Below are 55,302 nucleotides of genomic sequence, written 5' to 3'. Positions count from 1 at the left end.
GCGTCGTGTGGGATGAGGCGGAGAACCGTCTGCACGCCCAGAAGGCACTGCTGGTCTGGCTGCTGCGTCAGGACTGACGAGGTGGCGCCGGGGCTGAACGACCGCTGGCAGCGGTTGAACGGCTCTGCGCGCATCGGCGGCGTCGACCTCGCCAGAGGACTCGCAGTGATCGGGATGTTCGCGGCGCATCTGCTGACGACCGCGGAGTTCTGGGACTGGAGCGATCCGTCGACCTGGCTGTTCGTCGTCGACGGACGCTCATCCATCCTGTTCGCCACGCTGGCCGGTGTCTCGGTCGGGCTGGTCACCGGCGGTGCGGTCCCGTTCGCCGCCGATCGCATGCGCACGGCTCGTGGCCGACTCGCCGTGCGAGCCGGGATGCTGTGGCTGATAGGCATCCTGCTCATCCTGACCGGCGTCCCGGTCTATGTGATCCTGCCCGCGTACGCGCTGCTCTTCCTTCTCGCCCTGCCGTTCACGGCGCTGAGATCGAGCGCGGTGCTGTGGGCGGCGGCGGGCATCGGCGCCGTGATGGCCTTCGTGCAACCCGTGCTGAACGAGCTGCCGCTCTTGTACGGGCCGTTCGGAGCAGAGATCTCCGCCGCGCTCGGGTGGAACTACCCGTTCCCGGTGTGGATCGCGTTCGTGCTCGCCGGGCTGGGGATCGCCCGCGCTGACGTGCGGCGCCTGCGCACCCAGCTGTGGATGCTCGGTGCCGGGACGGCGCTTGCCATCGTCGGATATCTCGAGGCCGTCCCGCCGACGGATTCGACCTACCTCCGCCAAGTGCTCACCGCGTACCCGCACTCGTCCGGACTCTACGAGGTGTTCGGCACCGGGGGATTCGCCATCGCCGTGATCGGAGCCTGTCTGCTGCTGTGCCGTCTGACCGTGCTCCGGATGCTCGTGCTCCCGCTGCGCGCCACCGGAGCCATGCCGCTCACCGCGTACACCGCGCAGCTTCTCGTCTGGGCCGTGGTGGCCCTGGCGACGATCGGCGACACCGGAGACCTCCTGGCGTTCCGGGCTCTGGAGCCGTTCTGGCCGCTCACGATCGGGACCCTGGTCGGCTGCACGGCGTGGGCGCTGCTGATCGGGAGGGGGCCGCTGGAGTGGGTTCTCGATCGCACGGCGAAGATCGTCGTTCCGGCGCGGCCCCGCATGGTCGATAGGCTGATTCCATGAGCGAGGCGAAGCACGACGGCACGAACGAAGGCGCGCTCTGGGGCGCACGATTCGCGAGCGGACCGTCCCCGGAGCTGGTGGAGCTGAGCCGCTCGACCCACTTCGACTGGATCCTCGCGCCCTACGACATCGCCGGCTCGCACGCGCACGCGACGGCACTCGAGGCCGCCGGATACCTCGAGCCCGACGAAGCGCGTCGGATGCACGAAGGCCTGGATGCGGTGGCCCGCAAGGTCGCCGAAGGCACGATCGTGGCTCAGCCCACGGACGAGGACGTGCACGGCGCACTGGAGCAGGCGCTGATCGCAGAGCTCGGACCCGAGCTCGGTGGCCGCCTGCGCGCCGGCCGCAGCCGCAACGACCAGATCGCGACCCTCGTGCGCATGTACCTGATCGATCACGCCAAGGTGATCGCCCGCGACCTGCTGCGCGTGATCGACGCGCTCGTCGCGCAGGCCGAAGCCCATCCAGAAGCGATCCTCCCCGGCCGCACCCATCTTCAGCACGCGCAGCCCGTGCTGCTCGCGCACCATCTGCAGGCGCACGCCTGGCCGCTCGTCCGCGAGCTCGAGCGCCTGGTGGACTGGCGCGTCCGCGCCGGGACCTCGCCGTACGGGGGAGGAGCGCTCGCCGGATCGACACTCGGCCTCGACCCGGCGCTGGTCGCACGGGAGCTGGGGCTGGACCGTCCGGCCGAGAACTCGCTGGACGGCACCGCCGCCCGGGACGTGGTCGCGGAGTTCGCGTTCATCGCGGCCATGACCGGTGTCGACCTGTCGCGTCTGTCGGAGGAGATCATCCTCTGGAACACACGCGAGTTCGGCTTCGTGACGCTGCACGACGGCTACTCCACGGGCTCGAGCATCATGCCGCAGAAGAAGAACCCGGACATCGCCGAGCTCGCCCGTGGCAAGTCCGGTCGACTGATCGGCAACCTCTCCGGCCTGATGGCGACGCTCAAGGGCCTGCCGCTGGCGTACAACAGGGATCTGCAGGAGGACAAGGAGCCGGTGTTCGACTCGGTGCAGACGCTCGAGGTGGTCCTGCCGGCCTTCGCCGGGATGGTCGCGACACTGCGCTTCGACACCGAGCGGATGGCCGAGCTCGCCCCGCAGGGCTTCTCGCTCGCCACGGACGTGGCCGAGTGGCTCGTGAAGCGTCGTGTGCCGTTCCGCGACGCGCACGAGATCTCCGGTGCGCTGGTGCGGGCGTGCGAGGAGCAGGGGATCGGCCTGGAGGATGCCTCGGACGAACTGCTGCTCTCCGTCTCCGCCCACCTCGTCCCCGAGGTGCGCGATGTGCTGTCGATCCAGGGTTCGGTCGCGTCGCGGACCGGCGCGGGAGGAACAGCCGGTGTGCGCGTCGCGGAGCAGCGCGCCGAGCTCATCGCCCGCGCGCAGAACGCGGCGCACGCACTCGGTCTCTGACGCCCGTGGTCGGTCTGCGACGGATCACGGACGTGGTGACGGATCACGGTCTGATCGGCCGAACAGGGACCGATTCGTCACGGCAAACGTCCGTCGCGGTCAGTGCAGGGATTCGTCCGCGGTCGTCCGTGTCCATCGGGTGAACCGCACGACGAGTCCTGACCGCGTCGGTGCCGCCAGGAACGGTCCGGCGGTCGCTGCGGCATCCGGATCGAACGGTGCGACGCGCACCAGGCGCCATTCGCCGTCGTCGGCCTTCGCCCGGACGATGACCGCGTCCGGCCAGCGGCTCACGCGCACGGTGATCTCGGCCTCCAGCCATTCGTCGACGAAGCCGACCGACCAGTCCGATACGCCATCCGTGACGACGGCGCCGAGTCCGAGATGCCCGTCCGCGAACTCGATGCCCGCCTTGATCCAGCGTTCGTCGTCGATCCGCACGAAGACGCCGGCCTGATCGAACTGCCCCTCCCAGGGGGCGCGGAAGGCGACCTCCATGGCCTCTCCGACCGCGAGCGGTGCGGTGAGGGCGTGCTCGCTGTCGTGCACGAAGCCGTAGGCGGTGCGTCGCCAGGCGTCGCTGCCCTCGACGGCGGTGACGTCGAGATGCCCGTCCTCGTGCGTCGCTTCGGGAAGGTGGGTCCAGGTGCCCTGCCGCCAGGGGATGCTCATATCAGGCATGTTCCTACTAAATAGCCAATCAGTGCATATAGCCGAGTTATGCGTGTTATGGTTATGGCATGGTCATCGCCGTGATCGCTGACATCGTCGGCTCCCGCCGTCTCCAGGACCGCGAATCCGCACAGCGGGTGCTCGACGACACCATCGCGCGCGTCGAAGCGGATCTTCCGCTTGCGACGCAGCCGCTGACGCCCACAGTAGGCGACGAGCAGCAGGCCGTCTATCGTCGGCTCGGCGATGCGCTGGCCTCGCTGCTCATGCTCCAGCTGGCCCTGCCGGACGGGATCGCCTTCCGATTCGGGATCGGCGTCGGCGGCATCCGTGCGATCGACTCGGCGCACGGAGATCTCTCCGACGGGCCGGGCTGGTACGCGGCGCGCGACGCCATCGAGACCGTCCATGCCCGCGAGCAGCGCGCCGTGCCGCGGATGCGCACCTGGATCGTCGGTGCCCCGGGGCAGGATGAGGTCATGGAGTCCGTGATCGCGGCATCGAACGCGTACCTGCTCGCCCGTGACGAGATGGTCGGCGCCATGAGCGAGCGCGAGCGCCGACTCACCTACGGGCGTCTGATCGGCACGCCGCAGGCCGAACTCGCACTGGCCGAGGGGATCTCGCAGCCCAGCGTCTCCAAGTCGCTGCGCCGGGCAGGAGCCGCCGCGCTCATCGAAGGACTCGCGCAGCTGAGGGGAGTCGCATCATGATCCTGGCCGGGTTCCTGCTGCTCGCCGTGGGCGCGGTCGACCTGGTGCGCCAGTTCGTGCCTCGTCAATGGATCGGATACCTCGCGACGCTCATCGTGCTGCTTGTGCTCGGCAGCGTCTCGGACGCGCTGCTGCCCATGATCCTGGCGATCGCGGCGGGTGCTCTCTGGGTCTGGGCCATGCCGCAGCGCCGGGACTCGCGGCTCGGGTTCTGGCCGGCCGTCGCGCTGGCCTTCGTCGTCGCGCTCTCGGTGGCGTGGGCAGGGGCGCGAGCGGATGCCGGGATCATCGGGCTGTCCTGGAACCTCGATTCCCCGTTCGGCCCGATCCCGTTCGATCTCGCCGTTCTCGTCGTGGGCGTCGTCGCGTTCCTGCTCGAGTCCGCGAACCTCGTGGTCAGGGCGGCGCTCGCCGGCGAGCACACCTGGCGTCCCGACGATGCGGGCATCGCGCAGGTCGCATCCCCGGGCGCGGTCGTCGACACCGGACAGACGACGCCGTCCGACACGGATGCCGCGGCGGAGGAAGCGCCAGAGGTCACCGTGCAACGCGGAGGATTCAAGGGCGGACGCCTGATCGGACCGCTCGAGCGGGTGATCGTGTTCATGCTGACCCTCACCGCCGCGTACCCGATCCTCGCCGCGATGCTGGCGGCGAAGGGCATCGTGCGCTTCCCCGAGATCTCCAAGGACGGCGAGACGGGTGCCCGTGCGGAGTACTTCCTGGTCGGCAGCCTGGTCAGCTGGGTGATCGCGCTCAGTGCCGCGTTCCTGGTGTGGTGGGGCGTGCACGCCTGACCGGAGCGAGCGCGCCGCGCTGATAGCCTGGAACGCGTGTCGAATACCGATCTGACGACTGCTCCGCAGGCGATCGACCCCGCGTTCGAGAACGTGTGGGACGAGATCGTCTGGCGTGGCCTCGTCCATGTGTCCACCGATCAGGAGGCGCTGCGCGCCCTTCTCGCCGGGGACCCGATCACGTATTACTGCGGTTTCGACCCGACGGCTCCCAGCCTGCACCTGGGCAACCTCGTGCAGCTGCTGACGCTGCGCCGCCTTCAGCTGGCCGGGCACCGCCCGTTGGGTCTGGTCGGCGGATCGACGGGACTCGTCGGCGACCCCGGCGGCCGCGACTCCGAGCGCGTGCTCAACCCGGTCGAGACGGTGCAGGAGTGGGTGGAGAAGCTGCGCGCCCAGGTCGAGCGTTTCCTGAGCTTCGAGGGCGACAATGCCGCACGCATGGTGAACAACCTCGACTGGACCGCTCCGTTGAGCGCGATCGACTTCCTGCGCGGGATCGGCAAGCACTTCCGCGTCGGAACCATGATCAAGAAGGATGCCGTCTCTGCGCGGTTGAACTCCGAAGCCGGTATCAGCTACACCGAGTTCAGCTACCAGATCCTGCAGGGCCTGGACTACCTCGAGCTCTACCGCCGCTACGGTTGCGTGCTGCAGACCGGTGGCAGCGACCAGTGGGGCAACCTCACCAGCGGGACGGATCTCATCCACCGCGTCGAGGGCGTCTCGGTTCACGCGATCGGCACTCCGCTGATCACGAACAGTGACGGCACCAAGTTCGGCAAGAGCGCGGGCAACGCGATCTGGCTGGATCCCGAGATGTGCAGCCCGTACCGGATGTACCAGTTCTGGCTCAACACCGACGACGCCGACGTGATCACGCGTCTCAAGGTGTTCACGTTCCTCACGAAGGCGGAGATCGAGGAGTACGCGCGCCTCGTTGAGACCGAGCCCTTCCGCCGCGCGGCGCAGAAGCGGCTCGCGCTCGAGGTGGTTGCGACGGTGCACGGCATCGATGCGGCGGCCGCGGTGATCGCCGCATCCGACGCCCTGTTCGGTCAGGGCGACCTGACGACCCTGGATGCGGAGACGCTGCGATCGGCTCTGGCGGAGCTGCCGAACGCGACGGTCGCCGCCGGTACTCAGGTCGTGGATGCTCTGGTCGCCACCGGGCTGGTGTCGAGCCTGTCCGAGGCGCGCCGCGCGATTTCGCAGGGCGGTGTCTCGCTCGACGGCGTCCGTGTCGAGGACGAGGGCGTCACGATCCAGGGCACTCTGCCCGGTGGCGTTTCCGTGCTGCGACGTGGGAAGAAGACTCTCGCGGGCCTGTTCATCGGCTGATCGTGCCGTTCACGCCGAGCCATGCCGTGGTGGCGCTGCCGTTCGTGCGGACGCCGCTGCTGCCGGCGGCGATCGCCATCGGCGCCATGACACCGGACCTTCCGCTGTTCGTCCGCGGTGTCGGCCTCGGCTACGGATTCACCCACGCAGGCACGAACATCGTGTGGACCGGGCTGATCGCGTTCGGGCTGTTCCTGGTCTGGCGGGTACTGCTGCGGCCTGCGGTCGCCGAGCTCTCGCCTGCCTGGGCGGCCGCCCGGCTTCCGCGTGAGTGGAACCAGCGTCCAGCCGCGGCAGCGCGCCAGTCGCTGGGTGCGGGGGAGAGCCGCTGGTATCCGCTGCTCCTCGCCGCCTCCCTCCTGATCGGCGTGGCGTCGCACATCCTGTGGGACCTCTTCACGCACGAAGGCCGATGGGGCAGCCAGGTGCTCCCGATCCTGGACGCTGAATGGGGGCCGCTGCAGGGATTCAAGTGGTTGCAGCACGGATCGAGTGTGGTCGGGCTCGCCATCATCGGGATCTGGATGCTGGTGTGGCTGCGACGTCGTACCCCTCGGGAGCCGGTGGAACGTCTGCTTCCGGGATGGGTGCGGGTCGCGTGGTGGCTGTCATTGCCCGCTGTGCTCGTGGTCGCGTGGGTGGCCGGTCTCGTTCTGTACGGTCCTTTGGACGACGACTTCACCGTGCAGCACCTGGCGTATCGGGTGCTCCCGCCGGCCTGCGCCGTCTGGGGTGCGCTCACCGCAGTCCTGTGCGTCGTCGTCGGCGTCCGCCGCAGCAGCGCACACTGATCACCAGGTCGGTGCGTCGAGGCCCCATGGTCGCGGGGCGGCGAACTCCAGCCCGGGGATCGCCGAGCGCACGGTGACGACATCGTGCGAATCGACGCGGAACCGCTGAGTGTGCGCGTTCGGATCGATCGGCGAGGCGGGCTCCGGTTCGGTGGTGCGCGGCATCCCGAGCAGTTCGGCCGCCACCCGACGCAGCGACGTCCGGACGCTGCGTACGGTCCCCGTCGTGTCCCGATCGTGGACGGCATCGCAGATGGCAGCGGCGAGGAGATAGCCGGCCGAGTGGTCGAGCGCCTGTGCCGGGAGAGCCCCGGGACGGTCGCCGTCGGGCGACTCGATCATGGCGATCCCGGATTCCGCCTGCACGAGGCTGTCGAAACCGCGCCGCTCCGGCTGGTCGACGCCCCACGCGCTGAGCTGAGCGACGATGAGTCCGGGATGGCGCTCCGCCAGCGCGACGGGGGAGAGCCCGAGGCGGTCGAGCGCCACTGGTCGATACCCGAGAACGATGACGTCCGCCGCGCTGAGCAGCTCAGCGAAACGTGCCGAGGAGGCGTCGAGGATCGTGGAGCGCTTGCCATGCCCGGTGTCCAGGTGCTGCCAGTCCGGCTCGGGGATGCCCGGGGGATCGACGCGCAGGACATCGGCTCCCAGCAGCGCGAGAGTACGCGCGCAGACCGGACCAGCGATGACGCGCGTGAGATCCAGAACCCGGATGCCGGCGAGGCCGTGTCCGGAAGCAGTACGTCGGTGCGGGGCTCGTCCGATGGGCGTCGACTCGACGAGCGGCAGCTCGCGCAGCGCGCGATCGGACGACGGATCCTCCTCACGGACCGGGACCGCGAGTCCGCCGGCATCCGTGATCCGCGTGACCGCTTCAGCGGTCGATCGCTCGATCAGCACGCGACCGAGGCTCTCGGCGTCGGCACCGTCCTCGAGTCGAAGGGCATTGCGCAGCGCCCGGGCATGGTGCGGATAGTTCGCGTGCGTGCGCACCCACCCGTCGGAGGTGCGCCAGAACCCGGACAGCGCCGACCAGACTTCGGGGGAGTGTCCGTCGATCGTCAGGGACCTGTCGCTCCGGTACGCCATCGCGATGCGCCCCAGGTCGAGGTCCGCAGCCCGGACAGAAGGATGCCGGGCCGCGCGGCAGACGGCCAGCACGCTCGCGCGGGCGAGCGCATCGACGGCGAGGCGGGACGGAAGGGCCTGCATGCGCCCGATCGTACGACGACCCGGGCCTCTGTGGGGGGCCGGAGTCGAAGGCGACACGCCCGGGACGCGGCCTGGATTTGCCGGACTCCGGGATCCCGCGTAACTTATTACTTGTTCGCCCCACAGGGTTGAGAGAGACCGGAAGGTCAGCTCCCCTCAAGCGGCGGACCACCTCCCGAAAACAGCTCGAACACTCCGGTGTGAGAACGGTTACGGGATGCCTCGTGGTCCTCGGATCGCGGGTCGGGTTCGCTCGATTCGCCGATTTGACAAACGGATCCAGCGAGGTAAGATAGAGAAGTTGCCCTTCGGGCCTGGTCGTGAGGCTGGGTCGGGGGAGCGTCTGATCCTTGAGAACTCAACAGCGTGCACTTGTCAAATGCCAAATTATCCTCGTCTCCACTTTTGTGGGGGTGAGAATTCCTTTGGATCAAAGACCAACCTTCTTTGTTGGGGGTTGGCATTCGGATGAAGTCAGTTGATTTTGTCTCTTTGGTCAGTTTCAAACTCGCTGCCTGCATGGTTTTCCCCGTGTGGGTATGCATTTCTTTTTTACGGAGAGTTTGATCCTGGCTCAGGATGAACGCTGGCGGCGTGCTTAACACATGCAAGTCGAACGGTGAAGCAGGAGCTTGCTCTTGTGGATCAGTGGCGAACGGGTGAGTAACACGTGAGCAACCTGCCCCGGACTCTGGGATAAGCGCTGGAAACGGCGTCTAATACTGGATATGAGACGTGATCGCATGGTCAACGTCTGGAAAGATTTTTCGGTCTGGGATGGGCTCGCGGCCTATCAGCTTGTTGGTGAGGTAATGGCTCACCAAGGCGTCGACGGGTAGCCGGCCTGAGAGGGTGACCGGCCACACTGGGACTGAGACACGGCCCAGACTCCTACGGGAGGCAGCAGTGGGGAATATTGCACAATGGGCGAAAGCCTGATGCAGCAACGCCGCGTGAGGGATGACGGCCTTCGGGTTGTAAACCTCTTTTAGCAGGGAAGAAGCGAGAGTGACGGTACCTGCAGAAAAAGCGCCGGCTAACTACGTGCCAGCAGCCGCGGTAATACGTAGGGCGCAAGCGTTATCCGGAATTATTGGGCGTAAAGAGCTCGTAGGCGGTCTGTCGCGTCTGCTGTGAAAACTGGAGGCTCAACCTCCAGCCTGCAGTGGGTACGGGCAGACTAGAGTGCGGTAGGGGAGATTGGAATTCCTGGTGTAGCGGTGGAATGCGCAGATATCAGGAGGAACACCGATGGCGAAGGCAGATCTCTGGGCCGTAACTGACGCTGAGGAGCGAAAGGGTGGGGAGCAAACAGGCTTAGATACCCTGGTAGTCCACCCCGTAAACGTTGGGAACTAGTTGTGGGGTCCTTTCCACGGATTCCGTGACGCAGCTAACGCATTAAGTTCCCCGCCTGGGGAGTACGGCCGCAAGGCTAAAACTCAAAGGAATTGACGGGGACCCGCACAAGCGGCGGAGCATGCGGATTAATTCGATGCAACGCGAAGAACCTTACCAAGGCTTGACATACACGAGAACGGGCCAGAAATGGTCAACTCTTTGGACACTCGTGAACAGGTGGTGCATGGTTGTCGTCAGCTCGTGTCGTGAGATGTTGGGTTAAGTCCCGCAACGAGCGCAACCCTCGTTCTATGTTGCCAGCACGTAATGGTGGGAACTCATGGGATACTGCCGGGGTCAACTCGGAGGAAGGTGGGGATGACGTCAAATCATCATGCCCCTTATGTCTTGGGCTTCACGCATGCTACAATGGCCGGTACAAAGGGCTGCGATACCGTAAGGTGGAGCGAATCCCAAAAAGCCGGTCCCAGTTCGGATTGAGGTCTGCAACTCGACCTCATGAAGTCGGAGTCGCTAGTAATCGCAGATCAGCAACGCTGCGGTGAATACGTTCCCGGGTCTTGTACACACCGCCCGTCAAGTCATGAAAGTCGGTAACACCTGAAGCCGGTGGCCTAACCCTTGTGGAGGGAGCCGTCGAAGGTGGGATCGGTAATTAGGACTAAGTCGTAACAAGGTAGCCGTACCGGAAGGTGCGGCTGGATCACCTCCTTTCTAAGGAGCATCTGACACCTCTTGGGGTGTCCAGAACCCAGATCGAAGACGTTCGTTCTTCGCTGGGAGCTCATGGGTGGAACATTTGACATGACGCCAGCGAGGCTGGTTTCTGCTAGTACGCAGCTCTTCGGGGTTGTTGGAACGGGGGAGCCGGCGGGTTTGGTGTCTGCACGCTGTTGGGTCCTGAGGGGCCAGACGTTTTGTCTGAATCCTCTGGGCCTCTTGTTGTCTCTCCGGTTGGGGAGGTGGTGAGGGGTACCGCCCGTACTTTGAGAACTACACAGTGGACGCGAGCATCTTTGGACCGACCTTCGGGTTGGTTCATGAAGATGATCTTAAAGATCATTAGTCAATTTTTTGACGATTCGAACTCATGTGATTTCAAGTCTTTAAGAGCAAACGGTGGATGCCTTGGCATCTGGAGCCGAAGAAGGACGTAGCAATCTGCGATAAGCCTCGGGGAACTGATAAGCAAGTTTTGATCCGAGGGTGTCCGAATGGGGAAACCCCGCTGGGCGGCGTGCCGACCTAGTGACTCCCGTCTGAATATATAGGGCGGGTAGAGGGAACGTGGGGAAGTGAAACATCTCAGTACCCACAGGAAGAGAAAACAACATGTGATTCCGTGAGTAGTGGCGAGCGAAAGCGGATGAGGCTAAACCGAGTGTGTGTGATATCCGGCAGGAGTTGCATGTTCGGGGTTGTGGGACTTTCCTACCAGTTCTGCCGAATTGGTGGCGTTACAGAAGCGTGTAGACGAACCGTCTTGAAAGGCGGGCCATAGTGGGTGCCAGCCCCGTAGTCGAAACATGTGTTCTGGCGTGGAGAGTATCCCAAGTAGCACGGGGCCCGTGAAATCCCGTGTGAATCTGTCAGGACCACCTGATAAGCCTAAATACTCCCAGATGACCGATAGCGGACAAGTACCGTGAGGGAAAGGTGAAAAGTACCCCGGGAGGGGAGTGAAATAGTACCTGAAACCGTTTGCTTACAAACCGTTGGAGCCTCCTTAGTAGGGGTGACAGCGTGCCTTTTGAAGAATGAGCCTGCGAGTTAGCGATATGTGGCGAGGTTAACCCGTGTGGGGTAGCCGTAGCGAAAGCGAGTCTGAATAGGGCGATTCAGTCGCATGTCCTAGACCCGAAGCGAAGTGATCTATCCATGGCCAGGTTGAAGCGACGGTAAGACGTCGTGGAGGACCGAACCCACTTAGGTTGAAAACTGAGGGGATGAGCTGTGGATAGGGGTGAAAGGCCAATCAAACTTCGTGATAGCTGGTTCTCTCCGAAATGCATTTAGGTGCAGCGTTGCGTGTTTCTTGCCGGAGGTAGAGCTACTGGATGGCCGATGGGCCCTACAAGGTTACTGACGTCAGCCAAACTCCGAATGCCGGTAAGTGAGAGCGCAGCAGTGAGACTGTGGGGGATAAGCTTCATAGTCGAGAGGGAAACAACCCAGACCACCATCTAAGGTCCCTAAGCGCGTGCTAAGTGGGAAAGGATGTGGAGTTGCTTAGACAACCAGGAGGTTGGCTTAGAAGCAGCCACCCTTGAAAGAGTGCGTAATAGCTCACTGGTCAAGTGATTCCGCGCCGACAATGTAACGGGGCTCAAGCACGCCACCGAAGTTGTGGCATTGATATTTTTGGTAGGCCTTCGTGGTCCAGCCGTATTGATGGGTAGGAGAGCGTCGTGTGGCCAGCGAAGCGGCGGTGTGAACCAGCCGTGGAGGCTACACGAGTGAGAATGCAGGCATGAGTAGCGAATGACGTGTGAGAAACACGTCCTCCGAAAGACCAAGGGTTCCAGGGTCAAGCTAATCTTCCCTGGGTAAGTCGGGACCTAAGGCGAGGCCGACAGGCGTAGTCGATGGACAACGGGTTGATATTCCCGTACCGGCGAAGAACCGCCCAAGCTAATCCAGTAGTGCTAAGTATCTGAATCCCAGTGACTGATCCCTTCGGGGTGACGCTCTGGGCCTAGCGTACGACCCCGTTCTGGTGCGGCTAGCGTATTAACAGGTGTGACGCAGGAAGGTAGTCCAAGCCAGGCGATGGTTGTCCTGGTGCAAGTGCGTAGGCCGAGAGATAGGCAAATCCGTCTCTCACATAGGCTGAGACACGATGCGGATAAAAAGTGGATGATCCTATGCTGCCAAGAAAAGCATCGACGCGAGGTTCTAGCCGCCCGTACCCCAAACCGACTCAGGTGGTCAGGTAGAGAATACCAAGGAGATCGAGAGAATCGTGGTTAAGGAACTCGGCAAAATGCCCCCGTAACTTCGGGAGAAGGGGGGCCTTCGACGTATTAGGACTTGCTCCGAAAGCGTTTGGAGGCCGCAGAGACTAGTGGGTAGCGACTGTTTATTAAAAACACAGGTCCGTGCTAAGTCGCAAGACGATGTATACGGACTGACGCCTGCCCGGTGCTGGAAGGTTAAGAGGACCGGTTAGCCGCAAGGCGAAGCTGAGAATTTAAGCCCCAGTAAACGGCGGTGGTAACTATAACCATCCTAAGGTAGCGAAATTCCTTGTCGGGTAAGTTCCGACCTGCACGAATGGCGTAACGACTTCCCAACTGTCTCAACCGCGAACTCGGCGAAATTGCATTACGAGTAAAGATGCTCGTTACGCGCAGCAGGACGGAAAGACCCCGTGACCTTTACTACAGCTTGGTATTGGTGTTCGGTGTGGCTTGTGTAGGATAGGTGGGAGACTTTGAAGCGTGGACGCCAGTTCATGTGGAGTCATTGTTGAAATACCACTCTGGTCACTCTGGATATCTAACTTCGGACCGTAATCCGGTTCAGGGACAGTGCCTGGTGGGTAGTTTAACTGGGGCGGTTGCCTCCCAAAAAGTAACGGAGGCGCCCAAAGGTTCCCTCAACCTGGTTGGCAATCAGGTGTCGAGTGTAAGTGCACAAGGGAGCTTGACTGTGAGACTGACAGGTCGAGCAGGGACGAAAGTCGGGACTAGTGATCCGGCAGTGGCTTGTGGAAGCGCTGTCGCTCAACGGATAAAAGGTACCTCGGGGATAACAGGCTGATCTTGCCCAAGAGTCCATATCGACGGCATGGTTTGGCACCTCGATGTCGGCTCGTCGCATCCTGGGGCTGGAGTAGGTCCCAAGGGTTGGGCTGTTCGCCCATTAAAGCGGTACGCGAGCTGGGTTTAGAACGTCGTGAGACAGTTCGGTCCCTATCCGCTGCGCGCGTAGGAAGTTTGAGAGGATCTGACCCTAGTACGAGAGGACCGGGTTGGACGAACCTCTGGTGTGTCAGTTGTTCCGCCAGGAGCACCGCTGATTAGCTACGTTCGGGATGGATAACCGCTGAAAGCATCTAAGCGGGAAGCCGGCCTCAAGATGAGACTTCCATACCTTCGGGTGAGAGGCTCCCAGCCAGACTACTGGGTTGATAGGCCAGATGTGGAAGTGCGGCAACGCATGCAGCTGACTGGTACTAATAAGCCGATGACTTGATAACACCTCGAATCAACACTGACTTGATTTGATGCTACGCGTCCACTTTGTGGTTCTCGATGTACGGTCGAGAACCCTACAGGCACCACGTGTGTCTTTAGGTTTGATTGAAACATCAATAGTGTTTCGGCGGCCATAGCGTGAGGGAAACGCCCGGTTACATTCCGAACCCGGAAGCTAAGCCTCACAGCGCCGATGGTACTGCAGGGGGGACCCTGTGGGAGAGTAGGACACCGCCGGACTTCTTCTGTGAAATGGCCACCCAAGGTTGGGTGGCCATTTTGCGTTAACAGGAAGTTGGAGAGAGCAGGGGATCATGCCGGATGAGGAAGAGCGTCGACCGCGACGCAACAACGACGACCGTTCCACGAACTCCGGGGACGGGCGCCAGGATCGTCCGCGCTCTGATCGCTCCGCTTCCCGACCGTCGTATCGCGAAGGCGGCAGCGCATCTCGCGACCGCGCTCCGCGTCGAGATGGTGGACAGCAGTCGCGAGACGCTGCTCCTCGTCGTGATGGTGATCGTCCTACCGGTGGTCAGAATCGTGACGGCGGTTACCAGCGTCGCGATAGCGCCCCGCGTCGTGATGGTGATCGTCCGTCGGGCGGGTATCAGCGTCGTGACGGTGACCGTCCGTCCGGTGGGTATCAGCGTCGTGATGGTGATCGTCCCAGCGGTGGTCAGAGTCGCGATGGCGGTTACCAGCGTCGCGACAGCGCCCCACGTCGTGACGGTGACCGTCCGTCCGGTGGGTATCAGCGTCGTGATGGTGATCGTCCCAGCGGTGGTCAGAGTCGCGATGGCGGTTACCAGCGTCGCGACAGCGCCCCACGTCGTGACGGTGACCGTCCGACGGGTGGGTATCAGCGTCGTGACGGTGACCGTCCGTCCGGTGGGTATCAGCGTCGTGACGGTGACCGTCCGTCCGGTGGGTACCAGCGCCGCGACGGCGACCGTCCGTCCGGTGGTCAGAGCCGCGATGGTGGGTACCAGCGTCGCGACAGCGCCCCGCGCCGCGACGGTGACCGTCCCTCGGGCGGGTACCAGCGCCGTGATGGCGACCGTCGCACCGGTGGTCAGAGCCGCGATGGCGGTTACCAGCGTCGCGACAGCGCCCCCCGTCGTGATGGAGACCGTCCCTCGGGCGGGTACCAGCGCCGCGACGGTGGATCCGAGCGGCGCGATGATCGTGGCCGCAGTTCGTTCCCGCAGCGCGGTGGGTCCGAGCGTCCCCGGTCAGACCGACCGTACGACGATCGACCTCGCCCCGAGCGTGGTCCGGACATCCCCGACGAGGTCACCGCACGTGACCTGCCCGCTGCGGCTCGCAATGAGCTGAAGACGCTCAGCAAAGAGAACGCCGAGCAGGTTGCGCGTCATCTCGCGATGGCGTCGAAGCTCATCGAAGAAGACCCTGCGCTGGCGCACGAGCATGCCCTTGCGGCATCCCGTCGTGCCGGCCGTATCGCGATCGTCCGCGAGACCTTGGGGATCACGGCGTACGCGACGGGTGATTTCGCTCTGGCGCTGCGCGAGCTGCGCACCTACCGCCGGATCTCCGGCAAGGAGGACCAGATCGCGCTCATGGTCGACAGCGAGCGCGGCGTCGGACGCCCCGACCGTGCGCTCGAGACCGGACGTGCGGTCGACCGCTCGGCGTTGCCGATCGACGTGCGCGTTTCCCTGGCGATCGCCATGTCCGGCGCACGTCTGGATCAGGGCGAGACCGAGCTCGCGCTCGGAGAGCTCGAGATCCCTGAGCTCGACCCGGACCGCGCGTTCAGTTGGAGCCCGGCGTTGTTCGCTGCCCGGGCGGCCGTCCTCGAGGACCTCGGACGCAACGAAGAGGCCGAGTTCTGGGCGCAACGCGCCGAGGTCGCCCTCGAGGCGCTGGGCCTGGATGAGGACGGCGACGAGGAACTCATCGTCGAGGACAGTCTGATCGAAGGCGAGTTCCCGGAGGACTCGTCCGAGGAAGCCGCCACCGGCGCACCCGCGGACGAGCCGGTCGCCGGCGGGGATGCTGCACCAGCCGACGTGCAGGAAGAGTCCACCGACGCGCAGGCCGAGATCGCGGACGCTGCCGCCGACGAGGCCGACGCTGCCGCCGACGAGGCCGACGCACCCGCCGACGAGGCCGACGCACCCGCCGACGAGGCCGACGCACCCGCCGACGAGGCCGACGCACCCGCCGACGACGCCACCGACGACGCCACCGACGACGCCCCGGCGCCGGCTCCCGCCCTGTCCGAACGCGACGAGATCGAGCAGGAGGTCGCCGAGCTTCTCGGCGAAGACGAGAAGGACGTCGAGGACGAGGGGGACAGGGCCTGATGGGCTTGTTCGCCAAGAAGCGCCCGACCCCTCTGGACGGCATCGACGTCGTCCTCGCCGACCTGGACGGCGTCGTGTACGCCGGACCGGGCGCGCTTCCACACGCCGTGGACAGCCTGAATGCCGTCGCGCGGGAGCGCCGTGTCGGGTACATCACGAACAACGCATCCCGTACCGACGCGTCGGTCGCCGAGCACCTCACCGAGCTCGGGCTGACGGTGGCGGCTGGTGAAGTGGTCACCAGTCCGCAGGCCGCCATGCGCCTGCTCGCGACCATGGTGCCCGCGCCGGCCACGCTGCTGATCGTGGGCGGCGAAGGGCTCGTCGTCGAGGCGGAGAAGGCCGGCTACACGGTCACCCGCAGTGCCGAGGATGCACCGGATGCCGTCGTGCAGGGTTTTGCGCCCGACGTCGCCTGGACCGACCTCGCCGAGGCCGCCTTCGCCCTGAAGGTGCCCGAGGAGGAGGGCGGCATCCCGTGGATCGCGACGAACAGCGACTGGACGATCCCGCGCGAACGCGGCGTGGCACCCGGCAACGGAACGCTGGTGTCGGCGGTCCACACGGCGGTCGGGCGTCTCGCGACCGTCGCCGGGAAGCCGGAAGTGCCGATCTTCGAGGAGGCGATCGCCCGTTTCGGCGGACACCGCACCCTGTTCATCGGCGACCGCCTGGACACCGACATCCTCGGGGCCAACCGGGCCGGCATCGACTCGGTTCTCGTGCTCACCGGTATCGATCGGCCGAAACACGTGCTCGCGGCGCCGGAAGGATCGCGCCCGACGTTCATCCTGTCGGATCTGCGTGAGCTCCACGAGCCGTACCCGGAGGCGACGCGCAAGGATGGCGCCGTGACCGTCGGGGACGCGACTGTGCGCGTGGCCGGAGGAGACGTCGAGATCCTCGCAGCCGGGACCCGTCAGATCGATCTGCTGCGCGCCGGCGCACTGGCGATCTGGGAGTCCGGGACGCCGATCTTCGTGCTGCGGGTGCCAGAGCGCCTCTACGAGGATCCGTTCCATCGGCCGTAGGCTTGTGGGGTGAGCGACGACAGCACGACAGGTCCCACCGACGGACTCTGGAGCCGCCTGCGCCTGATCGAAGGACAGCCACTCGCGGCACGGGCCGATGCCTATTCGAGCCTGCACGACGAACTGTCCCGCAGACTCGAATCCGGTGCCCGCGGCGATCAGCGAGAGAAGTCGTCGGAACGGTGACCCGCCTCGACGCAGCCCTCGCGGCCCGTGGACTCGCACGCTCGCGCACGCATGCGGCGACGATGATCGCCGACGGACTCGTCCAGGTCGCCGGACGCACCGTGATCAAGGCATCCGCACCGGTCGGCGACGACACCGAGATCACCGTCGCGGGTGCGGACCACTACGTCAGCCGCGCGGCGCACAAGCTGATCGCGGCGCTGGACGGGTTCGATGTGCCCGTCGCCGGGCGGCTGGCACTGGACATGGGCGCCTCGACCGGCGGATTCACTCAGGTACTGCGCGAACGCGGCGCCGAACGGGTGCTCGCGGTCGACGTCGGGCACGATCAACTCGCGCCCTCGATCGCGGCGGATCCCGGCGTCATCGTCGTGGAGGGCTACAACGTCCGCCACATGACGCCCGAGAACCTCGCACAGGCGACCGGAGAATCCCGTGCCCCTGAGCTGGTCGTCGGCGATCTGTCGTTCATCTCCCTCGAGCTCGTGTTCGGTGCGGTCGCACAGGTCGCGGCATCCGGTGCCGACGTCGTGCTCCTCGTCAAGCCGCAGTTCGAGGTCGGCCGCACCGCCGTCCGCGGCGGCCTCGTCACGAATCCGGTCATCCGCGCGGATGCCGTGGCGCGCACGCTCTGGAGCGCATGGGATGCCGGCTTCGGGATGCTCGGCATCCTCCCGTCACCGCTCCTCGGAACGCACGGCAACGCCGAGTACCTTGTCCACATGTCGCCCGGCCGGGGGACGTCTCCGGCAGAATGGACGAAGCGGATCGACGAACTGGCAGGAGGACGATGAACGAGCGCTACATCCTGGTCGTCGCCCACGCAGGCCGGGCCGACACCGTCGCAGCAGCTCACCGCGTCGTCGACTCCCTTCGCAGTGCAGGTGCACGCCCGGTCCTCGCGCCGGAGGACCGCGCTGAACTCGCGGCGGTCGACGGCGCGTTCGCCGCGGTCGACGCCCTCGGCGACGGCATCCAGGTCGGAGACCTCGAACTCGCGATCGTCCTCGGCGGCGACGGCACGATCCTGCGCGCCGCCGAACTCGTGCGAGACAGCGGTGCGCCAGTGCTCGGGATCAACATGGGCCATGTCGGCTTCCTCGCCGAGATCGAGCGAGACGACATGGATGCAGCAGTCCGGCGCGTGATCGAGCGGGACTACGAGGTCGAAGAACGCCTCGCGCTGTCCGTCCGGGTCAAGGACGCCGCCGGCGAGGTCGTGTACGAGACCTGGGCGCTGAACGAGGCGACCGTCGAGAAGGCCAGCCGCGAGCGGATGATCGAAGTCGTCGTCGAGATCGACGGCCGACCGCTGACGAGCTACGGCTGCGACGGCATGGTCGTGTCGACGCCCACCGGCTCGACCGCCTACAACTTCTCCGCCGGCGGGCCGGTCATCTGGCCCGGCGTCGAGGCGATCGCGGTCGTGCCGCTGTCCGCGCACGCCCTGTTCGCCAAGCCGCTCGTGGTGAGTCCGCACGCTTCGGTCGCGATCGAGATGCTCGAGAGCACCAGCGGCACCGGCATCCTGTGGTGCGACGGACGGCGCTCGCACGACCTGCCGCCCGGCGCGCGCGTCGTGGTCCGCCGGTCCTCCCGCCCGGTGCGCCTGGCCCGGCTGCACCCCGCACCGTTCACCGATCGACTCGTCCGCAAGTTCCGCCTGCCTGTGGCCGGCTGGCGCGGCAACGGGACGGAGGCCTCGGCATGATCGAGGAGATCCGGATGCAGCACCTCGGCGTGATCGCCGACGCCGTGCTCCCGCTCGGCAAGGGCTTCACCGCCATCACGGGCGAGACCGGTGCCGGCAAGACGATGGTCGTCACCGGTCTCGGTCTTCTGCTCGGTCAGCGCGCCGATTCCGGTGCGGTGCGCGCGGGAGCCGCGCAGGCGTCGGTCGCCGGGGTCTGGGTCGTTCCGGAGCAGGGTGCTGTCGCCGACATCGTGACGGATGCCGGTGGCGAACTCGAGCCGGCCGGAGACGGCCGATCCGAGCTCTACGTCTCCCGTACGCTCAGCGCCGAAGGGCGCAGCCGCGCGAGTGTCGGCGGACGCGCCGCGCCGGCCGGCGTCCTCTCCGCGCTCGCGGAGCAGCTGGTCGTCGTGCACGGCCAGTCCGAACAGTTGCGCCTGAAGTCCGCGGCGGCTCAGCGCGACGCCCTCGACCGCTTCGGAGGTGAGCCGGTGTCCACGGCGCTGCGCACCTACCGCGGCGCCTGGGAGCAATGGCGCGCATTCGATACCGAACTGCACGAGCTCACGGACAACCGCGATCGCCGTGCCGAGGAGGCCGCTCGTCTGCGCGAGGCGCTCGCCCTGATCGAGGCGACCGCGCCCGAGGCGGGGGAGGACGAGGTCCTGTCCGAGCGGGCCGAGCGTCTCGCGAACGCCGAGGAGCTGCGGCAGGCCGCCGCGCTCGCGCACACTGCCCTGTCCAACGAAGACGGCGAGCCCGATGCCTCTTCGTTCGTCGCCGACGCACGCCGCCTCTTGGAGCGCGTGTCCGATCCGGCTCTCGCCGGTATCGCCGAGTCGCTGGCCGACGTCGGCTATCGCCTGGCGGATCTCGCCGGTCAGCTGGCCGGCTACCTCGCCGATCTGGACGAGGCAGGGCCGCACGAACTCGCCGCCGTTGAGGAGCGCCGTGCCGCGCTCAACACCCTGGTGCGCGCGCATGGCTCGCTCGACGAGGCACTGGCGCTCTGGGAGACCGGCTCCGCGCGTCTGGCCGAACTCGACGACGACAACGACCGCGTCGAGCGGCTCGATGCCGAGCGTTCCGCGGCCAGGGCGGAACTCGACGCGGCAGCCGACGCGTTGACCGCAGTACGGACGGAGGCGGCCACGCGTCTGGGCGCTGCCGTGTCCGAAGAGCTCCACGCCCTGGCGATGCCCGACGCACGTCTGGAGGTCGCCGTGACCTCGGGCTCGGAGAGCGCGCATGGACGCGACGACGTCGCCATCCTGCTCGCCCCGCATCCCGGCGCCGAGCCGCGCCCCGTCGGCCGTGGAGCCTCCGGCGGCGAGCTGTCGCGCGTGATGCTCGCGATCGAGGTCGTGATCGCCGGCACGGACCCCGTCCCGACCTTCGTCTTCGACGAGGTGGATGCCGGCATCGGCGGAGCGGCGGCCATCGAGGTCGGGCGGCGACTCGCCCGGCTCGCTGAGCGATCCCAGGTGATCGCGGTCACTCATCTCGCCCAGGTCGCGGCCTTCGCCGGCAACCATCTTTCCGTCGTCAAATCCCACGACGGCGCCGTCACCGCCTCGAGTGTGCGCCGTCTGGACGGCCCCGATCGTGAGGCCGAGATGGCCAGGCTCCTGTCGGGACTCACCGATTCGGATGCCGCAATCACCCACGCCCGAGAACTTCTCAGTCTCGGCACCGCCGCCGCCTGATAGGATTGAAGCCCGTGATGAACTCTTCTTCTGCGGGGCCCAAGAACGACACCACCAAGCACATCTTCGTGACCGGCGGTGTCGTTTCGTCTTTGGGCAAGGGGCTCACCGCCGCGAGCCTCGGCAACCTTCTCACCGCCCGCGGACTGCGGGTCGTCATGCAGAAGCTCGACCCCTATCTGAACGTCGACCCCGGCACGATGAACCCGTTCCAGCACGGCGAGGTCTTCGTCACGGACGACGGCGCGGAGACCGACCTCGACATCGGACACTACGAGCGCTTCCTCGACATCAGTCTGTCCGAGGCGGCCAACGTGACCACCGGCCAGATCTACTCGCAGGTGATCGCGCGCGAGCGCCGCGGCGAGTACCTCGGCGACACGGTGCAGGTCATCCCGCACATCACTGATGAGATCAAGCGCCGGATGCGTCTGCAGGCAGACGAGTCGCCGAAGCCCGACGTGATCATCACAGAGGTCGGCGGCACCGTCGGCGACATCGAGTCGCAGCCGTTCCTCGAGGCTGCGCGTCAGCTGCGCCACGAGCTCGGCCGCGACAGCGTGTTCTTCGTGCACGTCTCGCTGGTGCCCTTCATGGGGGCTTCGGGCGAGCAGAAGACCAAGCCCACGCAGCACTCGGTCGCGGCCCTGCGGCAGGTCGGCATCCAGCCGGACGCACTCGTGCTGCGCAGCGACCGCCCCGTGAGCGAGTCGAATCGTAACAAGATCGCGCTGATGTGCGACGTCGACGCGGAAGGCGTGATCAACACCGTCGATCTGCCGAGCATCTACGACATCCCGTCGACGCTCAACGAGCAGGGGCTCGACTCCTACATCGTGCGTCGCCTCGGCCTGGACCAGAAGGCGGACGAGGTCGACTGGACCCGTTGGAGCAAGGTCCTGCACGCCGTGCACAACCCCAAGCACGAGGTCACGATCGGCCTGGTCGGCAAGTACATCGACCTGCCGGATGCCTACCTGTCGGTGACGGAGGCGCTCAAGGCCGGCGGATTCGCGCAGGAGACCAAGGTCAACATCCGCTGGATCCCGTCCGACCTCTGCGAGACGCCCGAGGGTGCGAAGGAGCAGCTGGGTGAGCTGGACGGCATCTGCGTGCCCGGTGGCTTCGGCATCCGCGGCATCGAGGGCAAGCTCGGCGCCCTGAAGTTCGCCCGCGAGCAGGGCATCCCGACGCTCGGTCTGTGCCTTGGCCTGCAGTGCATGGTCATCGAGTACTCGCGCAACGTCGCGGGCATCGACGGCGCCTCCTCGAGCGAGTTCGATCCGGAGACCGTGGCACCCGTCATCGCGACCATGGCCGAGCAGGTCGACATCATCGACCGTGGCGACCTGGGCGGCACCATGCGTCTCGGGCTGTACCCGGCCCGTCTGGCCGAGGGGTCCATCGCCGCCGAGGTGTACGGATCGACCGAGGTGCAGGAGCGCCACCGTCACCGCTACGAGGTCAACAACGCCTACCGCGACCGCATCGCTGAAGCGGGCATGGTGTTCTCGGGACTGAACCCCGAGCTGGACCTGGTCGAGTTCGTCGAGCTGCCCCGCGACGTGCACCCGTACTACATCGCCACCCAGGCGCACCCCGAACTGCGCTCGCGTCCGACCGACCCGCACCCGCTGTTCCGCGGTCTCGTCGGCGCCGCGATCGAGCGGCACCGCGCGAGCGAGCTGTTCGACGTCGAAGCCGGGGCCTGACGTGCACGACGCGTCCGCTCTGCAGGACGAAGCCTTCGAGCCGGAGGTCCTGCAGAGCGACCTCGTCTACAAGGGGTGGGTGTGGGATGTCCGCTCCGATCGCGTCGCGTACGGCGACGGAGAGATCATCCGTGAGTACGTCGCACACACCGGAGCGGTGGCGGTCGTCGCGATCGACGATGACGGCCGCGTGCTGCTGATCCAGCAGTACCGGCATCCGATCCGGCATCGCGACTGGGAACTGCCGGCCGGGCTCCTGGACGTCGTGGGGGAGGAGCCTCTCCTCGCCGCGCAGCGCGAGCTCGCCGAGGAGGCCGACCTCGTGGCCGAGACCTGGGAAGCGCTGGTCTCGGTGTGGACGACTCCCGGTGGCAACGACGAGATGATCCACGTCTTCCTGGCGACGGGCGTCTCCTCCGCCGCCGAGGCGCACGCGCGCGAGGACGAGGAGGCCGACATCCGGATCGAGTGGGTGCCGCTGTCGGACGCCGTGGACGCGGTCCTGGCCGGACGCATGCACAACGGCATCCTGTCGGTCGGCGTGCTCGCGGCCGAGCGACGGCTCCGGGGCGCGAGCACGGGACGGTAGTCGTGCTCGTGGCGCGTGCGGTCGACGCCTACCTCAGGCACGTCACGATCGAGCGCGGCCTGTCGGCGCACACCGTCGCGGCCTACCGGCGCGACCTCGAGGGCTATGCGCAGTGGCTCACGGATGCCGGAATCGACGACACCGCGGCGATCAGCGGATCGATCGTGAGCCGGTTCATCGCCGACCGTTCGGCGATCGTCCCCGCCCCGGCCGCGACGAGTCTCGCGCGACTGCAGTCCTCGGTCAGGGGGCTGCACCGCTACCTGGTGCGCGAAGGGATCGAGCCGGAGGACCCGACAGGGCGTCTGCGTCCGCCCAAGACGCCGCAGCGGCTTCCGAAGGCGCTGACCATCGACCAGGTCGAACGGCTGCTCTCCGCCCCGTCGCCCGAGGAGCCGATGGGCATCAGGGATCGCGCGCTGCTGGAGCTGCTGTACGCGACGGGCGCGCGCGTATCCGAGGCGGTCGGTCTCGACGTCGACGACCTCTCGCACGGCGAGGTCCTCCGGCTCCGCGGCAAGGGGTCCAAGGAGCGCATCGTCCCGGTCGGCTCATACGCGCGGGACGCGGTCGACGCGTATCTGACACGGGTGCGCCCTGGTCTCGCGGCGAAGGGTCGAGCGACGGCGAAGCTGTTCCTCGGAGCGCGCGGCGCGCCGCTGTCGCGGCAGAGCGCCTGGCTCGTGATCCGCGCGGCAGCGGATGCCGCCGACATCACGGCCGAGGTGTCGCCGCACACGCTGCGCCATTCGTTCGCGACCCACCTGCTGCAGGGCGGCGCGGACGTCCGCGTCGTGCAGGAGCTGCTGGGGCACGCGTCCGTGGCGACCACGCAGATCTACACGCATGTGTCCGTCGACGCGCTGCGGGACATCTACGCCACGTCCCACCCCAGAGCCCGCTGACCTGCGCGCGTGCGATTCGGCGGGATCGCCGGGTGCGGACGGCGTGTCCGTGCAGGTGGCGACTAGAATCGAGCGAGCACAAGGGAGCAGGAGAACCGGTGGCTGATAAAGCGGCGAAGTCCAAGGGAAAGACGTCGAAGGCGGACGAGCCCCTGATGGGACCCACCGGTCGCCCCTATCACGGCTTCGACACGCCGGCTCCTCTCGAGTCGCACGGTCCGGCGCGCATCATCGCGCTGTGCAACCAGAAGGGCGGCGTCGGCAAGACGACCACGTCGATCAACCTCGCCGCGGCCCTGGCCGAGTACGGCCGCAAGGTTCTGGCCGTCGACTTCGATCCGCAGGGTGCGCTGTCGGCCGGTCTGGGCATCCAGACGCACGACATGCTCACGATCTACGACCTGCTGCTGGACACCAAGCGCGACGTGCACGACGCGATCGTCCCCTCGTCGGTCGAAGGTCTCGACGTGATCCCGGCGAACATCGACCTGTCCGCGGCCGAAGTCCACCTCGTCAACGAGGTCGCCCGGGAGACGATCCTGTCGCGGGCGCTGCGGCAGGTCACCGACGAGTACGACGTCATCCTGATCGACTGCCAGCCCTCCCTCGGACTGCTGACCGTCAATGCGCTCACCGCCAGCCACGGCGTCCTGATCCCGCTCGAGTGCGAGTTCTTCGCCCTCCGCGGTGTCGCCCTGCTCATCGAGACGATCGACAAGGTGCGCGACCGGCTCAACCCCGCCATCGAGCTCGACGGACTGCTCGCCACGATGTACGACCCCAGGACGCTGCACTCCCGCGAGGTGCTGGAGCGCGTGGTCGAGGCGTTCGGCGACGACGTGCTCGAGACGGTGATCGGTCGTACGGTGAAGTTCCCGGATGCCTCGGTCTCCGGCGTCCCCATCACCGAGTTCGCGCCGGAGCACGCCGCCGCGCAGGCGTATCTGCGGCTGGCGCGGGAGCTGGTCGCCCGTGGCGCCGTCGCCTGAGATCGATTCGACCGAGGACTCCGGCTTCCGGGTCTCTCTGGGCAACTTCGACGGCCCGTTCGACCTGCTGCTGAACCTCATCTCCAAGCACGAGCTCGACATCACCGAGGTGTCGCTGAGCAAGGTCACCGACGAGTTCATCGCCTATCTGAAGGAGCTCGGCCCCGAGGAGGAGCTGGACCAGGCGTCCGAGTTCCTCGTCGTCGCCGTCACGCTCCTCGACATGAAGGTGGCGGGGCTCCTGCCGCAGGGCGAGCTCGTCGACGCGGAGTCCGTCGCGCTCCTCGAGGCACGTGACCTGCTGTTCGCCCGGCTGCTGCAGTACCGCGCGTTCAAGGAGGTCTCGGCGTGGTTCGCCCGCAGCCTCCAGCGCGAAGACCGTCGCCATGTCCGCGCGGTACGACTGGACGAGAAGCACCGCAGGCAGACGCCGGAGCTGGTCTGGAGTCTCAACGTCGATGACTTCGCGGCGCTCGCGCTGCTCGCGTTCGCGCCGAAGGAGATCCCGCACGTCGGGCTCGACCACTTGCACGCGCCGCTCGTCAGCATCCGCGAGCAGGCGGCGATCGTGGTGACGCTGCTGCGCAACACCGAATCGCTGACGTTCCGCGAGCTGGTCTCGGGCGTGAGCGAACCAGGCATCGTCGTGGCGCGGTTCATCTCGGTGCTCGAGCTGTACCGGCACGCGGCGCTGTCCTTCGAACAACTGGAACCGCTCGGCGAGCTCACGCTGCGCTGGGCAGCCGACACCTGGTCGGATGAGATGCTCGCGACCCTGGGGGCCGACTATGACCGATGACGTGACCGACGCGAGCGCGGACGCGGTGGACGCGCCGCTGACCGAGAAGCTCGAGGCGATCCTGCTGGTGCTGGAGGAGCCGCTGGGGCTCGTCGCCCTCGCTGCAGCGGTCAGCGCTCCCGTCCCGGCAGTGCGACAGGCGCTCGAGACGCTCGTCGACGACTACGACGGCCGAGGCAGCGGGCCGCGCCGCGGGTTCGAGCTCCGCGAGGTCGGCGGCGGCTGGCGGCTCTACGTGCGGGAGGACCACGACGGGCTCGTGGCCGAGTTCGTCGGAGGCCAGGCGCCCGCACGACTGTCGCAGGCGGCGCTGGAGACCCTCGCCGTGATCGCGTACAAGCAGCCGGTCACACGCGGCCAGGTCGCGTCGATCCGTGCGGTCAACGTCGATTCCGTCGTCCGCACGCTCCTCGCGCGCGGTCTGATCACGGAGCTGTTCGCCGATTCCGAGACCGGCGCGATCAACTACGGCACCACCGATGCCCTGCTGCAGAACCTCGGCATCAATTCCCTCGACGAACTCCCGCCGATCTCCCCGTTGCTCGACGACGGTTCGAACGGCTTCGAAGAAAGCAGTATCCGATGACACCCATCACCGACCCGGCCGCCGACGGCATCCGACTGCAGAAGGTGCTCGCGAACGCGGGCGTCGCCTCGCGCCGCGTGATCGAGGAGTACATCGTCGAAGGACGCATCCGCGTGAACGGCGAGGTCGTCACCGAACTGGGCCGTCGGATCCACCCCGAGACCGATCTCGTCGACGTCGACGGCACGGCGGTGCAGCTGGACGTCTCCAAGCGCTACGTGATGCTCAACAAGCCCACCGGTGTCGTGAGCACGATGCGCGACGAGAACGGGCGCCCCGATCTGCGGCGTTTCACGAAGGACTACGAGGAGCGCCTGTACAACGTCGGACGCCTGGATGCCGAGACCAGCGGTCTGCTCATCCTCACGAACGACGGCGACCTGGCGCACGTCCTCGCGCACCCCTCGTTCGGCGTCACGAAGGTCTACATCGCCAAGGTCGAAGGCACCGTCACCGCGCAGACCATCGCGGCCCTGACGAAAGGCATCGAGCTCGAGGACGGCCCGATCGCGGCCGACAAGGCCAGACTGCTGGATGCCTCGCGCGGATCGAGCCTGGTCGAGCTCACACTGCACTCCGGACGCAACCGGATCGTGCGTCGGATGATGGCGGCGGTCGGCCATCCGGTCACCGAACTCGTCCGTCGGCAGTTCGGTCCGCTGCACCTGGGAACACTCCCGGCGGGGAAGTCCCGGGAACTGACTAAAATCGAACGTGGTGCGTTGTTGACTCTCGCGCGCCAGGATGCCCCTGCGGATGCGACGCCGGGAGACGTGCAGGAGAAGCAGTGAGCGAACAGGTCCGTGGTGCCGTGGTGCCCCCACGGCTGTCGGGGACCGTGCGCGTCGTCGGCTCCGGCCTGCTCGGCGCCAGCATCGGCCATGCGCTGCGCGCGAAGGGCGTCGATGTCGTGCTGACGGATGCGTCGCCGGCGCAGCTGCGGCTCGCCATCGATTACGGTGCCGGTCGCCCGGCCCGGGAGGACGACCGACCCGTGCTGACGGTCGTGGCCGTCCCGCCGGATGTCACGGCCGACGTCATCCAGTCCGAGCTCGACCGATACCCGGATGCCGTCGTCACCGACGTCGCGAGCGTGAAGCTCGAGCCGTTCCGCGCGCTGCAGGAACGCGGCGTCGACCTGACGCGTTACATCGGCTCCCACCCGCTCGCCGGTCGCGAGCGCGGCGGCGCGATCTCGGCCAGGGCCGACCTGTTCGTCGGCCGTCCGTGGGTGGTGTGCCGCGACGATCAGACCCGCCCGGCCGACCTCGCTCTCGTCGAGGCGCTGGCGCTCGACGTCGGAGCCATGCCGTTGGAGATGACCCCCGAGGAGCACGACCGCTCGGTCGCGCTGACCTCGCACGTCCCGCAGGTCGTGGCGAGCGTGCTCGCCGGACGATTCGCCTCGGCTGACGAGGGAGCGCTCCGCCTGGCAGGACAGGGCGTGCGCGACACCACGCGCATCGCGGCATCCGCGCCGGAGCTCTGGGTCCAGATCCTCGGTGCCAACGCGCAGCCGGTGGTCGAGGTGCTCGACGCGCTGGCGGACGATCTCCGCAAGGTGTCCGACGCGCTGCGGGACCCCGCGGCCCCCGGGGCCCGTCGCGCCGTCGCGGATGCGATCCGTCAGGGCAACGAGGGCGTCGAGCGTCTGCCGGGCAAGCACGGACAGAACCGGCGTTACGAGCAGCTGGTCGTCATGGTGGACGACACGGCCGGTCAGCTCGGGCGACTCTTCGGAGAGCTCGGCGAGCTGGGCGTGAACGTCGAAGACCTGCGCCTGGAGCACTCGCCGGGCGCACAGTTCGGACTGGCCGAGATCAGCGTGGCGCCCGCGGCGCTGCGCGGCGCGATCGCCGGGCTGCAGGAGCGCGGGTGGCGGATTGCAGGGACGACCAATGACTGACGCACACAAGTTCATCGCGATCGACGGACCCGCCGGCTCGGGCAAGTCCAGCGTCTCCAAGGCCGTCGCGCGCACGCGCGGCTACGGCTATCTCGACACCGGAGCCGCGTATCGCGCGCTGGCCTGGCATGTGCTCGACCGTGGCGCGGACACGGCGGATGCCGAGGCCGTGCGGACCGCGGCATCCGAATTCGACCTGGTGATCGGCCTCGACCCCGATGATCGCTCCGTCCGCGTGGGCGATGTGGATGTCACCGAGGCGATCCGCGAGTCGCGCGTCTCGGGCGCCGTGAGCGGCGTGGCGCGCGTGCCCGAGGTACGCGCCCAGGTCAACGAACTGTTCCGATCCCTCGTGTCCGATGCGTCCTTCGACGCCGTCGTCGTCGAAGGACGCGACATCACCACCGTCGTCGCTCCCGATGCCCCCGTGCGGATCCTGCTCACCGCGGCACCCGAGGTCCGCGCCGCGCGCCGGGCCGGCGAGCTCGCCGACGAGAACGCCGCAGCGGTGGCCGAAGCGCTGCACCGTCGCGACGCCGCCGACAGCACGGTCGTCGATTTCCTCAACGCCGCCGAAGGCGTGGAGGTCGTCGATTCGACCGCACTCGATTTCCCCCAGACCATCGATGCCGTGCTCGCGGTGATCGACCGAAAGCAAGGAGCGGAAGATGCCCGCTGAAGAAGAGTACGAGGGCGGCCCTGACCGCCTCGAAGAGAAGATGAACGACCTCGACGAGGTGCTCGCCGAACAGCGGGCGGAGGCGCTGCGCGCCGGACTCGCCGAGTACGACCTGGACGACGAGGACGCCGCGCTGCTGGCCGGCCTCGCCGGTGGCGAGGACGGGATCGAGTTCCTGCCCGCGCTCCCGGTCGTCGCGATCGTCGGCCGCCCGAACGTGGGCAAGTCGGCGCTGGTCAACCGCATCCTCGGTCGCCGTGAGGCCGTCGTCGAGGACACCCCCGGTGTGACGCGCGACCGTGTCACGTACAAGGCCGAGTGGGCTGATCGCCGCTTCTCGGTCGTGGACACCGGCGGGTGGGAACCGGATGCCAAGGGCATCGACCGCTCCGTCGCGGCCCAGGCCGAGGTCGCGATCGATCTGTCGGACGTCGTGCTGTTCGTCGTCGACGCGAAGGTCGGCGCGACGTCGACCGACGAGCACGTCGTCAAGCTGCTGCGCAAGAGCGGCAAGCCGGTGTTCCTCGTCGCGAACAAGATCGACGACGCCCGTCAGGAGCCCGAGGCCGCCGCGCTGTGGAACCTCGGTCTCGGTGAGCCGCACCCGGTGTCCGCCATCCACGGTCGTGGTGTCGCGGACCTCCTGGATGCGGTCATGAAGAAGCTTCCGACCATCTCCGCCGTGGCCAAGTCGGAGATCGGAGGACCGCGCCGGGTCGCGATCCTCGGCCGACCGAACGTGGGCAAGTCCTCGCTGCTGAACAAGGCAGCGGGGGAGGAGCGCGTGGTCGTCAACGACCTCGCGGGCACCACCCGCGACCCTGTGGACGAGGTCGTGGAGCTGGGCGGGAAGCTGTGGCGTCTCGTCGACACCGCCGGCATCCGCCGCCGTGTGCACCTGCAGCAGGGTGCGGACTTCTACGCGTCGCTCCGCACGTCGGCCGCGCTCGAGAAGGCCGAGGTCGCCGTCGTCGTCCTCGACGTCTCCGAGACGATCAGCGAGCAGGACATCCGCATCATCGACCTCGTGCTCGAGTCGGGTCGCGCGCTCGTGCTGGCGTTCAACAAGTGGGATCGCCTGAACGACGACGACATGGAGAACCAGGACCGCCGCCGGTACCTGGAGCGCGAGATCGAGAAGGATCTCGCCCACGTGGCGTGGGCGCCGCGAGTGAACATCTCTGCCAAGACCGGCCGTCACCTCGACAAGCTCGTGCCGGCTCTCGAGACCGCGCTGGAGAACTGGGACCGTCGCATTCCGACGGGCAAGTTCAACGCGTTCCTGTCCGAGCTCGTCGCCGAGCACCCGCACCCGTTGCGCGGTGGCAAGCAGCCGCGCATCCTGTTCGGCACGCAGGCGTCGACGCGCCCGCCGACGTTCGTGCTCTTCACGACCGGGTTCCTCGACCCCGGGTACCGCCGGTTCATCCAGCGTCGCCTGCGTGAGATCTACGACTTCGAGGGGACGCCGATCGTCATCAACATGCGCGTGCGGGAGCGCCGCCAGCGCTGAGCCTTCGGCGGTACGATGGGAGGTGGATGCCGCAAAGCCGTGGCATCCACCGAGCACGCCCACAAGGCCCGCCGAAAGAGGATGCGATGACGCACACCCTGCCCCTGCCCGATTTCTCCCACGAACGCGTGGAGGTGATCACAGGACGGCGGAGCGGTCTGTTCATCGCCGTCGCGCTGCATTCCTCCGCACTCGGCTCCGCTCTCGGCGGTGCGCGGCTGTGGACGTACCCGCACTGGAGCGATGCTCTCGGTGATGCACTGCGCCTGTCGGCCGCCATGACTCTCAAGAACGCAGCTGCCGGTCTCGATGCCGGCGGTGGCAAGTCGGTCATCGGCCTCGCCGAGGGGACGGTGCTGGATTCCGAGCGCCGTCGCGCCGCGTTCCTCGACCTGGGCGACGCGGTGGAGTCGCTCGGCGGTCTCTACCGGACGGCCGAGGACGTCGGATCGACGACCGAGGACATGCTCACGGTCAGCGAGCGCACGGCACATGTGGTCGGGCTGCCGGATGCCGTCGGCGGCTCTGGCGAGCCGGCGGGACCCACGAGCCTCGGCGTGTACGAGTCGCTGCGCACCGTGCTCGAGCGGCTGACCGGCTCGGCGGACGTCGCAGGACGCCGCATCACGATCTCCGGTCTCGGACAGGTCGGCGGACGCCTCGCCGTGCGCTTGTCCGCCGAGGGCGCCGTGCTCACGGCGACGGACGTCAACCCGGCGCGTCGACAGTTCGCGGCCGATCTCGGCGTCACCTGGGTCGAACCGGGTTCCGAGCATCTCGTGCCGGCCGATGTGTTCGTCCCCGCGGGCATCGGCGGCCTGCTGACGGATGACGTGATCGACGCCCTGGATGTCCGCGCCGTGTGCGGACCGGCGAACAACCCGCTCGCCGCGCATGACGGCGCGCAGCGTCTGGCCGACCGCGGCATCCTCTACGCCCCGGACTTCGTGGTCAACGCCGGCGGCGTCATCTACCTCGATCTCGAGGCGAAGCGCATCGGTACGCGAGCCGAGATCATGGAGCGCGTCTCCGGGATCGGAGACACCGTGCGAGGCATCCTCGACGACGCGGCCGAGCGCGGTGTCACGCCCCTGCAGGCGGCGGAGGAGCTCGCGCAGGCGCGGCTGCGGGCGGCGCGCGCGTCGCAGAGCGTGCTCTCGTAGCTCCGAGCCGAGCGCCGGCGTCGACACGCCCAGGCGGACGGCGCCGGCGTCGCTCGGACGTCAGCCTCGAGTGAGCACCGCGGTCGCGTAGGGTTCGAGGGTGAACCTGCCACCGCTCGTGTGCTGACCGCGCGGCGCGCGATTTCCGGTGGTCACATCGACGGAGCGGAGGATCGACGGCTCGATCCAGACATCGAGCTCGACGTCGATGGGCACTCCGCGTTTGTTCACGAGCACGACTGTGCGCGACCTGCCGCTCCCGGTGAAGGCTTGCGCATAGACTCGCGCATCGGGAAACCCGGGATACCCTGTCGTCGTCGGAGCGATGACGTCGCCGAGACGCACGCTCTCGACCAGGAGCTTCAGCGCACGATAGCGAGCGTTCGGTTCGCCGGTTTCCCAGTCGACGAGTGAAGTTCCGGGGATCATCCCCGGGTATCCATTGAACTCGGCGACACCGAAAAGGTCAGCGCCGATCTCGAGGCTGCGCGCCCAGAGATACGACTGCACCGCGGCGCTGAGTGCCCAGTAGTCCGCCGGGATCGACGGATTCGGGTTCATCACGTCTGACGGGTAGGTGCCGATCTCGTTGAGCAGCATGCGCGTGTCAGGTGAGAGCCGGTCCGCGATCGACCTGATGTAGCGCAGCTGCTCGATGAACCCGTCGGCCTGCGTGAAGAACGCGGTCTCCCATTGTGCGGCGGGCGGATTCCCCTCCGGACCGAAGGGGTTCACGATGTCGGGGGACGCGTAGAAGTGCACGGAGAATGCGTCGAGCGGAATGCCCGCGGCGTGATGGGACGGATCGAGAAAGTGCCAGAAGTACTCGGGGTTGTGGTGGACATGGCTGAGCGACAGGCCCACGAACTCCATCTCAGGATCGAGCGTGCGCACACGCGCGACGACGGCGTCGTACAGACGCGTGTACGTCTCGGGCGTCATACGACGGTTCAGATCCGGCTCGCACAGAACTTCCCACTGGGCGAAGCGGTACCGGTGTCCGGATTCATGGCGCACTCCGAGCTCGTCGACGAAACCACCGGCGATGTACCAGCTCGCAATGCGATAGAAGTAGTCGGCGACCTCCTCCAGGGTCTGGTCGCGGAACTGCACGCCCTGCTCGTAGTCCCAATGGATGTGGTCGCGATCCCCGCCGATCTCGATCTGGTCGCCTCCCACGAACATCCAGTGGGGGATCGTGGCGAAGTTCGCCACAACCGGTCGCCCCTCGGCCGCGTTCATGAAGTCCTCGACGTACGGGTCGAGCCTCGAGAAGTCCCACGACGTGCCCGTCGCCGTCGGTGCCGAAAGCGCTGGCACGGAGACCAGCGGATTCGAGAACCATGGGAGAAAGCGTGCATAGTCGACGTTCAGATCACGAAGAGCTTGGAAAGCGCGATCATGCGCAGGCGCGTCGCGCTCAAGGGGCGGGGCCGCCCACAGGTGCGTCGTGAGGACCGTCGTGAGCGTACGGGATTCGTCCTCCCAGTCGATCGTGATCGGGATCGCAGGCGCGTGCTCGGGCGGCGCGAGCAACGAGTGGTCTTCGGTCATGGCGCACTCCTTCAGATGAGATATACATGTGTACAGAACATATGTATAGCACGCGTGTACAGAAACGGCCATAGGATCGAAACATGGGACAGCGAGATCAGTTGCTCAAAGGAGCGCGGATATGCCTTGTCGAGCGCGGCTTTGCACACACCACGGCCCGCGACATCGTCGCCGCCTCGCCTGGCGCGAACCTTGCCTCGATCGGCTATCACTTCGGCTCGAAAGATGCGCTGATGAACGCGGCGGTGATCCAGCTCATTGAAGGCTGGGGGGACCGCATCGCCGAAGCTGCGGACAATGTCGGCCGGGGAACCCCCGCCGATCGTATGGAACAGTTCCTCGCCGCGGTACTGGCGGCAAATGCGGACGAGCGCCGTGTGGTCGCAGCGAGTGTGCAGGCGTATGCGCAGGCGGAATTCTCGGACGAGGTGCGCGACCAGTATCGCGCCACCTATGAACGCGCCCGCGTGGACCTCGCTGGGATCGCGCTCGGCATCGAGCGAGATCAGGTGACCGAATCCGAAGCGGCGACGCTCGGATCAGTGTGCCTCGCCATGTTGAACGGAGCCGTGCTCCAATGGCTCATCGACCCGTCGGCGAGAGAGGGGTTCGAGCATCTTTCGACGACGCTGACCGTTTTCATCCGGCATGCAGGCGGCGAACGCACGTCCGATGCCCTGGACTGAACGCCACCTCGCTCGACCGCTTCGCATGAGTGCTGTCGGTCGTTCTTGGCCGCCGCCGGATCAGGCTTCGAGCTCGGCCTGCAGCCGCGTCCAGAGCTCGCGGCTGCAGGCCGCCACGGTGGCCTCCCACGTCTGGTTCGCGCCGTCCTGCGCGGTGTCGGACACGGCCTTCCAGATCCGGATAGGGACGCCGAACTGCTGGGCGACCCACGTGTAGACGTACGCCTCCATGTCGACGAGGCGTCCGCCGAGCGCGCGGATCGCGAGCACGGTGTCGGCGTCGTCGACGAAGCTGTCTCCGGTGGCGATGATCACGTCGCCGTCACCGAGGGTCAGCCGCTGCGGCATGGACACATGGTGACCGGCGACGCCGTTGTCGTCGATCACGTCGTACTGGAAGACCGTGTCGATCACGTGGATACCGGGGGCGATGTCCGGGTCGATCGCGCCGGCGGTGCCGACCACGAGCACCTCGTCGTAGTGGCCGTTGTCGAGCGCGCGGGTGAGGGCGTAGGCGGCCTTGATCTTGCCGGGGCCGGTGACCAGCCGCTCGTACCCGGGGATGTGCGCGGGGAAGGCGGAGAGTTCGGACTCGAGGGCGGCGACGAGAAGCTTCACGGATCAATCTTCGCAGAGCCGTTACGCCTCCGGTCGCGCCGGATGCCGCCGAGCGGATGCTGTGACAGGCTGGAAGGGTGACGATCGTTCCTCCGACTCCCGATGAGCCGCGTCGACCCGAGGGTCCGCGCGACCCGGGCGACGCCTGGGTCATCGCGCCGACGGGGGAGAGGTACTGGGGCCGGTTCGGGGCCGCCGGGCTTCTGGCGGTGGATCCGGAGCGCGGTGTCCTGTTGCAGCACCGGGTCTCCTGGAGTCACTTCGGCGGCACATGGGGGCTTCCCGGCGGCGCGCTGCACGAGGGGGAATCGGCGATCGACGGCGCGCAGCGCGAGGCGGCGGAGGAGGCCGGCGTTCCCGAGGGCGCTGTGCGACCGCGCTTCACGAGCGTTCTCGACCTCGACATCTGGTCGTACACGACGCTCGTCGCCGACGTAGTCGAGCCGTTCGACCCGGTGATCAGCGACCCGGAGAGCGTGGCGCTCGAATGGGTGCCGCTCGACGAGGTGGCCGATCGGCCGCTGCATCCGGGCTTCGGTGAGGCGTGGCCGCGCCTGCGGGCCTTGCTCGACGTGCGACCCGCACTGGTCGTGGATGCCGCCAACGTCGTCGGCAGCGTGCCGGATGGCTGGTGGCGAGATCGAGCAGGGGCGGCCACGCGGTTGCGCAGCTCGCTGGCCGGGCTCGAAGTATCCGGTGCAGATCTCGAGCTGCCGGGTGACGCCTGGTTCCCCGCGGTCAGCTTCGTCGTGGAGGGGCAGGCGAAGGCGATCGAATCGGATGCCGCAGACGAGGCGGTCCGCATCGTGCGGGCTCCGGCGGAGGGCGACGACGAGATCGTGGCCGAGGCGTCGCGCCTGGTAGGTGCCGGGCACGCGGTGACGGTCGTGTCGAGCGACAGGGAACTCCGCGCGCGTGTCGAGCATGCCGGTGCGCGCGTGCAGGGCGCTGGCTGGCTGCGCGGCCTCATCGACTGAGGCGGGCGGGCTCAGTCGTCGCGGCCGCGCAGGCGGTCGATGTCGCGGCGTTCGCGCTTGGTCGGGCGTCCGGCGCCGCGGTCGCGGACGCCGAGGGCGGCGACGGGGTCGCGGGGCGGCGTCCGGTCCTCGTAGGCGAGCGCCGCCAGGGGTGCGCCGACGCGCTTGACCAGGGTCTGGCGGACGACAAGGATGCGGTCGAGACCGCTGATCCGGATGCGCAGTTCGTCGCCCGGTTTGACGGTCTGGGCGGCCTTCACCTTGTCGCCGTTGACGCGCACGTGTCCGGCGCGGCAGGCGGTCGTGGCGACAGAGCGGGTCTTGTAGACGCGGATCGCCCACAGCCAGCTGTCGACCCGCACGGGTTTGGTGTGCGCGGGGCCGGTGTCATCGGTCATCGCTGGATCTTCCCCTCGCGGAGGGTCACGAGCGCGCCGGCGATGATCAGTCCCTGACCGAGCGTGTACGTCGCCATCACGGCCGGGCTCGTCCAGTCGGGCATCGCATCCGGGAGGAACAGGCGGAAGGCGAGGATCGTGTCGCTGACGAGGAAGAAGATGCCACCGGTCATCACGAGCGGATGGCACCGCGTCGCCAGGGCGGCTGTGGCTCCGAGGACGAGTCCGTAGGCGCCGACGGCGATCAGCAGGTCGCCGGTGTGCGGCCCGAGCAGTGCGATCATCGCGACCCACCAGGCGGCGTAGATCAGCGCCCACCACGGCATCCGCTGCCGACGCAGTACGCGGAGGAACAGGACGATGTACGCGATGTGGGCGAGGCCGAAGAATCCGAGCATGAGCGGGAGCTCGGGTCCGGTGGGGAAGAACGCGCCGGCGCCGTCGCCGAGCCAGGAGAACAGCAGCGCCGCGAGCAGGAGGATGATCGCCAGCATCGGCCTCAGGCGCAGCGAGACCAGCACGGGGACCGCCAGCAGCGGCATGAGCCACAGCTTGGTCGGGGGAGCGAGGTCGCTGCCGACGGCGAGTGCGCCGACGTGCAGGACGGACATCAGCGCGTACGGGACGAACGTCCACCAGATGCTGGGACGGCCGAAGACGCTTCGTTGCATCCTTCCATCGTATGGTCGCGGCGGTTCCGAACGTGTCTTCGCCGCCGTTCGATCGTCACAGTTCGAGTGCGACCAGGGGGCGCCCTGGCTTCGTGACGGCCGTCTCGGTGAATCCGGCTGCGAGGAAGGTGGAGAGCGCGCCGTGGTACAGGTCGTTCGGCGGCACGTGGCCGATCGAGGTGTCGACCGGGTAGGCCTCGATCACGCGTGCTCCGTGGTCGCGGGCCAGGTCGACCGCGGCGCGCAGCAGGGCGGCGTTCAGGCCGAGGCCGCGGTGCTCCTTGCGGGCGACGAAACAGGTGATGGCCCAGACGGAGTCGTCATCGAGCGGCTGCGGTGTGGAGGTGATGATCGCGCGGGTGCGAGCGATGCGGCGCTGTATCGTCCGCGGGCCGGCGCGGACCCAGCCGGCGGCTTCGCCATCGACGTACGCGACGAGGCCGGGCGGGGGGTCCGCCTGGACTTCTCCGTGCAGCAGATCGCGTCGCTCATCGACGCTCGTGTGGTCGAACTCCGCGTTGGTGAGAGTGAACCAGGCGCACTGGCAGCTGCGGCCGTCGCCCCCTCCAGAGAGGGCGTGCTGCACGTCATCCCAGCGTTCAGCGGTGGCGGGAAGGGTGGTGATTGCCGGCATGACGGCACCGTACGCCACACGTACGACACGGGCAAGGGATGCCGGTTCGCGAACGCGTGATCGTGCGGCTAAGATAGTGGAGTTGCCTGCGCGAGAGCGGAGGCGACGGGCTGTGGCGCAGCTTGGTAGCGCACTTGACTGGGGGTCAAGGGGTCGCAGGTTCAAATCCTGTCAGCCCGACAGAATGCAGAAGAGGGACCGGCCGGAGGCTGGTCCCTCTTCTGCATTCCCGAGGTCTTCCAGCGGGGCCACGCGGCGCCGAGAGGCTCCGCGTGCCGCTGACGCCGGATCGCGACGTGCTCGTGCTTCCGGCGGCGCGTGGAGGGCGCCGTGGGGACGCAGCCCGACAGAGAAAGGCCCGGAAACTCGCAAGAGTCTCCGGGCCTTCTGCATGTCCGGGAATCGCCGAGGGCTCCAAAAAGGCTGGAGCTGGTGAGCCCGAAGCTACCTGTCGCCTAGCGCCCCAGCGATATGAGGGGAGCGGGCGGCGCGCTAGATGCCGCGATGTGGGCAGAGAACGCGACGCGATGGGCGCATGTCTTCGGCACTGGTCGTGATGAGGGTGTGCGAGTGACGATGCCGCGCCCGTCGAATCCAGCGCAGCAATCGTCCGCCCGGGGTCCGCTTCTCTCGCATCGTGGTACTCGTCGCCGTGATGATCCCACAGGTGCTCATCTCGCGAGGCTATCCACCAACATGCCTCCGCGATCGCGACAAGCACGTGGAATTCTTCGAGACGCGAATCTCGCACCGATGCCGTGATCTTCAACTTCTCCGTCGTCGCCCAGAGGACTAGGGTGCGATCTTGGTGTTCTGAGTTCATGAGTGAACCTTTGCTCTGAGGTGGATATCGCAGAGGGGCCTGCGTCGCCGTCGAGGGCACTCCACCGGACCCGGTAGCGGCGCTCCTTCGTCGTTCCGTGGGCAGTCGGACGTCTCCAGGCGGTCTTTCTATTGGGACAGTTCGCCATCAGGGCGCGCTGCGATACCGACAGGAAGACCGATGCTCGACCAGATCCCCCCGCTTAGCCTCGACGACTGGGAGGCGATCCGATTGCTCGGGCGCGCCATCCTCGACGCTCTGAATGCTGCCGCTTCACGCCGACGGCGATATGTCGTCCCGAATCGGCCGCATCCTCGTATCTCTTATCGCCGCGCCGATGCTGATATGCCCTTCTGGCGAACGGGCGTTTCTGTCCCCCATTTGCCCTACATCGCACAGGTCAGGCAAACACTAGGTTCAGAGCTGAACAGAGGTGATTCACCACCTCGCGACTGGAGGAAGAATGCGCGTTCGCGGAAAGTCGACCACCCCCACTGGCAGCAGGCGGCGTCGCCTCGGTTCTGTGGTGGTTGCTCTTGCGGTCAGTGCCGGAGCGTTTTTCGGTGCGCCTGCGGCTCACGCTGAGGAGCCCGAAATCCAACCGTTCTATGACACCGGAGTCTTCACGGTCTGGACCCACATCCAGAACATGGGGTGGACCGACCTCTCGGGGTCGGTCTCGCAGTCTCTTCGCCTCGAAGCGATTCGTGTCTATCAGAAGGGTGACCGCCGGTTCTGCGCGCGGGTTCACGTGGCGACGATCGGGTGGCAAGCTTCGCAGTGCACGAGTACCTCGAACCGTCAGATCACGCTCGGGACAACCGGACGAAACCTGGCGATCGAAGCGGTCGAGGTGTGGACGCCGGGCTACAACTTCAAGGTGAGTGCACACGTGCAGAACATCGGATGGATGGAGCGCACCACCGCCTACGCCGGACAGCACGTCACGATCGGCACGACTGGGCGGGGACTCCGGATGGAAGCATTCTCGTTCGCTCCTTACAACTGGTAGCGAACGCGAAAGCAAAGGCCCCCACCAGGTCTCTGCCGGGTGGGGGTCACGGTACGCCTGGGCGCGGACGTCCGCGCCCTCGATGGTCGAGGCGGATCATGTCGTGAGTGACAGGAGTGAGTCCAATGCGTCCGGGCGCTGGGCTCCGATGCTGATGGCGATGGTCGTGCAGATCGTCGTCGCCAGAATGATGCCGAGACCGATGGCAGGCGCCCACCATGCTTCCCGACCCGTGAAAGCGAGAAGAACCAGTGCGATGAATGCGGCGATCAATGAGACGATGCCGACCCATGTTGTGTCTGGAGCGCGAAGCTGAGGAGTTCGTAGTTGCAGTAGTCCCCGCATCCGGCAACGCTCATTGACTGCCGCTTGAACCATATCCAGCCGCAGTACGAGGAGGCGCCAACGACTTTCGGCCGGGTCTGCCATCGGCGTCAACTCGCCGCTCTGTGAGTCATGGCGACGACAGTATCAGCGTGGTGGGTCCGGTTATGTCGGGCCGCCATCGGCGACGTCGACGGCGTTGCCCCAGACTCAGCATCGGTAGACCTGGTCTTGCGCCTTGAATTCGATGCCAGCTGCAGTCGGCGTCGATCGCATGAGCAGTGCGTCCACGCGCAGCGCTTCGGGGCCGAACCGCATCCCGGCCTTCACGCGGCGGTGCGGTCGCGGGTAGATCGTGAGCGACTGCCGGGCGAGTTCGCGTTTCGTGAGGGACTGTACCGGGCCCGCGTTGGCGGCCTGTGCGATCAGGCGTTCTTCTGATCGTCGGTCGTAGTGCTCGGCGAGCCGCGTGGTGAAGGCTCCGTTCCAGGTGGATCGCAAGGGCGGCCACCCACCGCCAAGCCCCGGGAACACGCAGAAATGCGCGGATCTTCGGGCTTTCTCAACCAGGGGTGATGCTTTCGAGCGACGAGGCGTAGAGTGCGCCTTAGAGCGCGGTGCCGGGACTCTGGGGGACCCGCCGGTGTCGCTCTGCGCGGGGGGGCTCTTGCCTCGTGGTTCATCTGATGCCCGCCAAGTGAGAGCCCTTCAGTCGTTCACGTTTGCGTTAAGGTGCGTCCGTCGTCCTACGGGACCCCCAGCCCCCCGGCGGGCGCACCGTTGATGGTAGATCCCTTCGACCGCACCAGCGTCGAATTCGGGTGCCGCGCCGCCGGCGGGACGTCGGGGGCACTGGCCAGGAGATATCGCCCGCTCCGTCCACGTCAGCGATACTGGTCCCGTGGCCAATCGCGATCAGATGCCGGTGACTCTTCGGGTCGCCTTGACGATCCTGGTGATGGTCCGCAAGCGCTGGGCCCGCTACGCCACGCTGCTGTTCCCCGTCTCGTTCGCCATCGCAGCCGCGTCGATGACGGCATGGGAAGAGATCATCCCCGTCCTGGTCGTAGCAGTCCTCGTCACGCTGACAGCGGTCGTCCTGATCTTCGCGCCGCCGTCGCGCGCGTACTTCGAGGCGACGGCGCTGCGATGAAGACGATCGGTGTGCTCGGGGGCATGAGCTGGGAGTCGTCGCTGGAGTGGTACCGGCTGGCGAACGAACGAGTGCGGAGCGAGCGGGGTGGTCATCACTCGGCACGTATCCTGCTCGATTCCCTCGACTTCGCCGAGATCGAGGCGCTCCAGGCATCCGGCGACTGGGACAGCGCGGGAGGACTCCTCGCGAAGCGTGCGCTCGCACTCGAGCGCGCAGGCGCCGACCTGATCGTGCTGTGCACCAACACCATGCACATCGTCGCCGACCGCATCGAGGCTGCGATCAGCATCCCCTTCATCCATATCGTCGATGTGGTCGCCGCGGCTGTGCAGGATGCCGGGATCACCAGGATCGGGTTGCTGGGGACCGCATTCACGATGGAGCAGCGCTTCTACCGCGACCGGCTCGAACTGCACGGGCTCGAGGTGGTCGTTCCCGATGCCGATGACCGCGCGGTCGTCCACTCGGTCATCTACGACGAACTGGTGCACGGCGTCATCAGCCCGGAGTCCCGGCTCCGGTATCGCGCGGTCATCGAGAGGCTCGTGGCCGAGGGTGCCGAATGCATCATCCTCGGATGCACAGAGATCGAACTGCTGGTATCCACCCAGGATTCTCCCGTCCCGGTCTTCCCCACGGCCTCTCTCCATGTGGATGCCGCCATCACCGCTGCCTCGACGCGCTGACGCATACGGGTCAGACGCTCAGCCCCGCCCTCAGCTCTCGCTCTCGACGCAGACCTGCAGAGCGCCCGGCCGGACCGTGATCCGGGCGCGCGTTACCAGCCCGAAGCTGTCACCGTCGAGCTCGATCGTGTGCGGCGTCTCGAACCGTGCGTCGAACCGTCGACCCTGCGCGTAGCCGAGTGCCTGCAGGTCGGGGGCGAGACGGAGCATCTTCCTGCTGAACCGGGAACGACGCGCCATGCCCTGGAGTGTGAGCCGGGTTCCGATCCGCGCCCATCCGAAGCGGCCTTTGGGGCGCAGCATGACCACGTCCAGCAGGCCGTCGTCGACTTTCGCAGCGGGGATCAGCAGCATGTTTCCGGTGAGCGTGCCGCAGTTGCCCACGATGACGGTGTGGGCACGCGCCGAGCGGGTGTGCCCGCCGTCGACACGGTAGTCCAGATGGAACAGCCGGTTGCCGATCACGGAGCGCGCGATCGGCGAGATGTAGGCCAGCCACCCGAGGTGCTTCTTCGCGATGGCGCTCGTGTTCGCCGCCATCTCGGCATCCAGGCCGATGCCGGCCATCACCAGGAAGACATGCGTCCGCTGCTGCTCAGCATCGTCCTCGAGGTCGGCGACGGCCACGTCGACCGCACGGGTCGTCCCCGTGAAGGCGGCGGAGACGGCTCGGTCGACGTCGTTCAACGGCATCCCCAGATTGCGCGCCAGCAGGTTGCCCGTGCCCGCGGGCAGGAGCGCCAGAGGGGTGTCGTGCCCTGACAGGGCCTCGGCGATCGCCCGGACCGTTCCATCGCCACCGGAGGCCAGCATCACCGCCGGCCCGTCGGCGAGCGCACGCCGCGCAGCATCCGTGCCGAAGTCCTCCGGCGCTGTCTCGTACCAGCGGGACGCAGCCCAGCCGTGTGTGCGTTCCTGCTCCTCGATGGCACGGCGCACCCGGTCCAATCGCGTCTTGAGCGGGTTGTAGATCACCGCCGCGTGCTTCGTCTGCATCATGCTGAGCCTAAGCGGTTACCCGAGTGACACGGTCGGCCCGATCGCGTCCAGGACAAGCCCGCGAGGTCCGCGACGACGCATCACCAAATACGGTACCGTCGCCCCATGGGCACACTTCACTACGGCGCGTCCGACGATGCCATCCACATCGAGGACCGAGCTCTCGCGCACCTCAAGGTCGTCATCGCGACGAAACTGCGCAGGCAGGAATCGTTCACGCTCTCGTGGCGGCACCCGGAGGGTGACCCGGTCGGACGGTCGACCATCTGGGTCCACCCGTCGATCCCGTTGCGGTTCACGTTCGACGACCCGGAATCGCCGGAGCTCAACGCGAAGTGGATCGAGGCGCTCATGCACTCGGCCAACTCCACGGGCGGAATCTCGCTGGTCGATGAGGTGCTCGACGCCCCCGACGAGTGAGCGCCGTCTAAGGCAGATCCTCGACTTCGATCGTGTCCTCGTCGGCGTCTTCCTCCGCCGGTGAGGTGTCGTCAGGATCCGGTCGATCGTCCGTCGTCGGGATGTCGGGGTCGAGGCCGTCGGCATTCACACGGCGCTGGTCGTCGGGAAGGGCGTGCGGGTCGGACATCATCTGCTCCCATCGTCGTTGCGACCAGTGTGATCGGGTAAAACGCCGCCGTCGTGCCCGTTGACAGCGTCATGCTGTATCGGCAGAATCCTCCGGCGCGAGCTGACCTCACCAGCCACGGCGTTGCCTCTGGCATCCGGAGGATGCGGAGCGTAGCGTTCGAGCATGGGCCAACTCATCTATGACAGTGAGGACCGCCCGATCGTCCTGGACGACCGGACCCTCGCGCATCTCAAGGTCGTGGTCACGACGAAACTCCGCAGGCAGGAGGGGTTCACCATGTCGTGGCGGCACCCCGAGAACCAGCCCCGAGGGCGATCCACGATCTGGTTGCACCCGTCGATCCCGCTGCAGTTCATCTTCGACGAGCCGGAACCGCCCGAGCTGAACACGCAGTGGATTCAGGACATGATGAACTCGGCCAATTCGACCGGGGGCATCGCCCTGATCGACGAGGTCATCGACGGTCCGGCGTGACCTGTGCGGACGGGCGCCGCGGGATCCAGCACCGCACGCGCGCCCGGTAGTCCTCGTACTCGGCGCCGAAGCGGTCGGCGAGGTCGGCCTCCTCGTGCGGACGGATCAGCGTGTTCCACACCAGCGACCCGCAGAACGCATACAGCACGACGAGCCAGGATCCGAGCAGCATTCCGACGGCGACGCCCTGCGCGATCCCCGCGACAGCCATCGGATTGCGCACGAATCGATACGGGCCGGCGACCACCAGTCGGGTCGGCATCGCGGACGGCAGCGGAGTTCCGGCGCCGCGTCTCGCCATCGCGAGCGCTGACCGGATGCCCAGCGTACTCGCCGCGACCAGCAGGATGCCGCCGGCGATCCGCACCGCGGGGTGCACGAGGAGATGGAGGCCCCAGCGATGCTCCACCGCGACGATCACAGCGGGCAGCACGAGCAGGAACAGGCCCCAGAACACCACCAGTTGAGCGACGGTCCGTGCGACATGGGAGCGCGCCTGCGGAGCCGCACGGAAGACGAACGGTCCGCGGAGGAGCCACTCGCTCGGGAGCCTTCCGAGGACGACGAGCGACGCGGCGGCGATACCGCCGGCCGCGGCCGCGCACATCAGCAGCGCGCCCCACCCCGCAGCGCCGGTCGTCGTCGCGTACGCGACCATGCCGGCCGCGACCAGCATCGTCCAGACGGAGACGATCCACACCGCCCAGTGCAGCCCGCACGCAGCGAGCGCCGAGGCGGCAACGAAGAGCGGGATGTCGAGAAAGGCCAGCAGCACAGGATCGAGCGAGCCGAGCGTGGCAGCCCGCACCTCCGGACTCAGCCAGACGGCGCCCCACCAGACCGCACCGGCCGTGGCCTGCAGTGCGAAGTACACGCGACTGGTACCGGCGGTGAGAAGGCGGATGCTCATGCCATGACCGTCACCCGCATGCCGCCACGATCAGACAGCGGCGCGGTCGCGGCGGATCTGCCGCACACGCAGGACGACCCAGAGGATGACGGCGATCACCACCGCGCCGATGACAACTTTCTGGAAGATCCCGGCGTAGTCCTCGACGATGTGCCAGCTCGCGCCGAGCAGGTACCCGGCCATCACGAAGATCGTGTTCCAGATCGCGCTTCCCGCCGCAGTGAGCAGCGTGAAGCGGCCCAGCGGCATCCTCTCGACACCGGCGGGAATCGAGATCAGACTGCGGAAGATCGGGATCATCCGACCGAAGAAGACGGCCTTGGAGCCGTGCCGGAGGAACCAGGCCTCGGCCCGTTCGACGTCCTCGATCTTGATCAGCGGCATCCGGTCCGCGATCGCGAACAGGCGGCGTCGCCCCAGCCATGCGCCGAGACCGTACAGGGCCAGCGCACCAACGATCGAGCCGATGGTCGTCCAGATCAGCACGGACGCGAGGCTCAGCGACCCCTGGTGCGCGGTGAATCCTGCCAGCGGCAGGATGATCTCGCTCGGCAGGGGCGGGAAGAGGTTCTCCAGGGCGATCGCAAGACCGGCTCCCGGTCCACCCAGCGTCTCCATGAGGGAGACGGCCCAGGCGGCGATGGCGTTGAGGTTCTCGGCGCTCGACGTCATGCTTCCCACGGTAGGGGAGCGAAGCTGAACGATCGCGCAGAGACATCGCGTGCCGTCGATAGGATGGCCGCGGCTCGCTCGAGCCGCCATCACCGACCGAACGGATCACGACCACATGAGCAGCGACGCTCGCGACCGCACCATCCTCTTCTTCGGAGACAGCATCACGGATGCCGGACGACGGGACGACCCCGCCGGACTCGGTGACGGGTACGTCCGGATCATCGCGGAGCACTTCGCCGACGCGCGCCCGGATCTGGCGGTGGTCAATCGCGGGATCAGCGGGAACCGCACGGGTGACCTCATCGCCCGCCTGGATGCCGACTGCATCGACGAGGCGCCGGATGTGGTGAGCATCCTCATCGGCATCAACGACGTGTGGCGTCGCTACGACGACGGAGACGCGACCAGCGCCGAGCAGTTCGAAGCGAACCTGCGCACGATCCTCACGGCGATCCGCGAGCGCACGTCCGCGGCCATCGTGATTCTCGAGCCCTTCCTGCTCCCCGCGACCGACAAGCTGCGCTTCCGCGAGGACCTCGACCCGAAGATCGAGATCGAGCGCCGACTGGCCGACGAATTCGGCGCGATCTTCGTCCCCGTGGACGATGTTCTCGCGCAGCATGCCACGCAGCGGAGCCCCGAAGCGATCGCCGGCGACGGCATCCACCCCACCCCGGCCGGACACCGGATCCTCGCCGACACCTGGCTCGACGCGACCGCCGACCTGCTCGCCTGACGCTCAGACGGCAGGCCAGCGCAGTGCGGCCAGCGGCTCTCTGGTCCCACGCGACTCGCGCTCGTCGTCGGGTTCGTCGAACTCGTCCAGTTCGACGAGTACGCGGGCGTCCGTGAGCAGGGCCGCCCGGGCGAGGGCATCGGCGGCGGGGACGCGGCCGAGCGAACCGACACCCAGGCGGTCTCCGTCGTCGACCCAGGGGACGTCGGTCAGCGCGTCGAGCGTGCGTTCCTCGTCCCAGAGCCGCTCATCGAGGATCAGGGTGTCCACTGCGGCCTCCTGCAGGGCTTTCATGACGTCGGAGCTGCCGTGCGCACCGCGTCGACCATGATCGGTCTCGGCTCGGTTCCTGGCCGTTGTGACTTCATCGGCCTCCAGCCGGTCGAGTTCCGCGTCAATGGCAGACTCCAGCGCGCCGTCGTCCGAGCCGGCGGCGCGGGTGTGCACGTCGACCTCGACGGCGATCGCTCGGCTCTCCTCGGCGAGATCGGCGAGCAGCAGCTGCCGCGCCCGGCCGTCCCCGGCGATCGGGACGAACGCCGGCCGATCCTCGCGGACGGCCTGGTCGACCGCCTCGGCCACCTCGCGCTGGTTGAGCTTCCAGATCTCCTCGGATGTGCGCTGATGCTTGGCGTGTGACCATCCGCCGGCCTGGACCTTGGGCAGGGCATCGGTGCGACCTTCCACATCGAGAGGCTCGCCGGACGGTCTGCCGGCGCGCTCCCATCGCAGTCGTGCCCCTTCGCGCCCGGTCTCGACGACCAGATACTCGACACCGGCATCCTGGTGCGCCAGGAGAGGCAGCAGCGGCGGAACGGGAGTATGCGCGATGATCTCCGAGCCGTGACGAGGCCCGTCGAGCGCGGCATCCAGCACGACCTCGCCGTCCGCGGCGAGCAGATAACGGGCGGAAGGCGCGGGCAGGCCCGTTCCGGAGCGCAGAGCGGATGCGATCGCCTCGACGTCCGCATCCGGCGCTCCGGAATCCTCCAGACGCCGTCGGACGGCATCCTGCTTCTTCTCCTCGATCACCTGCGGCTCGGAACCTGGGCCGTCCACGTAGGCCACGGTCCACGGCCCGGGTCGGCGCAGCAATGGAGTGATCTCGGCGAGCTCAGTCATGGTCGGCATCCGGATCTTCCTGTGCGAAGGCGCGCTCGACCTCGGCGGCATCGGTGTCGTCGGGGAGCGGTTCTGTCTCACGGAACTCCTCCGCATGCGGACGTCCGTGCCCCTGCACCATCCCGCGCGACTCCTGCTCCATCTGATCGTCGAGAGCGGGACCGTGCTTGGTGTTCCCGCGTTGTGCGTCGCTCATGTCTGCTCCCTTCGTCGTGAGGCCACGGTACGAGCGCCGGCCCGGATCGAGGACCCGGTTGACGATCTCCGCGGTCCGCGCTACCCCTCGCGGATCCCGCCGAGCAGGGGCATTCTGGAGGTCCACGGAGCGAATCCAGCGAGAGGAGCCGCGATGCACGAACCAAGGGAGGATCCCATCGACGAGGAGGCGCCCGCGCCCGATCGCTGGGAGCAGGAGCGCGATGTGCTCGACGACCCGGATGACGCGGAGGAGTCGCTCACCCCGCGGCTTCCGGATCCCGGCGCCGTCGACGCGGATGTCGCGGACGTCGTCGAGCAGTCGATCGAGGTGCCGGACGAGGAAAGACGCGACGAGGCCGAGTGAACCGGCCGGTGGATTCGAGTGCACTCCACCGGCGAAGTTCCTAGAGTGGTCCCATGGACAGAACCCTCGTGCTGGCGGCCTCTGCGCCCATCCCGGTCGGTCACCGCGTCGAGGTCGCCGAACAGCTGGACCTCGACAGCGGGACGAGCATGGTCGTGGCCATCACGGACCTGGAGACGGGCGTGCGCTATCAGCGCGCCGAGGAGCCGTCCGGAGAGCTGTCGGTGTGGCAGGGGCGCGTGCGCGCCACGACCGTGACGTCCACGGCTGATGGTGCTCGGACCGCCGTGAAGGTCGGCTCAGCGCCTGCGGAGGCTTCGGCTCCGGCTTCGGCCGCTGACCTGGCGCTGCGGATGGCGGATGCCGCGGCGGAGGCGGCACGGGGCGAATCCGACCGGTGGGGATCCGACCCGCTGCCGGAGAAGGAACCGGATCGCTTCTGGTGAGATCTGCTCGCGCGTCGTCAGCGGAAGTCGCGCGAGCGGTGCTGGATGCCGGTGCGCAGGTCTTCGAACGCATCGGCGAGGACATTGACGACGCCCTCGGTCGACCGCTCCAGGATGCCTCGGACGATGAGCGCCGGCGAATCCCTCGCGACGCGCTGATAACGCTTCCACACACCGGGTGAGCACACCACGTTGACCAGACCGTGCTCGTCCTCGAGGTTGAGGAACGTGATGCCCGACGCCGTCGCCGGACGTTGCCGGTGCGTCACGAGCCCCGCCACCTCGATGCGCCGCCCGACCTCGGATTCGGCCAGCCGTGCGGAGGCGAGCACCCCGCGCTCGTCCAGCTGTGCACGGAAATGCGCCAGCGGATGGTCGTCGGTCGCGATGCCCGTCGCCCAGAGATCAGCGGACAGCTGCTCGTATCCGGTCTGGTCGGGGAACAGCGGCGGCTGCACGGCGACGACGGTGCCGGGCAGATAACGGGCCCGGTCCTCGGCGGCGGCCCCGGCGAGCCAGGCCGCTTCGCGACGCTTCATCCCCATGCTCTCGAACGCCCCGGCGGTCGCCAGCGCCTCCACCTGCGCGGCGGTGGCATCCGTGCGCCGCACGAGATCGTTCAGATCGCGGAACGGCCCGTTCTCGTCCCGTTCCCCGGCGATCCGCTGCGCGAACGGCAGTCCGATGCCGCGAACGTCCGAGAGCCCGAGACGGACGGCATAGGCCCCGTCGCGGCGATGCGCTGCCGACTCGTCCGGCTTCGAGCGGTCGAATGGCACCGCGGCATCCGGATCCCCGTCGACGAGGCAGGAGTCGCGTCCGGTGGCGGCGCGCTCGTCGCCGATCGGTTCGAGTATCGCCTGGGCGGCGGAGGCATGCAGGTCGGGCCGCAGGACCCGGACGCCGTGGCGACGGGCGTCCGAGGTGAGGGTCGCCGCCGAGTAGAAGCCCATCGGCTGGGAGCGCAGCAGCCCCGCGAGGAACGCGGCCGGATAGTGCAGCTTCAGCCAGGAACTGGCGTAGACGAGCAGCCCGAACGACAGCGAGTGGGATTCGGCGAAGCCGAAGTTCGAGAACGCCTGGATCTGCGCATAGATCCGATCAGACGTGGCCTCGTCGAGCCCGTGCCGCGCCATCCCGGCATACAGCTTCTCGCGGATGCGTTCGATCTTCTCCTGCCCCCGTTTGGACCCCATCGCCCGCCGCAGCAGATCGGCCTCGTCGGCGTCGCAGTCGCCCAGTGCCGTCGCCATCTGGATGAGCTGCTCCTGGAACACGGGGATGCCGAGGGTGCGCTTCAGGATCGGCTCCAGCACAGGGTGCGCATACGTGACCTGCTCCTGCCCGAGCTTGCGGCGCACGAACGGGTGCACGGCTCCGCCCTGGATCGGGCCGGGGCGGATGAGGGCGATCTGGATGACGAGGTCGTAGAACTCCCGCGGCTGCAGTCGGGGGAGCAGCCCCATCTGCGCACGCGACTCGACCTGGAAGACGCCGATGGAATCGGCGCGGCACAGCATGTCGTACACCGCCGGTTCCTCCTTCGGGAGGGACTGCAGCGTCCAGCGCTCTCCGGTGGCCTCCGCGATGAGATCGAAGCAGTGCTGCAGGGCGGCCAGCATCCCGAGCCCCAGCAGGTCGAACTTCACCAGCCCCATCCAGGCCGCGTCGTCCTTGTCCCACTGGATGACCGTGCGGTTCTCCATCCTGGCGTGCTCGACGGGGACCACCTCGCCGACCGGGCGTGCGGTCAGCACCATGCCGCCGGAGTGGATGCCGAGGTGCCGTGGCGCCTTGAGCAGATCCCCGGCGTACGCCAGCACCTGCGCGGGGATGTCATGGCCTTCCGCCGGTTGCAGGTCGGCACCCCAGCCCTCCACCTGCTTGGACCAGGCGTCCTGCTGGCCGGGGGAATGCCCGAGCGCTCTCGCCATGTCCCGGACGGCGTTCTTGGGACGGTACTGGATGACGTTCGCCACCTGCGCTGCCCGCTCGCGCCCGTACTGCTCGTACACCCACTGGATGATCTCCTCGCGGCGGTCGGAGTCGAAGTCGACGTCGATGTCGGGCTCCTCCTCGCGGGTGGTGGCGAGGAAGCGCTCGAAGGGGAGCCGGTACAGGATCGGGTCGACCGCGGTGATCCCGAGCAGATAGCAGACCGCGCTCGCCGCGGCCGAGCCTCGGCCCTGACAGAGGATGCCGCGCCGACGCGCTTCGGCCACGATGCCGTGCACGATGAGGAAGTAGCCGGGGAAGTCCTTCTCCTCGATCACGTTCAGTTCGCGCTCGATGCGACTCCGCCCGTCGGCATTCAGACCGGGATAGACGCGGGGGACGGCGTCCCAGACCAGGGCGCGCAGGTGGCTCATCGGCGTGTGTCCGTCCGGGACCTTCATGCGCGGAAGCGCGGGACGCGCCCTGCGCAGCTCGAAGGCGCTGTCGCCGGCGATGGCGAGGCCGTGGCTGATCGCCCCGGGGAAACGGTGGAAGCGCTCGGTCATCTCGGCGCCGCTGCGCAGGTGCGCCCAGCCGTGCACGGGCAGCCAGCCGTCGAGCTCGTCCATGCCGCGGGTGGCACGCACCGCGGCCACAGCCTCGGCCATGCCGACGCGCTCCGGGGCCGCATAGTGCACGTTGTTGGTCGCCACCACCGGCAGTCGCTCGGCACGGGCGAGGTCGGCCAGGGCGTCGTTGCGACGCGAGTCGAGAGGATCGCCGTGGTCGATGAGTTCGACGGCCACGTGGTCCCGGCCGAACAGATCGACCAGGCGGCGCAGGGGCGTCGCGGCATCACCGGCCGCGAGACCCCGGCGGACGGCGCCCTTGCGGCATCCGGTGAGGATCGTCCAATGACCGTCCGCGCTCGCCGCGAGTTCATCGATGTCGTAGCGGGGGCGGCCCTTCTCCCCGCCGCGCAGCTGGGCGCGGGTGATCGCGCCGGACAACCGGTGGTAGCCCTCGATTCCCCTGGCGAGCACCAGCAGATGCTCCCCGGGGGGATCGGGGGACCCCTTCCGCGGGGCGGTGAGGTTCAGCGACAGCTCGGCGCCGAAGACGGTACGCACGCCGAAGCCGCCGACATCCGCCGCCTCGGCGAAGCGCGCCGCTCCGTAGAAGCCGTCGTGGTCGGTGATGGCCAGGGCGGTGAGTCCGAGGCGCTCCGCCTCGGTGAGCAGGTCTTCGGGTGAGGAGGCGCCGTCCAGGAACGAGAAGGTGGAGTGGGCGTGCAGTTCGGCGTAGGGCACGGCATCCGGCGGGCGGACGACGGGTGCGGGCGGCTCCGCCCGTCGTTTCCTGCTGATCGGGCCCGGGTCGGGGCGGGTGGGGACGCCTTCGGGCTGCTCGCGGGCGCTCAGCGTCTCCTCGAGCTCGCGCCAGCTCATACCCGGGTGGTTCTGCCAGCCCATCAGAGATACCTCCCCTCAGCCCACCAGCTCTCGTCCTCCCACAGCACCAGCCAGGCACGTTGGGCGGCGTCGACGATCTGGAACCGATGGGCGCTCTGGGCGGCATCCGGATCCCACCCGTGCTCGCGCAGCGGCCACGGGCCGGCCCAGGAGAGCACCGCGGCATCCGCGATGAAGGCGGGGACCGCGGAGAGCACGCCTCGCCCATCGACGACGGGGACGGAGCGATCGGCCGCCGTGACCGCGATCGGCCGAGGAGGCGTGAAGACCTCGGCGGGGTGCGGTGCGGGCAGACTCCCCGGCCAGGGCAGGGCCGGATCGCGCTCGATCGGCGCCCGATCGCCCCAGGGCTGCAGCTGCTGACGATCGGCCAGGCGGCGCCCGCCGACGATCACCGGGGTGACGACCCCGCGGTGACCGAGCAGCGCCTGCACGCGGGAGACGGCATGATGCAGGCGCTCCTCGGGTCCTTGCCCGAACAGCCCCGGCTGATGGTGGCGGCTGTCGTCGGTGCGGGTCGGGACGATCCGCACCGTCACGATGCCGGCCGGTACCCGATCCGAGGCGTCCGATGCTGCAGGCTGCAACGTCTCGAGCTGCCAGCGGACCCGGTCCACGAGGTCGGCGGCCTCGAAGGAGGTCGGATGCATCCACACCCTGGACGAGACGGCGCCGTCGTCATCGGTGAAGACGATGCGGACCTCGGTGCAGACCAGTGATGCCTCGGCGAGCCCGGCGAAGACGGCATCGGCGGTCTGCCGGACGGCGAACGCCACCTGATCGGCCTGGCCGAGAGGGGTCTCGAACGACACCTCGCGGGAGAGCTCGGGGGGAGGCGCACCTGTCGGCAGCGGACGGGAATCCGCCCCCGCCGCCAGAGCATGCAGACGGGCGCCGCGCTCGCCGAAGCGGTCTCGGATCATGTTCTCGCCGAGCCGGGCGAAATCGGCGAGGCGCCTGACCCCGAGCCGGTCGAGCAGCGCGGTGATCTCCTCGTCGTCGAGCACCTGGACGGGCAGCGGACCGAGGAAGTCTCCTGCGCCTCCCGATGGGACGACCAGGGCAGGATCGCCCAGACGTGCCGCCTGCTCCGCGGTGAACAGGCCGTCGGCGACGCCGGCCCTGGTGCCGGGGTAGCCGTGCTCCGCGAGCACCTCGATGAGCACGTGCGCAGCCTCGGCCTCGCCTCCGTAGTACCGGGAAGGACCGCGAGCGCGAAGCGCTGCGAGGCCGGGACGCAACGGCTGGACACCCGGCACCTGATCCTCGAGCAGCCGCAGGACGGGGAGGAACGCGCTCTCGTCTCGGAGCGGGTCGGCGTTCAGCAGTTGCAGCGCGGGGGAGCGGGACTGCGCCATCCGTCGGCGCTGCCCGCGGCGCACGCCCTGCGCCCTGGCCTCATCGGAGCAGGCGATGATCGTGTTCGCCTGCACGACCGCGACGGGGCCGTACGGCGGCGGGGCTCCGACGGCGGCGCGCACCGGCCAATCCGGCAGCCACAGCACGAGGTGGCGAGGGGGCATCATCCCGCCACCGCCCAGTGATCGGGCATGCTCGGGCGCTCATCGGCCGTGCGGCGCAGCGGCGCGACCGGACGCAGCGGGGCCGGCGCGGCATCCAGGCGTCCCAGGGAGCCTGGTAGACGGACCCGGATTCGCCGCTGCGTCTCCAGCCGACGGGACGAGCAGCTGAGCGTGACCGTCCGATCGGCGAGCAGCCCCCAGCCGTCGCCGAGCCCGTGCCACTCGGTCTCCTCCACCCGCAGCGTCGCCTCGCTCTGCGGCCAGCGGGCCGTGACCAGAAGCGTGCAGGCCCGATCGCGCAGTCGTGCGTTCATGCGCTGGATGTCGGCATCCGATGCCCTGCTGCGCGGATGCACCGCGATGAGCGGGACGACCTCGGACAGGGCGGAGGCGACGGTGAGCCAGCGCGGGCCGGGGTCGGGGACGAGGATCAGGCGCGAGAGGTCGACGCCGAAGCCGGCCATCGCCTCGAGGCCGAGGGTGGGCATGCCGACGACGGCGCACCAGGAGCCTCGTTGCGAGGGGGCGGCCAGCAGAGCGCCGAGCAGGCTCGGTGACGGCATGAGCGAGTACGCGGTGCCGGTGCGCAGCCCGTCTTCGGGAAGCAGTCCCTCCAGCGCAGGGTCGATCGGGAGGAGGGGGACATCGCTGCGGCGTCGCTGCATGCGCGAGATCTCGCTGCGCAGCCGATGCAGCTCCTGCGCGCGGGAGGCGGTGCTCTCACGGGGGAGAGCCGTCGGGGCGGAGAGTGCGATGCCCATGGATCCATCCTCGAAGATATCTACGAATAAATCAAGTGATGCTCCGAGACTAATTCGGACATCGGACATCGACCGGTGCGGGTTATCCACACCCCGTCACGCGTCACCGCTCGATCGCCTAGCCTTCGGGGATGCCCGATCTCCTGCACATCGCGATCGTCATCGCCGTGCACGTGGCCCTCATCGGCATCGGTCTCCGGCTCATCGTCATCGACGCGCGAACGCACCGACTGCCGAATCGGATCGTGCTGCCGGTGGGAGCCGCCCTCCTCGTGCTCGTCGGCATCGAGGCGCTCGTCACGGCGGATGCCGCTGCCCTTCTCCGTGCGCTCGCCGGGCTCGTGATCCTCGGAGGCTTCTACGCGGTCATGCACCTGGCCGGCGGTGGAGTCGGCGGCGGCGATGTGAAGCTGGCGGCCGTGATCGGGATCGTCCTGGGGTGGCACGGCTGGCAGGCGCTGATCATCGGCGCCGCGGCCGCCTTCGTGTTCGGCGCCGTCTACGTGCTCGGTCTGATGGCTCTGCGACGTGCGCACCGTGGCACGCGCGTCGCCTTCGGACCCTGGATGATCGTCGGCGCGGTCGTGGGCATCGCGATGGGGTGACGAGGGCTATGGTGTGTTCATGGCACTCGCACGACTCCACGGCGGCCCGCTGGACGGGCAACTCCTTCCGCTCGAAGCGGACGCCGATGACAAGCTGATCGTCCCCTACGCCGAGACCCAGGTGGTCTACAACCGCGGCGGCGAGCCGCAGAACACCGGCGACAGCGACGGACCGACCGAGGTCGACTACTGGTACGAGGAGTCCCTCGAGGACCTCAACCCGTCGGATGACTGAGGCCCGCTCGGATGGCTGAGGCCCCGAACGGATCAGAGCCGTCGCGCACCGTCGAGGTCGAGCGCAAGTACGACGTCGAGGTCGACACGCCTCTGCCCGACTGGGACGGCATCCCCGGTGTGGATGCGGCCACGACGGGGGAGCAGCGTGCTCTGGACGCGCGCTACCTCGACACGTCCGACGCCGCGCTCGCGCGCGCCGGTGTCGCGCTGCGCCGCCGGACCGGAGGACCGGACGCGGGCTGGCACATCAAGGGACCGCGCGACGGTGACGGGCGTCTGGAGATCGGCTGGCCGCTCGGCGAGGACGATCGCGTTCCGGATGCCGTGGCGCAGACGCTCTCGCGCTGGACGACCGAACCGCTGACGCCGCTGGCCAGGATCGAGAACGACCGGACCGCCTACCTGCTGACCGGATCGGAGGGCGTCGTCGCCGAGTTCGTCGACGATCGCGTCCGCGCGACGGATCTCCGGCAGGGCGTGCAGCGCGAGTGGCGGGAATGGGAGTTCGAGCTCGGCCCCGCCGCGCCCTCGGATCCCGACGGTCGCGAGCAGCTGTTCGCCGCGGCGGAACGGGCGATCTTCGCCGCGGGCGGCCGGCACGCGGCATCCGGTTCGAAGCTCGCCAGGGCTCTCGGATTCTGACCGGCGCCGATAGTCGGACCGGCCGGCCATGACAAGCCCCTGGTGCTCGCACGGCCGACGTGTCAGCGTGTGGTCATGAGCGCCTTCCTCCGAGTGCCGCAGACCGTTCTCCCGTCGACTCCGCTGCAGCAGGACGAGGTGCGCGAGGTCTTCGCCTCCCAGCCGGACATCGACCGCAGAGCGGTCCGGATCGTGAACGCCTCGTTCGGCGGTTCGGGCATCGACACCCGCTACACGGCGATCGCCGAGCTCGGTTCGGAGTCCGCGGGGGAGCCGACGTTCTACGACCGCTCGGAGAACCTGCTCCTCTCGCCGGGGACATCGGCGCGCAACGAGCTCTACGTCCGGACGGCGACACCGATGTTCGTGGAGGCGGCCAGGCAGGCGCTCGAGGCATCCGACGACGTCGCCGCGGAGGACGTCACCCACGTCATCACGGTCTCCTGCACGGGCTTCCACGCCCCGGGGCCCGATTTCGCGATCGTCACCGAGCTGGGGCTGCGTCCGAGCGTCGAGCGGTATCACTTCGGCTTCATGGGCTGCTACGCGGCGATACCGGCGCTGCGGGCCGCCGCCCAGT

At 67.7% G+C, this 55,302-nt stretch carries 56 protein-coding genes, 1 tRNA gene and 3 rRNA genes (2 of these 60 cut by a window edge); 43 read left to right on the top strand and 17 right to left on the bottom strand.

The features are described from left to right. The 3 genes in view from argF to argH are tightly spaced (at most 4 nt apart) and all read left to right on the top strand, a layout consistent with a single transcriptional unit that may run on beyond the window. A protein-coding gene (argF, locus tag OED01_RS10340; protein WP_264155196.1) for an ornithine carbamoyltransferase crosses the window boundary here: on the top strand, positions 1–77 show its end. 847 nt of this gene lie to the left of the window's left edge; 77 of the gene's 924 nt are visible here — the last part of the coding sequence; the start codon falls outside the window, past its left edge; its stop codon occupies positions 75–77. Positions 78–81: 4 nt separating this feature from the next. Further along, entirely contained in the window at positions 82–1,185 is a 1,104-nt protein-coding gene (locus tag OED01_RS10335; protein WP_264155195.1) for a DUF1624 domain-containing protein, read from the top strand. Continuing rightward, entirely contained in the window at positions 1,182–2,612 is a 1,431-nt protein-coding gene (gene argH / locus OED01_RS10330) for an argininosuccinate lyase (RefSeq protein WP_264155194.1), read from the top strand. Before OED01_RS10335 ends, argH begins: the two co-directional genes overlap by 4 nt. 99 nt (positions 2,613–2,711) lie before the next feature. On the opposite strand, the gene OED01_RS10325 is transcribed toward argH, so the two are convergent. Next, positions 2,712–3,293, bottom strand: coding sequence for a DUF1349 domain-containing protein (locus OED01_RS10325; protein WP_264155193.1), 582 nt, complete (start codon positions 3,291–3,293; stop codon positions 2,712–2,714). A 59-nt stretch (positions 3,294–3,352) separates the two neighbouring features. Here OED01_RS10325 and OED01_RS10320 point away from each other — a divergent pair, with 59 nt between their 5' ends. From OED01_RS10320 to OED01_RS10305, 4 genes are read left to right on the top strand one after another with little or no spacing between them, the layout of a single operon-like run. Then, entirely contained in the window at positions 3,353–3,997 is a 645-nt protein-coding gene (locus OED01_RS10320) for a SatD family protein (RefSeq protein WP_264155192.1), read from the top strand. Beyond that, positions 3,994–4,794, top strand: a complete 801-nt coding sequence (locus OED01_RS10315) for a hypothetical protein (RefSeq protein WP_264155191.1) — start codon at positions 3,994–3,996, stop codon at positions 4,792–4,794. Before OED01_RS10320 ends, OED01_RS10315 begins: the two co-directional genes overlap by 4 nt. A gap of 36 nt (positions 4,795–4,830) precedes the next feature. After that, a complete protein-coding gene (gene tyrS, locus OED01_RS10310) occupies positions 4,831–6,135 on the top strand; it encodes a tyrosine--tRNA ligase (protein ID WP_264155190.1) in 1,305 nt (434 codons plus the stop codon). 2 nt (positions 6,136–6,137) lie between these two features. Then, on the top strand, positions 6,138–6,926 hold the full coding sequence (locus OED01_RS10305) for a DUF4184 family protein (protein WP_264155189.1): 789 nt from the start codon (positions 6,138–6,140) through the stop codon (positions 6,924–6,926). Here OED01_RS10305 and OED01_RS10300 read toward each other — a convergent pair whose 3' ends face one another. Then, a complete protein-coding gene (locus tag OED01_RS10300) occupies positions 6,927–8,141 on the bottom strand; it encodes a CoA transferase (protein ID WP_264155188.1) in 1,215 nt (404 codons plus the stop codon). A 551-nt stretch (positions 8,142–8,692) separates the two neighbouring features. Between OED01_RS10300 and OED01_RS10295 the strand changes: the two genes are divergently transcribed. The 21 genes from OED01_RS10295 to OED01_RS10195 all read left to right on the top strand — a co-directional run bounded on the left by OED01_RS10295 (position 8,693) and on the right by OED01_RS10195 (position 31,492). After that, a 16S ribosomal RNA gene (locus OED01_RS10295) occupies positions 8,693–10,217 on the top strand. A 382-nt stretch (positions 10,218–10,599) separates the two neighbouring features. Next, a 23S ribosomal RNA gene (locus tag OED01_RS10290) occupies positions 10,600–13,704 on the top strand. 121 nt (positions 13,705–13,825) lie between these two features. After that, positions 13,826–13,942: ribosomal RNA gene (gene rrf, locus OED01_RS10285) — 5S ribosomal RNA — on the top strand. Together the 16S, 23S and 5S rRNA genes form the textbook arrangement of a ribosomal RNA operon. 81 nt (positions 13,943–14,023) lie before the next feature. Beyond that, positions 14,024–15,040: a hypothetical protein gene (locus tag OED01_RS10280; protein WP_264155187.1), complete on the top strand. Its 1,017-nt coding sequence runs from the start codon at positions 14,024–14,026 to the stop codon at positions 15,038–15,040. A gap of 47 nt (positions 15,041–15,087) precedes the next feature. Next, positions 15,088–16,035, top strand: coding sequence for a hypothetical protein (locus OED01_RS10275; RefSeq protein ID WP_264155186.1), 948 nt, complete (start codon positions 15,088–15,090; stop codon positions 16,033–16,035). Continuing rightward, positions 16,035–17,066 carry an HAD-IIA family hydrolase gene (locus OED01_RS10270; protein ID WP_264155185.1) on the top strand — a complete coding sequence of 344 codons (1,032 nt, stop codon included), beginning with the start codon at positions 16,035–16,037 and terminating at the stop codon, positions 17,064–17,066. The genes OED01_RS10275 and OED01_RS10270 overlap by 1 nt, the downstream gene beginning before the upstream one ends. A gap of 9 nt (positions 17,067–17,075) precedes the next feature. After that, positions 17,076–17,252 (top strand): hypothetical protein, encoded by a 177-nt coding sequence (locus tag OED01_RS10265; protein WP_264155184.1) that lies wholly within the window; start codon positions 17,076–17,078, stop codon positions 17,250–17,252. Beyond that, entirely contained in the window at positions 17,249–18,046 is a 798-nt protein-coding gene (locus OED01_RS10260) for a TlyA family RNA methyltransferase (protein ID WP_264155183.1), read from the top strand. Before OED01_RS10265 ends, OED01_RS10260 begins: the two co-directional genes overlap by 4 nt. Beyond that, on the top strand, positions 18,043–18,963 hold the full coding sequence (locus OED01_RS10255; RefSeq protein WP_264155182.1) for an NAD kinase: 921 nt from the start codon (positions 18,043–18,045) through the stop codon (positions 18,961–18,963). Before OED01_RS10260 ends, OED01_RS10255 begins: the two co-directional genes overlap by 4 nt. Then, positions 18,960–20,651, top strand: a complete 1,692-nt coding sequence (recN, locus tag OED01_RS10250; RefSeq protein WP_264155181.1) for a DNA repair protein RecN — start codon at positions 18,960–18,962, stop codon at positions 20,649–20,651. Before OED01_RS10255 ends, recN begins: the two co-directional genes overlap by 4 nt. Before the next feature lie 17 nt (positions 20,652–20,668). Further along, positions 20,669–22,363, top strand: coding sequence for a CTP synthase (locus OED01_RS10245; protein ID WP_264155180.1), 1,695 nt, complete (start codon positions 20,669–20,671; stop codon positions 22,361–22,363). A 1-nt stretch (position 22,364) separates the two neighbouring features. Then, positions 22,365–22,952 (top strand): NUDIX domain-containing protein, encoded by a 588-nt coding sequence (locus tag OED01_RS10240; RefSeq protein WP_264155179.1) that lies wholly within the window; start codon positions 22,365–22,367, stop codon positions 22,950–22,952. 2 nt (positions 22,953–22,954) lie between these two features. After that, the gene (xerD, locus tag OED01_RS10235) at positions 22,955–23,857 is read left to right on the top strand and encodes a site-specific tyrosine recombinase XerD (RefSeq protein WP_264155178.1); all 903 of its coding nucleotides are present in this window, start codon (positions 22,955–22,957) and stop codon (positions 23,855–23,857) included. Positions 23,858–24,012: 155 nt separating this feature from the next. Next, complete coding sequence (locus tag OED01_RS10230; protein ID WP_264157955.1) at positions 24,013–24,846, top strand: ParA family protein; 834 nt, start codon at positions 24,013–24,015, stop codon at positions 24,844–24,846. Further along, a complete protein-coding gene (locus OED01_RS10225) occupies positions 24,830–25,645 on the top strand; it encodes a segregation and condensation protein A (RefSeq protein WP_264155177.1) in 816 nt (271 codons plus the stop codon). Before OED01_RS10230 ends, OED01_RS10225 begins: the two co-directional genes overlap by 17 nt. Then, a complete protein-coding gene (gene scpB, locus OED01_RS10220) occupies positions 25,635–26,231 on the top strand; it encodes an SMC-Scp complex subunit ScpB (protein ID WP_264155176.1) in 597 nt (198 codons plus the stop codon). Before OED01_RS10225 ends, scpB begins: the two co-directional genes overlap by 11 nt. Further along, entirely contained in the window at positions 26,228–27,022 is a 795-nt protein-coding gene (locus tag OED01_RS10215; RefSeq protein WP_264155175.1) for a pseudouridine synthase, read from the top strand. The genes scpB and OED01_RS10215 overlap by 4 nt, the downstream gene beginning before the upstream one ends. Further along, the gene (locus OED01_RS10210; RefSeq protein WP_264155174.1) at positions 27,019–28,137 is read left to right on the top strand and encodes a prephenate dehydrogenase; all 1,119 of its coding nucleotides are present in this window, start codon (positions 27,019–27,021) and stop codon (positions 28,135–28,137) included. The genes OED01_RS10215 and OED01_RS10210 overlap by 4 nt, the downstream gene beginning before the upstream one ends. Beyond that, positions 28,130–28,816, top strand: a complete 687-nt coding sequence (gene cmk, locus OED01_RS10205) for a (d)CMP kinase (protein WP_264155173.1) — start codon at positions 28,130–28,132, stop codon at positions 28,814–28,816. Before OED01_RS10210 ends, cmk begins: the two co-directional genes overlap by 8 nt. Then, positions 28,806–30,329 carry a ribosome biogenesis GTPase Der gene (gene der, locus OED01_RS10200; RefSeq protein ID WP_264155172.1) on the top strand — a complete coding sequence of 508 codons (1,524 nt, stop codon included), beginning with the start codon at positions 28,806–28,808 and terminating at the stop codon, positions 30,327–30,329. Before cmk ends, der begins: the two co-directional genes overlap by 11 nt. Positions 30,330–30,415: 86 nt before the next feature. Beyond that, positions 30,416–31,492, top strand: a complete 1,077-nt coding sequence (locus tag OED01_RS10195) for a Glu/Leu/Phe/Val dehydrogenase family protein (protein WP_264155171.1) — start codon at positions 30,416–30,418, stop codon at positions 31,490–31,492. A gap of 60 nt (positions 31,493–31,552) precedes the next feature. Here the strand turns inward: OED01_RS10195 and OED01_RS10190 are convergent, their stop codons facing one another. Then, on the bottom strand, positions 31,553–33,046 hold the full coding sequence (locus OED01_RS10190; RefSeq protein ID WP_264155170.1) for a hypothetical protein: 1,494 nt from the start codon (positions 33,044–33,046) through the stop codon (positions 31,553–31,555). A gap of 83 nt (positions 33,047–33,129) precedes the next feature. Here OED01_RS10190 and OED01_RS10185 point away from each other — a divergent pair, with 83 nt between their 5' ends. Next, complete coding sequence (locus OED01_RS10185; RefSeq protein WP_264155169.1) at positions 33,130–33,732, top strand: TetR/AcrR family transcriptional regulator; 603 nt, start codon at positions 33,130–33,132, stop codon at positions 33,730–33,732. Between the two features lie 60 nt (positions 33,733–33,792). On the opposite strand, the gene OED01_RS10180 is transcribed toward OED01_RS10185, so the two are convergent. Further along, positions 33,793–34,350, bottom strand: a complete 558-nt coding sequence (locus tag OED01_RS10180; protein WP_264155168.1) for a phosphorylase family protein — start codon at positions 34,348–34,350, stop codon at positions 33,793–33,795. Positions 34,351–34,427: 77 nt separating this feature from the next. On the opposite strand from OED01_RS10180, the gene OED01_RS10175 reads away from it, so the two are divergent. After that, a complete protein-coding gene (locus OED01_RS10175; protein ID WP_264155167.1) occupies positions 34,428–35,327 on the top strand; it encodes an NUDIX hydrolase in 900 nt (299 codons plus the stop codon). Positions 35,328–35,338: 11 nt separating this feature from the next. Here the strand turns inward: OED01_RS10175 and OED01_RS10170 are convergent, their stop codons facing one another. Genes OED01_RS10170 through OED01_RS10160 form a run of 3 tightly spaced genes read right to left on the bottom strand, consistent with a single transcriptional unit; the run spans position 35,339 to position 37,030 of the window. Further along, entirely contained in the window at positions 35,339–35,725 is a 387-nt protein-coding gene (locus tag OED01_RS10170) for an RNA-binding S4 domain-containing protein (protein ID WP_264155166.1), read from the bottom strand. Then, positions 35,722–36,396, bottom strand: coding sequence for a lysoplasmalogenase (locus OED01_RS10165; protein WP_264155165.1), 675 nt, complete (start codon positions 36,394–36,396; stop codon positions 35,722–35,724). The genes OED01_RS10170 and OED01_RS10165 overlap by 4 nt, the downstream gene beginning before the upstream one ends. Before the next feature lie 55 nt (positions 36,397–36,451). After that, entirely contained in the window at positions 36,452–37,030 is a 579-nt protein-coding gene (locus OED01_RS10160; protein ID WP_264155164.1) for a GNAT family N-acetyltransferase, read from the bottom strand. Positions 37,031–37,136: 106 nt separating this feature from the next. On the opposite strand from OED01_RS10160, the gene OED01_RS10155 reads away from it, so the two are divergent. Both OED01_RS10155 and OED01_RS10150 read left to right on the top strand, forming a co-directional pair. After that, positions 37,137–37,210: transfer RNA gene (locus OED01_RS10155), tRNA-Pro, on the top strand. Positions 37,211–38,376: 1,166 nt separating this feature from the next. Further along, entirely contained in the window at positions 38,377–38,865 is a 489-nt protein-coding gene (locus tag OED01_RS10150; RefSeq protein WP_264155163.1) for a hypothetical protein, read from the top strand. Between the two features lie 534 nt (positions 38,866–39,399). Here the strand turns inward: OED01_RS10150 and OED01_RS10145 are convergent. Next, a complete protein-coding gene (locus tag OED01_RS10145) occupies positions 39,400–39,690 on the bottom strand; it encodes a hypothetical protein (protein WP_264155162.1) in 291 nt (96 codons plus the stop codon). Between the two features lie 400 nt (positions 39,691–40,090). On the opposite strand from OED01_RS10145, the gene OED01_RS10140 reads away from it, so the two are divergent. Further along, a complete protein-coding gene (locus tag OED01_RS10140) occupies positions 40,091–40,342 on the top strand; it encodes a hypothetical protein (protein WP_264155161.1) in 252 nt (83 codons plus the stop codon). Beyond that, positions 40,339–41,031, top strand: a complete 693-nt coding sequence (locus OED01_RS10135) for an aspartate/glutamate racemase family protein (protein ID WP_264155160.1) — start codon at positions 40,339–40,341, stop codon at positions 41,029–41,031. The genes OED01_RS10140 and OED01_RS10135 overlap by 4 nt, the downstream gene beginning before the upstream one ends. A gap of 30 nt (positions 41,032–41,061) precedes the next feature. Here OED01_RS10135 and OED01_RS10130 read toward each other — a convergent pair whose 3' ends face one another. Next, on the bottom strand, positions 41,062–42,030 hold the full coding sequence (locus tag OED01_RS10130; RefSeq protein WP_264155159.1) for a diacylglycerol/lipid kinase family protein: 969 nt from the start codon (positions 42,028–42,030) through the stop codon (positions 41,062–41,064). A gap of 105 nt (positions 42,031–42,135) precedes the next feature. On the opposite strand from OED01_RS10130, the gene OED01_RS10125 reads away from it, so the two are divergent. After that, the gene (locus tag OED01_RS10125; RefSeq protein WP_264155158.1) at positions 42,136–42,450 is read left to right on the top strand and encodes a DUF7882 family protein; all 315 of its coding nucleotides are present in this window, start codon (positions 42,136–42,138) and stop codon (positions 42,448–42,450) included. 7 nt (positions 42,451–42,457) lie between these two features. Here the strand turns inward: OED01_RS10125 and OED01_RS10120 are convergent, their stop codons facing one another. Further along, positions 42,458–42,619, bottom strand: a complete 162-nt coding sequence (locus OED01_RS10120) for a hypothetical protein (RefSeq protein WP_264155157.1) — start codon at positions 42,617–42,619, stop codon at positions 42,458–42,460. A gap of 165 nt (positions 42,620–42,784) precedes the next feature. On the opposite strand from OED01_RS10120, the gene OED01_RS10115 reads away from it, so the two are divergent. After that, on the top strand, positions 42,785–43,096 hold the full coding sequence (locus OED01_RS10115) for a DUF7882 family protein (RefSeq protein WP_264155156.1): 312 nt from the start codon (positions 42,785–42,787) through the stop codon (positions 43,094–43,096). On the opposite strand, the gene OED01_RS10110 is transcribed toward OED01_RS10115, so the two are convergent. Both OED01_RS10110 and OED01_RS10105 read right to left on the bottom strand, forming a co-directional pair. Beyond that, positions 43,077–44,006 (bottom strand): methyltransferase family protein, encoded by a 930-nt coding sequence (locus OED01_RS10110; protein ID WP_264155155.1) that lies wholly within the window; start codon positions 44,004–44,006, stop codon positions 43,077–43,079. The genes OED01_RS10115 and OED01_RS10110 overlap by 20 nt on opposite strands. Before the next feature lie 30 nt (positions 44,007–44,036). After that, positions 44,037–44,678 carry a DedA family protein gene (locus OED01_RS10105; protein WP_264155154.1) on the bottom strand — a complete coding sequence of 214 codons (642 nt, stop codon included), beginning with the start codon at positions 44,676–44,678 and terminating at the stop codon, positions 44,037–44,039. Positions 44,679–44,793: 115 nt separating this feature from the next. Between OED01_RS10105 and OED01_RS10100 the strand changes: the two genes are divergently transcribed. Continuing rightward, positions 44,794–45,417 (top strand): SGNH/GDSL hydrolase family protein, encoded by a 624-nt coding sequence (locus OED01_RS10100; RefSeq protein ID WP_264155153.1) that lies wholly within the window; start codon positions 44,794–44,796, stop codon positions 45,415–45,417. A gap of 3 nt (positions 45,418–45,420) precedes the next feature. Here the strand turns inward: OED01_RS10100 and OED01_RS10095 are convergent, their stop codons facing one another. Both OED01_RS10095 and OED01_RS10090 read right to left on the bottom strand, forming a co-directional pair. Continuing rightward, a complete protein-coding gene (locus OED01_RS10095; RefSeq protein ID WP_264155152.1) occupies positions 45,421–46,548 on the bottom strand; it encodes a baeRF2 domain-containing protein in 1,128 nt (375 codons plus the stop codon). Beyond that, positions 46,532–46,735 (bottom strand): hypothetical protein, encoded by a 204-nt coding sequence (locus OED01_RS10090; RefSeq protein WP_264155151.1) that lies wholly within the window; start codon positions 46,733–46,735, stop codon positions 46,532–46,534. The genes OED01_RS10095 and OED01_RS10090 overlap by 17 nt, the downstream gene beginning before the upstream one ends. A gap of 153 nt (positions 46,736–46,888) precedes the next feature. Between OED01_RS10090 and OED01_RS10085 the strand changes: the two genes are divergently transcribed. Then, a complete protein-coding gene (locus OED01_RS10085) occupies positions 46,889–47,101 on the top strand; it encodes a hypothetical protein (RefSeq protein WP_264155150.1) in 213 nt (70 codons plus the stop codon). 53 nt (positions 47,102–47,154) lie between these two features. Further along, on the top strand, positions 47,155–47,547 hold the full coding sequence (locus tag OED01_RS10080; RefSeq protein WP_264155149.1) for a hypothetical protein: 393 nt from the start codon (positions 47,155–47,157) through the stop codon (positions 47,545–47,547). 17 nt (positions 47,548–47,564) lie between these two features. Here the strand turns inward: OED01_RS10080 and OED01_RS10075 are convergent, their stop codons facing one another. Genes OED01_RS10075 through OED01_RS10065 form a run of 3 tightly spaced genes read right to left on the bottom strand, consistent with a single transcriptional unit; the run spans position 47,565 to position 53,238 of the window. After that, a complete protein-coding gene (locus OED01_RS10075; protein ID WP_264155148.1) occupies positions 47,565–50,954 on the bottom strand; it encodes an error-prone DNA polymerase in 3,390 nt (1,129 codons plus the stop codon). Further along, positions 50,954–52,480: a DNA polymerase Y family protein gene (locus OED01_RS10070; RefSeq protein ID WP_264155147.1), complete on the bottom strand. Its 1,527-nt coding sequence runs from the start codon at positions 52,478–52,480 to the stop codon at positions 50,954–50,956. The genes OED01_RS10075 and OED01_RS10070 overlap by 1 nt, the downstream gene beginning before the upstream one ends. Further along, the gene (locus OED01_RS10065) at positions 52,477–53,238 is read right to left on the bottom strand and encodes a hypothetical protein (protein ID WP_264155146.1); all 762 of its coding nucleotides are present in this window, start codon (positions 53,236–53,238) and stop codon (positions 52,477–52,479) included. The genes OED01_RS10070 and OED01_RS10065 overlap by 4 nt, the downstream gene beginning before the upstream one ends. Positions 53,239–53,369: 131 nt before the next feature. Between OED01_RS10065 and OED01_RS10060 the strand changes: the two genes are divergently transcribed. From OED01_RS10060 to OED01_RS10045, 4 genes are all read left to right on the top strand, one after another. Continuing rightward, positions 53,370–53,843 carry a prepilin peptidase gene (locus OED01_RS10060; protein WP_264155145.1) on the top strand — a complete coding sequence of 158 codons (474 nt, stop codon included), beginning with the start codon at positions 53,370–53,372 and terminating at the stop codon, positions 53,841–53,843. Positions 53,844–53,862: 19 nt separating this feature from the next. Continuing rightward, complete coding sequence (locus OED01_RS10055; protein WP_264155144.1) at positions 53,863–54,078, top strand: response regulator; 216 nt, start codon at positions 53,863–53,865, stop codon at positions 54,076–54,078. Between the two features lie 11 nt (positions 54,079–54,089). After that, on the top strand, positions 54,090–54,722 hold the full coding sequence (locus OED01_RS10050) for a CYTH domain-containing protein (protein WP_264155143.1): 633 nt from the start codon (positions 54,090–54,092) through the stop codon (positions 54,720–54,722). Between the two features lie 75 nt (positions 54,723–54,797). Further along, positions 54,798–55,302, top strand: the 5' portion of a protein-coding gene (locus tag OED01_RS10045) for a type III polyketide synthase (RefSeq protein ID WP_264155142.1). The gene runs 653 nt beyond the window's last position; 505 of the gene's 1,158 nt are visible here — the first part of the coding sequence; its start codon is at positions 54,798–54,800; the stop codon falls past the right edge of the window.

Origin of the sequence: Microbacterium sp. M28 (assembly GCF_025836995.1) — a bacterium.
GTDB lineage: Bacteria > Actinomycetota > Actinomycetes > Actinomycetales > Microbacteriaceae > Microbacterium.
This window is presented reverse-complemented; position numbering and strand designations above follow the sequence as displayed.

Excerpts from the sequence above, each read along its gene's own strand:
- argH (WP_264155194.1), top strand. The coding sequence starts at position 1,182 with ATGAGCGAGGCGAAGCACGACGGCACGAACGAAGGCGCGCTCTGGGGC.
- OED01_RS10325 (WP_264155193.1), bottom strand. The coding sequence starts at position 3,293 with ATGCCTGATATGAGCATCCCCTGGCGGCAGGGCACCTGGACCCACCTT.
- OED01_RS10320 (WP_264155192.1), top strand. The coding sequence starts at position 3,353 with ATGGTCATCGCCGTGATCGCTGACATCGTCGGCTCCCGCCGTCTCCAG.
- OED01_RS10315 (WP_264155191.1), top strand. The coding sequence starts at position 3,994 with ATGATCCTGGCCGGGTTCCTGCTGCTCGCCGTGGGCGCGGTCGACCTG.
- OED01_RS10300 (WP_264155188.1), bottom strand. The coding sequence starts at position 8,141 with ATGCAGGCCCTTCCGTCCCGCCTCGCCGTCGATGCGCTCGCCCGCGCG.
- OED01_RS10280 (WP_264155187.1), top strand. The coding sequence starts at position 14,024 with ATGAGGAAGAGCGTCGACCGCGACGCAACAACGACGACCGTTCCACGA.
- OED01_RS10275 (WP_264155186.1), top strand. The coding sequence starts at position 15,088 with ATGGCGTCGAAGCTCATCGAAGAAGACCCTGCGCTGGCGCACGAGCAT.
- OED01_RS10270 (WP_264155185.1), top strand. The coding sequence starts at position 16,035 with ATGGGCTTGTTCGCCAAGAAGCGCCCGACCCCTCTGGACGGCATCGAC.
- OED01_RS10255 (WP_264155182.1), top strand. The coding sequence starts at position 18,043 with ATGAACGAGCGCTACATCCTGGTCGTCGCCCACGCAGGCCGGGCCGAC.
- recN (WP_264155181.1), top strand. The coding sequence starts at position 18,960 with ATGATCGAGGAGATCCGGATGCAGCACCTCGGCGTGATCGCCGACGCC.
- OED01_RS10245 (WP_264155180.1), top strand. The coding sequence starts at position 20,669 with ATGAACTCTTCTTCTGCGGGGCCCAAGAACGACACCACCAAGCACATC.
- OED01_RS10230 (WP_264157955.1), top strand. The coding sequence starts at position 24,013 with ATGGGACCCACCGGTCGCCCCTATCACGGCTTCGACACGCCGGCTCCT.
- scpB (WP_264155176.1), top strand. The coding sequence starts at position 25,635 with ATGACCGATGACGTGACCGACGCGAGCGCGGACGCGGTGGACGCGCCG.
- OED01_RS10215 (WP_264155175.1), top strand. The coding sequence starts at position 26,228 with ATGACACCCATCACCGACCCGGCCGCCGACGGCATCCGACTGCAGAAG.
- cmk (WP_264155173.1), top strand. The coding sequence starts at position 28,130 with ATGACTGACGCACACAAGTTCATCGCGATCGACGGACCCGCCGGCTCG.
- der (WP_264155172.1), top strand. The coding sequence starts at position 28,806 with ATGCCCGCTGAAGAAGAGTACGAGGGCGGCCCTGACCGCCTCGAAGAG.
- OED01_RS10195 (WP_264155171.1), top strand. The coding sequence starts at position 30,416 with ATGACGCACACCCTGCCCCTGCCCGATTTCTCCCACGAACGCGTGGAG.
- OED01_RS10190 (WP_264155170.1), bottom strand. The coding sequence starts at position 33,046 with ATGACCGAAGACCACTCGTTGCTCGCGCCGCCCGAGCACGCGCCTGCG.
- OED01_RS10185 (WP_264155169.1), top strand. The coding sequence starts at position 33,130 with ATGGGACAGCGAGATCAGTTGCTCAAAGGAGCGCGGATATGCCTTGTC.
- OED01_RS10170 (WP_264155166.1), bottom strand. The coding sequence starts at position 35,725 with ATGACCGATGACACCGGCCCCGCGCACACCAAACCCGTGCGGGTCGAC.
- OED01_RS10165 (WP_264155165.1), bottom strand. The coding sequence starts at position 36,396 with ATGCAACGAAGCGTCTTCGGCCGTCCCAGCATCTGGTGGACGTTCGTC.
- OED01_RS10160 (WP_264155164.1), bottom strand. The coding sequence starts at position 37,030 with ATGCCGGCAATCACCACCCTTCCCGCCACCGCTGAACGCTGGGATGAC.
- OED01_RS10135 (WP_264155160.1), top strand. The coding sequence starts at position 40,339 with ATGAAGACGATCGGTGTGCTCGGGGGCATGAGCTGGGAGTCGTCGCTG.
- OED01_RS10130 (WP_264155159.1), bottom strand. The coding sequence starts at position 42,030 with ATGATGCAGACGAAGCACGCGGCGGTGATCTACAACCCGCTCAAGACG.
- OED01_RS10125 (WP_264155158.1), top strand. The coding sequence starts at position 42,136 with ATGGGCACACTTCACTACGGCGCGTCCGACGATGCCATCCACATCGAG.
- OED01_RS10120 (WP_264155157.1), bottom strand. The coding sequence starts at position 42,619 with ATGTCCGACCCGCACGCCCTTCCCGACGACCAGCGCCGTGTGAATGCC.
- OED01_RS10115 (WP_264155156.1), top strand. The coding sequence starts at position 42,785 with ATGGGCCAACTCATCTATGACAGTGAGGACCGCCCGATCGTCCTGGAC.
- OED01_RS10110 (WP_264155155.1), bottom strand. The coding sequence starts at position 44,006 with ATGAGCATCCGCCTTCTCACCGCCGGTACCAGTCGCGTGTACTTCGCA.
- OED01_RS10105 (WP_264155154.1), bottom strand. The coding sequence starts at position 44,678 with ATGACGTCGAGCGCCGAGAACCTCAACGCCATCGCCGCCTGGGCCGTC.
- OED01_RS10100 (WP_264155153.1), top strand. The coding sequence starts at position 44,794 with ATGAGCAGCGACGCTCGCGACCGCACCATCCTCTTCTTCGGAGACAGC.
- OED01_RS10095 (WP_264155152.1), bottom strand. The coding sequence starts at position 46,548 with ATGCCGACCATGACTGAGCTCGCCGAGATCACTCCATTGCTGCGCCGA.
- OED01_RS10090 (WP_264155151.1), bottom strand. The coding sequence starts at position 46,735 with ATGAGCGACGCACAACGCGGGAACACCAAGCACGGTCCCGCTCTCGAC.
- OED01_RS10085 (WP_264155150.1), top strand. The coding sequence starts at position 46,889 with ATGCACGAACCAAGGGAGGATCCCATCGACGAGGAGGCGCCCGCGCCC.
- OED01_RS10080 (WP_264155149.1), top strand. The coding sequence starts at position 47,155 with ATGGACAGAACCCTCGTGCTGGCGGCCTCTGCGCCCATCCCGGTCGGT.
- OED01_RS10075 (WP_264155148.1), bottom strand. The coding sequence starts at position 50,954 with ATGGGCTGGCAGAACCACCCGGGTATGAGCTGGCGCGAGCTCGAGGAG.
- OED01_RS10070 (WP_264155147.1), bottom strand. The coding sequence starts at position 52,480 with ATGATGCCCCCTCGCCACCTCGTGCTGTGGCTGCCGGATTGGCCGGTG.
- OED01_RS10065 (WP_264155146.1), bottom strand. The coding sequence starts at position 53,238 with ATGGGCATCGCACTCTCCGCCCCGACGGCTCTCCCCCGTGAGAGCACC.
- OED01_RS10060 (WP_264155145.1), top strand. The coding sequence starts at position 53,370 with ATGCCCGATCTCCTGCACATCGCGATCGTCATCGCCGTGCACGTGGCC.
- OED01_RS10055 (WP_264155144.1), top strand. The coding sequence starts at position 53,863 with ATGGCACTCGCACGACTCCACGGCGGCCCGCTGGACGGGCAACTCCTT.
- OED01_RS10050 (WP_264155143.1), top strand. The coding sequence starts at position 54,090 with ATGGCTGAGGCCCCGAACGGATCAGAGCCGTCGCGCACCGTCGAGGTC.